Raw genomic sequence first — 56,071 nt, 5'->3', positions numbered from 1 at the left:
CTTCATCGCGGCAATCGCGGCGCGCTAGCGGTATCGGCAGCGCGGCCGTTACGCGTAAAACGCCGACGGCGACATCCCGAAGTGCCGCTTGAACATCGCGGAGAACGCACTCTGGCTGCTGTAGCCGTGATCCATCGCCACGGTCAGCACTTTCTCGCCGTGCGCCAGGCGCTTGAGCGCGAGCAGCAGCCGCGCCTGCTCGCGCCAGCGGCGGAAGCTGAGCCCCGTCTCGCGCCGGAACGCGCGATGCAGCGTGCGGACCGACAGGCCGAGCAGGTCGGCCCACTCGGCGATCGTGCGCAGGTCGTCGGGCGTGGCGACCAGCGTGTCGCAGATCGTCCGCAGGCGCGCATCGTGCGGCCACGGCAGGTACAGCGGCAACAGCGGCGCGACGGTCACTTCGGCAAGCAGCAGGCGCATCAGGTGATCGTGGCGCGAGCCCGGCGCGTAATCGAGCGGCACGTCGACCGCGGCGAGAATCAGCTCGCGCAGCAGCGGATGCACTTCGACGACGCAACTGCGCGCGGGCAGGTGCTCGACCGCGCCCGGTTCGACGAACACGGTACGCATCTGCACGTCGCCGCTCATCTGCACCGTATGGTCGAGGCCGGCTTCGAGCCAGACGCCGCGCGTCGGCGGCACGATCCACGACGCGCCTTCCGATTCCACGTGCATCACGCCCTCGATCGCGTAGAGCAATTGCGCGCGTCGATGGCGGTGCGGCGCGATCGACGTGCCGTGCACGTACGTGGCCGCCATCGCCGACACGGGCATCGGCGTCGATTCGTAGCGAAGGTGCGCAAACGGCGGGGTGGACTCGCGTGTCCGATTGGCGACAAGTCGTGACATTTTGGCGTGAGACAGGCAGTGGGCGGGCGGGCACGATGGCGTTCCGATTCACGCCAGCCTCCCTGTCACGATATTAATCCGTCAAACGCGATGAACAAGTCTCCTTTTCTGCTCCCCTTCTGTGCGATCGCGCTGTGGGCCGGCAACGTCGTCGTGTCGAAGCTGTCCGCCTCGACGATCGACCCGTCGGCCATCACGTTCTACCGGTTGCTGCTTGCGGTGGCGCTGATGAGCGTCTTCACGCTGCGCCCCGCGTGGCGCAATCGCGCGGTGCTCGTCGCGCACCTGCCGAAGCTCGCGACACTCGGCTTTCTCGCGATGGCGCTGTTCCAGAGCCTGTCCTACGAGGCCGCGAAGACGACCAGCGCGACCAACATGGCGATCATCACCGCGCTCGTACCGCTGATGACGATGCTGCTGAGCTCGCTGCTGCTCGGCGATCCGCCCGGCGCCGGCATGATCGGCGGCGGGGTGCTGTCGCTCGCGGGCGTCGTCTACCTGATCGCCGAAGGGCATCCAACGGCGATCGCCGCGCGCGGCGTGCATCCGGGCGACCTGCTGATGCTGGCCGCATCGGCCGCGTACGCGCTTTACGGCGTGCTGCTCAAGCGCTGGCGCATCGGCGCGCTGCCGGCCTGGCAGTCGACCTACGTGCAGGCGCTGGCCGCGCTCGTATTCATGGTGCCGATGCTGTTGCGCTTGCCCGCGCAGGCCGCGTGGCCGACGCGCGCGAGCGTGCCGCTGATCCTCTACGCCGGCGTGCTGGCGTCGGTGGTGCTCCCGTATCTGTGGATGCAGGGCGTGCGGCTGCTCGGCCCGAGCCGTTGCGCGATGTTCATGAACCTGCTGCCCGTGATGACGGCCGCCGGCGCGATCGTGCTGCTCGGCGAATCGCTGCGGCTGTATCACCTGATCGGCGGCAGCGTCGCGCTGCTCGGCGTCGCGATCGCGCAGCGCTTTCCGTTTCAGGCCGGCGGGGCGCAAGGAGTCCGTCAATGAGCGCCCATCCCGACATGCAGGACCTGGTGGCCGCGCTGCCGGACGGACGGGCGCCGGTCGCCGCGCCGGCGCTCGCGCGTCAGCTCGAACGGATCGCGACCGCGCTCGAGGCGCTCGCGGGCACCCGCGCGCCGGCGGCCGTCGATTTCGATGCGGCCATCGCGTTTCGCTGGCGCGGTTTCGGCGCGGGCCATCAAACGGCGCCGCTCGAGCCGATCGCCGCGCCCGCGCTCGTCGCGTTCGACGCGCTGCGCAACGTCGGCCGCCAGGCGGCGATCGTCGAGCGGAACACGCGGCAGTTCGTGCACGGGTTCGCGGCCAATCACGTGTTGCTGACCGGCGCGCGCGGCACCGGCAAGTCGTCGATCGTGAAGGCGTGCCTGCATGCGTTCGCAGCGCACGGCTTGCGGCTGATCGAGGTCAGCAAGGAAGGGCTGAACGATCTGCCGGCGATCGTCGAGCTGGTGCGCACGCGGCCCGAGCGCTACCTGGTGTTTTGCGACGACCTGTCGTTCGAGGCCGGTGAGACCGGCTACAAGGGGCTCAAGACGGTGCTCGACGGCTCGGTCGCGAGCGACCTGTCGAACGTGCTGGTGTACGCGACGTCGAATCGGCGCCACCTGATGCCCGAGCAGGCGAGCGACAACGCGAACGTGACGCGCGCGGAGAACGGCGAACTGCATCCGGGCGACGCGGTCGAGGAGCGGATTTCGCTGTCCGAGCGCTTCGGGATCTGGGTCACGTTCTACGGCTTCACGCAGGACGAGTACCTTGCCGTCGTCGAGAGCCGCCTCGGCGCGGCCGGTTTCGATGACGCGCAGATTCGTGCGGCGCGCGAGCCCGCGCTGCAGTGGGCGCTCGAACGCGGCGCGCGCTCGGGCCGTATCGCGGTGCAATTCGCGCGCGATTACGCGGGACGGCTCACGGACGAAAGCGGCGAGGGCGCGCCTGTGCGCCCGGCTGCCTGAGCTGCGCGCTACAGCAGCCGCTCGGACAGCACGCGGAATGCGACGTCCGGCACGACGAAGCACAGCGGCTCGCCGGTCGCGCCGATGCGGGCGAGGAAGTCGCCGCCGCCGGTGGGCCCGACCGTCTTCAGCGGCCGTACCGCGTCGACGTCGATCGGCAGGTCGATCGACGCATGGGCAAGACGATCGCAGTCTTCCACATGGGCGACGGCCGCGTGCTGCAGCGACAGCGCGGCGACGGCCGTGCGCCAGTCGTCGAAGAACGGCGCGAAGGCGTCCGGCAGCGTCCGGTCGTGCGACGCCTCGGCCGTGCAGCGGAAGTCGGGCGCGCTGCCGCCGCTGCCCGCCAGCCGCGTGTCGTAGCGGCCATCCTTTGGGTGACAATTATTATGGAAAATTTGAACGCCTAGATTACTTGTCAAATAAAGAGCAGGATGATCGAAGGCAAAGAAATATAATTATGGAAAATTACGACGATGGAAAAACGTGTGGATATTTCTAATAAGAGGAATGTTATGTTGTGTGCGTCGATATGCGCGGCAAGGTCGCATGCGATGCGGTTGTGGGTGGCGATTTGGGTTGGTGGGATGCTATTGGCGAATTACTAATAGTCTGGCTGGTCTGGGAGTTTGCTCTGGTGCTGGGTTTGACTGGCGTTGGGGGATTTTAATTTTGAGAATTTGTTTGCTCGGGGGATTTATATGTTTTTTTGAACTCTGAGATTATTTGATCAGCCAGCGCGCTGATTTTCTGAGTCCGCCAAAGGCTGGCCTTTGAGATAATGTTGCTTGTTGTTATGGCGGAGTGCTTTAAAACAAGTTGTTCAAGCGCCCATCGAAGCTGTCTTTCTCTCAGGTTGCTATTTGATGATTTAAATGCGGCATGGAGTTCGGTGTGTTTATTGATGGTTATTCTAGCTTGGGATATCGTTAGGTTGGAGTTTTTTGCAAGATCAATCAAGCGAATTGCGTGTGGGCATCCGAATTCATGCGAAAAAAGTCGCAGGGATTCAAAAAGAAGCGAAGCCCGTTTGAGGAGGAGGGGGCTTAATGTATTCCTCTTGTTCCGGGCTTGGGGTGCGGCCTGACTTTTGATCGTAGCTAGCCAATCTCCATCTCGAATAATTGCGCGATGGTACACCGGGGAATAAACAATAACGTGCCAGGTTTGTGAGGTGTTTCCTTTGTGATGGAGTGTGGTATTGATTTTTTCTCGATCTTCTTGTATCGATGGCAGTCGATGAATCCATCGGCGCATTGATTCGGGGCGCTGAAGCTGAACCCAATTTTGATCAAAAATTCTTAATAACCAATACCATCTATACTGGATCATTGAGTTAAATGGGCGATGTTTGGTCGTGGTGTATTCTGTAAATAACTCGCGCGCTTTTGGAATGCTGACTGTCAAGGTTAATGGCAATTTCGGCGCGCGGTGGTTTTGTTTGATAGATTCATCGATTGATGTGAAAAAATTTTCTAATTTTATTTTAGAGGCGGAAAGTACGGCGCAACAATCGCCGGGTCGGTGAAATTCATGTCTGGTGGGAATTGTTGTAATTAGCTTGTTGTCGTATGAGTGGAAGATATACGATCCATTTTCGATCTGAAATTCTCCAAAAGCAGATGATAGAAGCTTCTCGTAACTAATGGGCCGAATTATATGTCTCAAAAATGAGTCGACTTGACGGAATGAGTGAGAAAAGATGCGATTATTTAGCGCTTCAATGCTCAGGGTTGTCAAGATTTTTTGTCCGTCAGATGGAGAGATATCGTCAGCGTCTTCGGTCAAATCATGCCCGCATATGCACCGCAGACTGGCGGCAGCGAGGAGTCCGCATTGAAGTAATACGGCGTGGCAGCATATCGGGCAAGTACGTCGAAGAGCAATTTGATGAAGAGGGCAATGCTCGATATTTGGTAGCTGATTTGATCGATGCCAGTATGGTTCTCCATACGTTTGGTAGTCTTTCAATAGACAGTGTGGGCAATATCGAATTGATCTATCTTTTGATTTAATGTGGTTAGTTCCATTGCGCACCGATGTCGGGTTGTGTTTGTCGCTGAATAGTTTTGGCAGGGAACGCGTGCCGAGTAAATACCCATCTCGAATTTCTGCAGCGCCAAACGTAAGGCGATATGGTAGCGTTGTGTAATTAAGAAGTATGTCTTCGTATTCAATTTCGAGAATGTCGCACAGGTTGTTTACTCTTTTGGTAAATGGGAGGATATCGAAGGGGGCTTGGCGAGAGGGGGCGGTAAAGCCGATTTTTCGTAGCAATGAGTTCCCATCAACTGCATTGTGCAGACAGACTCGCGCAAGCCATGAGCCGAATATTTCATCGGGATAGGGCGACGCAACGAACGGGAGGCGTAGCATTGATCGCTGATCCTTAGGGCGTCTGTTTGAAATAGCATAGCAACTATGGCGGTATGCGCAAGCCGTGACGCCGAATCTGTCCCCGCGACATTGAACACCATCGATCGGCAGCGTAAGTTGGGGTGAATAGGTGCAACTCATCGGTTTGAGAGCATTCTCGCAGGAGGCAGCGTGCGGTGCGCGATTCGATGGCGAGCGCAGAGATTGCCGCAGCGGCGGCGAATGATGTGAAATTCGGCACCGGCAATGGCGACCTTGCGGATATTGTTGTCCACGAGCGAGTCATCGTCGACTTTCGTGGCCATCGTGATGCGCGCGCCGAGGTGCGCGGCCGCGGCGGCTTGGTTCGCGCCCTTGCCTCTGTCGGGGAACTCGAAGTTCGGCGCCTCGAGCATTTTGTCTTGGGCGGGCATGCGCGCGACGTGCGACTGCGTCAGCTGCGGCTGGGAAGCGTAAATTGCATCACTTGCTCGGACCGGCGTTCGTCGAACGAGGCATCAAGCAGGACGAGATGGATTGTTCGATGTGCAGCGCGCCGCGCGGCTGCCAATCATGCCGCATCGGGCGTATCATAAGACGACGCAATGACACCATCACTTCCGGCATTACCAGAATCTACCGAAACCTTGGCCGTATTCCACCGATCCTGACAAGAATTCCCTGAATAGAGGAACGGTGGCGATCGAACAGTTGGGCAATCTGATGTAGCGTGTCACCTTTGCGCCACCGCTCCAACGTCAATGCTTTTTGAGGCTCGCTGTGGCAGATCCTGCGCCGCTGTTTTATTAGCAACACCTCCACTGCTTACCCAGCGTGTAGTGTGTTGCATCGACCGGTTGAATCCGCCTGCGATGACGGACGGACACGACTGATATCAGAACCCGTTGGCCAAGCGGATCAACGGCATCTTCTAAGGCGAGTTCTTCTTGCGACGTCCCGCTGGCGTGGCGCAGGCCGTCAAAATGGTCGAGCAATTGGCGCGCATCTACAACCATTAACGATCCTGAAGCCTGAAATACAGAACGCCCGATGCGGTGCATCGGGCGTTCTAGGGTCGAGATACTGTCAACCTATTCTACGACTTGACACTCCGCATGTGTTGCGCCGCACGGTAGGCATGTGACATCGATTCCGATACAACTTCACTTGCTTTGAGCAAGTTACTCGCCGAAATTTCAAATGTGCGGGATCGAATTGATGGATGTGCTGGAGTTCCTCAGGTGCTTGTCCGTGCGTATCGCACACGACATTGATTTTATTTTCGAAAATACCATCATTTAACATGAAACACTGCCCGCTTCCCGGAATACTCAATTATTTCGGAAATGTTCGAGCAGTTCGTACACGACGGGATCGCTCGCGCACTGACCGCCACCGCATTCGAGTAATGTCGATACGAGATTGGCGACGATCGTAAGCCCGAAGACTGCAATCGCGATTCGCCCGCTGGTACTCAGCGACGCGGGTTGCACAGTATGGCTTGTGTGGCGGACGGCAAGCAGCAAGGAAACATACAAAATGATCAACACCGACGCGATAAAGCACCATGTGTAGAAATGGAGGCCCCACAGAGCTGAACCATACGCTCCTGAATCAGGTGAGATGTGTAGCAGTACCTGACGACCTGCGATGACGCCGGTTGCGACAGCGCTGACGAGCATGCAGCAATAATGGGTGCCACGTACGCCGTATCTGACGTTCATTGCGAATCCGATCCCGGCGAGGATCAATCCGACGCGCTGCAGTAAGCAAAGTGGACAGGGTAGCTCATTGAATGCAAGTTGATAATAGAATGCGATGAGCAGTGCTGCACTAATCGCAATTAATGCAAGAACATCTAGCGTATTGTTCGTCGTCGCGTTGTCGTTGCTATCGTTTCGTGGAATCTTCATTTCCATTATCGCGATGTCATTTAGAGGGATAGATTGAGCGAATCTGTCGCGTGATGAGCGAATGAGAAAAGTGTGGAGATCAGTGCGACGACGAACAAAGAGATCGTACGTGAACGTGTACCGTATATCATTGAGACGAACGATGCGAGTGACAACAGAAACGGAAGAAACATAAAAATTTCGAGTCCTTCAGGTGGTGGTTAAAACGAACAGCGTAACGAGGTTGGGTCAGACGACCGAAAATCGATTGCCTGTCACAGGTTGGAATAGAAGAGCCGGCAAGGCCGCCGTAGCGATCATGGCAGGGGCGTCATCCAAGCGTGCCGACAATGCTGACTTCCTTGTTGTCGGGAACTTCGTTGTACGACAGGATGGTTAGGTCCGGAGAGAACAGTTTGGCGTACCGCGCGAGCATCGGGCGAATGCGTGGCACCACGATCAGCACTGGGGCGGCACCCATTTGTTTCAATTGTTCGACCACCGCCGGCATATGGGTCTGCAACTGTGAGAGCACGTTCGGTTCGACCGGGAAGTTGTCCAGCGGCACACGGGTTCCCGATTGCTCCGCGAGACTTAGGGCATTCAGCAGAATGTTCTCGAGTTCCACCGTCAGGCTGAAGCCCTTGAGTGCCTCGTGCTGGGCGCCAAGTCCGGCCACGATCTGGCGACGCAGTGCGCAGCGGACTTCGGCCACGAGCAGCAGCGGGTCCTTGGTGGTTTCCGCGGCTTCCACCAGCGTGGCGGACACGGTTTCGATGTCCTTGATCGACACGTTCTCGGCCAACAACGTACGGAACACCTTGCGCAACTGACTGTGCGTGAGGCATTTTCCCAGCGCATCGGCCAGCGCTGGCGCAATGGCCGTCAGGCGTTCGATGATGGCGGTCACATGATCGTAGCTGAACAGGTCGGGAATCGTTTCGCGAATTAACTTGGCCGCATGCGTGGCGATCACCGTCGCGCAATCGACGACCTGGTAGCCGAGGCCGAGGGCATGGGCCTTCTGGTCGGGCTCGATCCACGTGACGGGCATGCCGTAGGCAGGGTCGATGTCGGGTGTGCCATCCAATTCCCCGTAGACGGTAGGTGACGGAATGGCCATCAGCTTTCCCGGTTGCACTTGGGCCTGAGCCAGTTTGGTGCCATTGAGCATGATGGTGTAACTGGAGGGGGGCAGGCTCATGTCGTCGCGCGCGCCGATGGCCGGTAGCAGGAAGCCGAGCTGTTCCGATAGGGTTTGTCGGGTGCCATGCAGACGGCGCACCAGTGGCGCGCCCTGAGCGCGGTCCAACATCTCCACCAGCTTGTAGCCGAGGGATACCGAAAGCGCGTCCACATACGGCAGGCTGCTCCAGTCGATCGATTCGTTGTCGGGCGCGGCTAGCGTGGCTTGCATGACGCGGGCGGTTTCTTCCGCCTCGACCGCTGCGGAGGGCGAAGTCCGCTGCGTCATCCGATAGCCGACGTAACCGAGCACTGCTGCAAAGCACAGAAACACCAATGTTGGCATGCCCGGGATCAGGCCCAGCGCGGCCATCAGTGCGGAAGCGCTGAACAGCACCAACGGCGAAGCCAGCAACTGCTGGCCGACCTGTTCCTCGAAGTCGCGTGCATCGTCGATGCGGGTGACAATGACCGCGGCGGCGGCGGACAGCAGGAGGGCGGGTATTTGCGCGACCAGGCCGTCCCCGATGGCCAGCAGCGCATACTTGTGGAATGCCTCGCCTGCAGGCAAGCCGTGCATGATGACGCCGATGATCACGCCACCGATCATGTTCGTGATGAGAATCAGAATGCCGGCGATGGCGTCGCCGCGCACGAACTTCGAGGCGCCATCCATGGCGCCGTAAAAGTCGGCTTCGGTCGTAACGTCCTTGCGGCGTTGCTGGGCCTGTGCCTGTGTGATGACACCGGCGTTCAGATCGGCGTCGATGGCCATCTGCTTGCCGGGCAGCGCATCGAGGGTGAAACGCGCCGACACTTCCGAGATGCGCTCCGCACCCTTGGTGACCACGACGAAGTTGATGATCATCAGGATCACGAACACGACCAGCCCGACCACGAAGTTGCTGCCGATCACTACATTGGCGAACGATTCGATCACTTGGCCGGCTGCGCTCGCGCCCGTGTAGCCATTGAGCAAAACTACGCGTGTGGATGCGACGTTCAATGTCAGGCGCATCAGCGTGGCAGCCAGGATAATGGTCGGGAAGGCCGAGAAGTCCAGCGGTCGCTTCACGGTCACGGCCACCATGACCACCACGATGGACAGCACGATGTTGAACGTGAACATGATGTCCAACGCGGCTGGCGGAAGCGGCAGGATTACCATCGCCAGGATGGTGAACAGGGCGAGAGGCGCAGCAAACTTCAGGCGCTTGAGCAGGTCGATCACGTTCATCGGGATTGGGACTTTTGCAAGTGTTCGGGAATGGTGATGCCAGTGGGTAGCGATGGTGAAACGTCGCGTCCGCCGTTGCGGAATGCCTTGATCTGTAAAACGTAGGACAACACCAGCGCTACCGCGCGATACAGCTCTGCCGGAATTTGCTGATTGATCTGGCTGGTGTGGTAGATCGCACGCGCCAGCGGCGGCAGCTCGAGCACCTCGACGTTGTGCCCTCGGGCGACGTCGCGAATGAACAGCGCAACCTCATCGACCCCCTTGGCTACGACGTACGGCGCTTGTGCTCGCGTTACGTCGTACTTGAGTGCAACTGCATAGTGGGTCGGGTTTATCACCACCACATCTGCGGTTGGCACGGTCTTGCGGATTCCCTGGCGCGCGATCTGGCGCTGGATTTGGCGGATGCGGCTCTTGACCTCGGGCTTTCCTTCGGATTGCTTCATCTCCTCTTTGATGTCACGCTTGCTCATCCGCTGGCCGCGCTTGAAGATGATTTGTTGTACCGGTATGTCGACGAGTGCGAACACGATGATGATGCACGTCAGCGTGAGCGCAGAGGTCAGGAACAGGTTTGCCCCACCGGTCAGTGCATCGGCGAGCGGCGCGCCTTGCAAGCGGATGAAGCCGCTCAAGTTGGAGCGGCAGACGATGAAGAGCGTGGCCATCAATACGAGGGCCTTGAGCACGGTCGTGCCGAACTGCACGTAATGCTTGCCGGACACCAGGCGCTTGAGCCCGGAAAGCGGGTTCAAGCGGTTCAGCTTCGGCATGACGTTTTTGTGGCTTATGGTCCAGCCGCCCGGTACCAACGACGCGACGATGATGCCGGCGGGCACCGCGGCCAGCGGGGCAAGCATCTTGCACAATAGCAGCGCCGCTGCGGGAAATAGCATCGACGCCGCATTGCCGATCCTGTCGTCGCCGGAAAGGTCTGCAAACGACAGCGCGAAAATGTGCTTGAGTTCAACCAGCCACGCCGGGGCTAGTACGACGATAAGCTTGAGAGCAATCAGAATTCCCACACACGTGCCGATATCTCGCGAACGTGCAACCTGGCCTTCCATTCTGGCTTTGCGCAGTTTCTGCGGGGTGGCCTTTTCTGTCTTGTCGCCGGTTTGTTGCTCGCTCATTGCATTCCCCCGTTGCCGAGGGGCCGCGTCGCGAGTCGGTCGTAGAGTTCTAGAACGTGCTCCACCATGCGACCGTAGTGATCCGGCAGTGACGGCAATAGCAGCGTCAGCAGTAACAGCCCGAACATGGTCGTGATCGAAAAGCCCAACGCAAAAAGATTCAGTGCGGGTGCTACGCGATTGAGGAGGCCCAGGCCGACTTGTACTACCAGCGTAGCGAACATCACCGGAAGCGCCAACGCCACGGCGGCGGAGAACACCCAGCCTACTGCGAATGCGAGATGCTTGAGCGCGTCGAGATCGAAGGCAAAACGACCGACCGGCCAGACTGCAAAGCTGCGCGCGATGACAGCCGTCAGGATCAGGTGGCCGTCAACTGCGAAGAACAGCAGGATGAACACCACGTACATGACGCTGGTGAGTACGTCGGCCATCTGGCCATTCATCGGATCGTTGATTTGCGCCATGGACAGGCCCAATTGCGACGACGCGACGGTACCGAAAATCTGCAGCGCGCCCAGCACGAGATGGAACACGAAGCCGAGCAGGCCGCCTATCAGGACCTGTTCGGCCACGGCAGCCACACCTTCGAGCTGCAGCAGGTCGATCACGGGCATCGCCGGAATACCGGGCTGTATGGCTAATGCGAGGATGAGGGCGATCAGCAGGCGAATGCGCACAGGGACCATTGCGTCACCCAGGATCGGCGACGCGGCCAGCGCGGCAGCGATTCGGCAGAAAGGCCAGAAGATCGTGTTCGCGAGCGGCAGGAGCTTGGCAAGGACAATTTCCATTGCCGAGTCACCCGGTCAGTTGTGCGGCGCGGCTGAAGATCTCAACCGTGTAATGCATGACGCGGCCGGTCATCCACGGGCCAGCCAGCGCGAGTGCGACCAGCGTCGTGATCAGGCGCGGAAGAAAGCTCATCGTCTGCTCATTGATTTGCGTCGCGGCCTGGAATATGGCCACCAGCACACCCGTGATCAGGCCTGGTGTAATCAGCACGAGGATGATGACGAGCACCAGGCGCAACGCGTCGACGGCGAAGCTGGCAGCCAGATCGGGAGTCAGCATCAGTAGGCCTTCACGCTGGTAATGAGGGTGTTGACGGTAAGTGACCATCCGTCCACCAGTACGAACAAGAGCAGCTTCAGCGGCAGCGAGATGACGAGTGGCGACAGCATCATCATGCCCATTGCCATCAGCACGGACGCGACAATGATGTCGACGATCAGGAACGGGATGAACAGCATGGCGCCCATCTGGAACGCAGTCTTCAGTTCGCTCAGCACGAACGCCGACAATTTAACCAGGAACGGCTGCTTCTCCGGGTCCGTGATTTTTTCGGTGCCGGAGAGTTTGGCCATCTGCGCAAGCGTGGCCTTGTTCGTCTGCGCAAGCATATAGCGCCCCAGCGGTTGTTCCGATGTCGCGAGCGCGGCCTGCATGCTGATCTTGCCCTGGTCGTATGGCACGAACGCCTTTTGCCAGATTTCCTCGCCGACCGGGCGCATCGTAAGCATGGTGAGCACCAGCGCGACACCCGTCACGATGCGTCCCGGCAATCCTTGCTGCAGGCCTAGCGCCTGCTTGACCAGTGACAGCACGATCACATAGCGCAGGAAGCTCGTCATCGTCATCAGCAGCGCGGGCAGTAGCCCGAGCAGCGTCATCAGAACGAGGATCTGAGTTTTGACTGTGAAGCCTTGTCCGCCGACGGCATCGGATGCGAGCGTCAGCGTGTCGGCTTGAACGAGTGCGGGCACTGCGAAAACGGCTAACGCCAGACCCAGATGGGGCAGGAGGTCGCGATTCTTCATGTCGCAAGCGAGTTGAGGTCGTCGAGTTCGATGATGCGTAACCCGTAGTGTTCTCCCGAGACGACGACTTCGCCCAAGCCCACCGGCGTACCATTTACCTTGATGACGAGGGGTTCGCCGGCAAGGCGATTGAGCTCCACCGTCGAGCCGGTTTCGTACGACAGCAGATCGGCTAGCGGTACGGTGGCCTCCCCAACCTCCAGCGTCAAGCGCACGGGAATGCGGCGCAGCATACGCATCGGGTCGCGCGGCGAAGCAGGTTCGGTGATGGATTGGGGATCGTCGCCCAGATCCAGATCGCCCAGCGCGGAGAGATCAAGGTCAGTGGTCGAGGTCATGTTGGGGGTTACTCCACGGGTTCGAAAGAAGTAATCCACAGCGCGCCTTGGTGTTCGGCCAAGGCCGCGCGGTAGAGGCGGACGTTATCGACGAGCACGTCGACGGTATCGGGCAAGCGAACGGGCAGGACGTCGCCTGGCCTCATGCGAAGCAGTTCGTCGAGGCGCATGTCCTTGGACAGCACGTGCACCGACATCGTGACGGGGATGCACACGTTGGCCGGAGCACTATCGGGTGCAGCACGCAGGTGCTGAGCATCGAGGCGTGCAAACAAGTGGTCGACCCACCTGTCGTCCAATGCGAATTCGACGTCGCCACCGACGTTGCGCAAGGGCTCCGAGATGGTCATGCGCAGGACGCGGACGCCCGGGCCGGGCAGGATGTCCCCACTTGGCAAAAAGGGCTCTGCCTGGTCGCCGAGCATCGCTGAAGCAAACGCGGTTAGCAGCGCGGTGTGTTGTTGTGCCGCAAAACGCCGTTCCGCCCCGGTTTCCGGCGCGGGCGCTGGGGCGTTCGGTACGGCTTCGTCCAGCGAAGTGTCGTAATGACAGGCCAGCAGTGCCAGCAGTAGCGCGCGGTCGCAGCGCACTGAAATCTGTCCATGGTTGCATGCATAGGTGCGCCAGACTGCCGCATTGCGCGACCGCATCGCGGCGACAGAGAGCCCGGTGACGACGAAGCGCGTGCCACGGCGCAGATTGAACCGTTCATGAAGGGAGTGGTCGATTCTGCGCTTGATATCTTGCAGCACATCCTCGAGCAAATGGTATGGACGCCCCAGCGTGCACGGATCAAGCACCACCGGAGATGCGGCTCGGCTGCTGCGGGAGTGGGAGGGAGATGCTGACACGGTCAAGGGGTCGTTTTGAAGAAGAGTGGGCGCCATTGTCGGCAGCGTGCTGCATGGAGCGGAGAATGTTGAACAGAGTTTGAACACCCCAAAAAAAACGACCCGCTCGTGGCGGGCCGGTTTTGAACTCCAGTGAATCGCGAGGCAATGCTTACTGAAGCAGCGACAAGACCATCTGGTTCATGCTGCTGGTTTGCTTGAGCATCGACATGCTGGCTTGCAGCAGTACTTGCTGCGAGCTCATCTTGGCGGATTCCGATGCCATGTCGGCGTCCATGATGCGGCCTTCGGCGTCAGCCGTGTTCGTCGACATGTTGGCCAGGTTGTTGTGGGTGTGCTCGAGGCGGTTTTCTGCCGCACCGATGGCCGAGCGCAGCGCGCCCACGTCGTCAAGCACGTTGTTGATCAGATCGATCGTCGCGTTGGCCTCCTCAGTCAGCTCCTTGCCGGCCACTTCAGGCTGGCCTGCTTCCGGGCCCTTGTAAGTTGCCGACAGGCCCTCGAACTTGGTGTGCGCGTTTGTGACGTGCTTGGAGAAATCGACGGTCATCGTTTCGTCCTTGGTGGCGCCGATCTGGAAGGTGATTTCCTTGGTCAGGCGACCGCCCTCGCTCGCTACCGTGTCGTCTGCATTTTTGACTTCCTTCTGCATCAGCTTGGCGCCGCCGTACGACGTGTTCTTCATGATGTTCGACAGTTCCTTGCCCAGCGCATCGTACTCGGCCTGCATGGCAGACTTTTCGTTTGCCGAGGACGATCCGTCAGCGGCCTGCGTGGCCAGATCCTTCATGCGGTACAGAATGTTGGTGACTTCCTTCATCGCGCCGTCAGCGGTTTGGAGCAGCGACGATGCATTTTGCGTGTTCTGCATGGCCATGCCCATGCCGCGGGTTTGCGCTTGCAGGCGCACGGCGATCTGCAGGCCGGCAGCGTCGTCCTTGGCGGAGTTGATGCGCAAGCCGGTGCCCAGGCGGGTCATCGTGGTGTTCAGGCTGCTACTGGTGCTGCCGATCGCCTTCTTGATGTTCATGGCGGCGGCGTTGGTGTGCAGGCTCAGCATGGTATGTAATCCTTAAATCTAGACTAGGTTTGGGGTATTTGTTTGTCGCTGCCCACTTGTCAGGAGGCGACGCCTGTTCAAGACGGCAGGCGATCCACAGACGTTAAATCGAATCGAGTCGGCCAAGCGGGAGATGCGGCGCGGCGGACGTGCAAACGTCGAGATTGCTTCTCCGCTGGCGGGGGAATGCTTGCCATTTGAGCGGTGCCGAGCGATGGCGCTATGAGTCGCTGCAATAGCGCCAGTGAAAACTGGCCGCGGCTTTTTGCCGTGGACTGATCTCGCGTATGTCCGTGCGCGCTGAGATAGGCGGGCTCGCCACGGGGGGGGCAGTGAATACTGCTGTGCTGGCGTTCCCGCGCGTAGCGACATGCAATTGATTCGGCCCGTTAAAATGTGGCGACTCCGGAAAATAAGAGTTGTCTGATATTGGGCATGGCGGATTTCGCTCACACTTTAGCTCTACATTGGGATCTGTATCGCAGGTCCAAAAGGAGCTGGTTTGAGATTCAGGTCTCGCCGCGCAAACTTCACACTTGGCATTTCTCTTGCCACCGGTTCGCACTTGGGTGGCCCGTCCGTTAGGTTGCTGGCGATTCGCCGTCAGTGACGAGCGTTGCGCATAGCGCGTGTTGAGAAACGTACGAGTTCGGTTTGACTGACGTCTGATCTTCAATCTCATGGCCTTTCTCGCACCCTGTGCATGCGGGGGCTGCTGACGCAGTGCCGAGCGATTTCGGCTCCGCTGAAATGTTTGCGGCCTCGCGATATTTTTTCGCATCAAGGACGCCGCAATTCGTAGTGTGCATTCTGTCTATCCTTGCGGGGGGAACTCCGCTGCTTAACCGTGGGCTCCACGAATTCCGTTCGATCGCGTATTGACGGGGATACGTCAGTGGGTGCCTCCCAAAATCCTCATCAGTCTCGCAATCATGTCGACAGTCACACCCGCCGATGCAAAAAAGCCGCGCATTGCGCTCCTGGAAGACAACGTCGCACATGCGAGAACCGTTCGGCACTGGCTCGAGGCCGCGGGCTACGACGCTATTGTCGAGCACGACGGCAGCCGCTTTATCGACCGCATCGGCCACGAGAAGGTCGATATGCTTCTACTCGATTGGGATGTGCCCGGCATGACCGGCATCGACGTGCTGATAGACATGCGCAAGCGGGTCGACTATCTGATTCCCATTGTGTTGCTCACTCAGCATGACGACGAGCGCGACATCCTGCACGGGTTGAGCTGCGGGGCGGATGACTATCTGGTCAAGCCTATCAGCGAGCGAATGTTGATTGCGCGTGTTATCGCCCAGTTGCGCAAATGGTACCCGGGGGTCCAGCGCAATCAGCAAATCAAATTTTCCGGCTTCGTCCTGGACGAGACCACGCGCACGGCGACGTTGCCCGACGGCGAGCAAGTCTCGCTGCCTGAGCGTGAATTTTCCATTGCGCTGTACCTGTTCGCGCACGCCGGACGCGTGGTGAGTCGCGATGTGCTGCTCAAGCAAGTTTGGGGTGCTGCGGATTCGTCGAATGTCGGCACGTTGGCGACCTATATCACGCGGGTGCGAAACGGCCTTCGCCTGCGTCCGAACGGGCTCAGAATTTCGAGCGTGTATCGCTACGGGTATCGCCTCGAGCGGTTGGCGGATGGTGCCGACAACGACCTGGATTGAGCTTGCAGCAAGCTGGTGGCTCTATGCGTGCACTCATTTCCCGCTTGATGACGATCGGCCCCTTGCGAGGCATTGTGGTCCTTGCGATGCTGGCGCTGGCTGCGTTGAGCGGTAGCCCCGGCAGCGGCGTGGTGTCGGGCGCGCTTGATCGTGTGCTGTTCGATATGATGGCGCAGGTGGTTGCGCATCGGTCGACGCAACAGGTGGTGGTGGTCAACATCGACGAAGGGGTGATCGCCCAACTGGATCCGCATGGCATGGACGCGTATTTGGCGCAATTGCTCGGCGCCCTTGGGAAGGCGCGCAGCGTCACGCTCGATTTGCCGCTGTGGCCCGGGTTCGATTATTCGAGTCTGCGCGCCGGCATGCGAGCATGTTCGCATACCGTGTTGGTCGAGCCGGGCCTCGCTGGGCACGCAGGAAGCTGTTCAAGCTTGCTGCCGCCGGCACTCAGTTCGCTTGCTGCCGCGCGCAGCCAGCGAATCGTTACGATGGGCCACTACGGTGTGGTGAGCGGTTTCGTACCTTACCGTCTGTCTGCAGGCGTCCGTTATGCACACGTTGCGCTCGACGCGCTGCGGGTGGCGGGCATCGAGCCGCCGTTGCCGGTCGTTGATTTCGTCAGGCCATACGCGCAGTCGATCGGGGCCGCCCGCACGCCGGCGGTAATGACAATGCTGCCGGCATCGATGCACCTCACGCAGTATTCGGATATTGATGTGCTGCAGCAACGCGTGCCTGCGGATGCGTTTGATGGGAAGGTGGTATTCGTTGGTAGTCACGCGTGGGGCGCCGGAGGGATGTTCCAGATCTCGTCGCTCAACTCGCACGAGGTTACGCGCTCACAACTCGACGCGCTCATCGCCGACGCCGTGGCGTCAGGCAATCTCGCGCGCGAAGCGCCCGCCGTCGTCGGGGTGTCGATCTATCTGGTCCTCGCGTTCGGCGTCGTGCTGATCTGCGTGTTTGTGCCTGGTCGGGCGGTGCATCTGGCGGCGCTAGGCTGGGGCGCGCTGATCTTCGCCGTTCCACTGGGAATGTTGGTATTCCATATCTGGTTGCCGCTGGGGCTGCTTCCGGTTGTTTGCCTGCTGATCTACGGCTTTTTTGCGTGGGAGCGACATGCTCGCATGCTCTCGATGTTGCGAGGCGAATTGCGCGAATGGGGAGCGATCGCCGCCGCGATCCATCCGCGAGAGGGTGCCGCCGCGGTCGCTGCGCCGTCTGGGCGGTCCGACGAGCTGGTCGGCATCAAGGCAGCGTTGCTGCAGGTGCGCGGCTGGCAAAAGCTCTACGTCGACATGGTCAACCAGTTTCCGTATCCAGTCTTTCTCACGATGGGCGGCCACGTTGCCGTGTGGAACGCGAAGGCTGCCACTTTAATGCGCGAGGACTCCGCGGGTGACCTGTCCGACGCTCGATTGCCATTCATGCAAGTCGAGCGGCTCGTGGCCGAGAGCGTATGCAAGGGCGGAGACACCAGTCGTGAAATCGAATGGGGCGGTCGTACCTATATGCTGATGTGCGAACGGCTGTCGAGTGGGCTGAGCGGGGATACTTCTTCCGACGGCGATATGCAGATGTCCCACCTGGTTTGTCTGATCGACCTTTGCGATCTGAAGGGATTTGTCTCGCACGACAAGTGGATGTTGCGTCATATCGCCCATGATCTGCGCAGCCCACTGACGGCCATCCTGTCGTTGATCGACCGCCGGGGCGCGTCCGTTGGCAGCAATCCGGACGGGGAGTCGGATCGCGCCTTCCTGAGCGATCTACGGCAGCAGGCTTCATACTCGCTACGTATTGCGAAGGACTTCATGCAGTTGAGCCGTGCCGAACGACTCGATCGGACCGAATTCGAACCGGTGGCATTGAGCGAGGTGGCCGAAGAGGCGATCGACCAGAACTGGCTCGCCGCCGAGCAAAAGGGCGTCGTGTTGCGCGAACCGGCATTCTTGGTCGAAGACACCCTCGTTGGCGGAAATGGTGACATGCTCATGCGTGCGGTCGTCAACGTGTTGGACAACGCGATCAAGTATTCGCCGCCTGGTGCCGTTGTGTCGCTCACCATCGGCTCGGCTGGCGAAGGCGCACTGGTACTGAAGGTGACTGACAGCGGCATCGGCATGACTGACGACACGGTCCGTCGCCTGTTCGAGCCGTTCTTCCAGGCCGAGCGCAAGGCCGACGGCAGCGCCAGCGTCGGATTGGGGTTGCCTTTCGTCAAGGCCGTGATCGAAAGACACGGTGGCACGGTTGCCGTGCACAGTGCACTTGGTGGCGGCACCGTGTTCGAGCTGATCCTGCCGCGCATCTCGGCGAAAGAGCGAGGCGTCGGATCGCTGGAAACGGTCAGCGTAATCCGACCTGCGACGATGGCGATGACTGCGGCGCCCGCGCGTGACTGCCGGTTCGCCATATAGCGCGACGCCGGGGGCGCACGTGAGCCGCACGTCGTGCTCTTGACTGCCAGGGCCTGACGTCTGACGGCACGGGCGCTCGGGCGCGGGGCCGCCCCGAACCCTGTTCCTCCGTTTTGTACCGGCTCGTTTGCCGTATGGTCGTTCTCCGCCCGATGGAGCGCGAGAAGTAGCGACAGGCCGCCGTTAGCGCGCCAATCAATGTTTCGTTGAACATTCTCGTTCTACGACGGATGACGTCCCAGAATCCGTGCCATAGCCAATCTGGAGCCGCCATGACTGTCGACCTCTCGAGCGCGATGCTCGATTCGATTCGCCAATCCGTCATCCCAAAAAACGATGACCCGAAAACCGAAGCCGCCTCTGCCGACATCGCGGGAGGCTTCGCCGATTTACTCAAGCAGGCCGTGCGTGGCGCGGATGCGCAACAACATCACGCCGACGATCTCGTCACCGCCGTGGAAACCGGTGCCAGCGATGACCTCGTGGGCGCCATGCTTGCCAGCCAGCAGGCAAGCCTGTCGTTCTCCACAATGGTCCAGGTGCGCAACAAGGTCATGAGTGCTTTTGACGACATCATCAAGATGCAGGTTTGATGAGGACCGCAAACGTGCTTGCTCAAGTCAAGGCTCAGATTGCGCGCTTCGCGCCTCCCGGCCATTTCCGATTGCCGTCCCCCGCGGCGCTGTCCAAAGTGGTGCCCATCGTCATCCTGGCGATTAGCCTGGCCGCGCTGACCATGATGCTGATGCATCGTCAGGACTCGCGCTACAAACCGCTTTTTGGCTCCCAGGAAACCGTGGTCGCCGCCGACATGATGGCCGCGCTGGACGCCGAAGGCATTCCGTACCGTATCCACCCGGACAGTGGCCAGGTGCTGGTGCCGGAGCAGAAGCTCGGTGCTGCGCGCATGATGCTGGCCGCCAAGGGTGTGGTAGCCAAATTGCCGGAGGGGCTGGAGCAGGTGGACAAGAGCGATCCGCTGGGCGTCAGTCAGTTCGTGCAGGACGTTCGGTTTCGGCGTGGCCTCGAAGGCGAACTGACGCAGAGTGTTATGGCGCTCGAGCCGGTGTCGTCGGCTCGTGTGCATCTGTCGATCGCCAAATCGGCGTCGTTCATTCTGGCCGATGGCGACAAGAGTTCGGCGTCGGTGGTGCTCACGCTCAAGCCCAACCGCAAGCTGAGCAAGGAGCAGATTGCCGCGATAGTCGCGCTGGTAGCGGGCAGCGTGGCGAACCTCGACCCGGCTCGCGTGACGGTGATAGACCAGGCCGGCAATCACCTCTCCGCGCAGATCGATCCGGTACTGGGAAATTCCACACGCGATAGCGAGTTGGGTGCGCAAATGCGTGAACAGGTATTGCGCAATATTCGCGAGTTGCTCACGCCTGTGTTGGGGGACGGCAACTTTCGCGCGAGCGTTGCCGTCGAGCTGGACCACGATCGCGTGGAAGAGACCCGCGAGCAATACGGCGAGGCCCCGAAGGTGACACAGGAAGCGATTCGCGACGAGAAGGACATCGGTCAGGCAGCGTTGGGTGTACCGGGTTCATTGTCGAACCGCCCGGCGCCGCCGTCGACTGCCAGCATGCCCGAAGCGCCACACTCGGCCAAGAACGCGCAGACACGCCAATACGCTTACGACCGCAATGTCGTCCAGATCAAGCGCAGTCCCGTGCGCGTAAAGCGCGTGAACGTGGCGGTGGTTCTGAACAACGCCGCCGCGCCCGGCGGTGGAAAGGCTTGGGCGCCAGCACAACTTGCGCAGGTGGACACGATCCTGCGCAATGGCTTGGGCATCGATGCCGACCGTGCAGATGCACTGACGGTGTCGTCGCTGGACTTCCGCGGCACGCCGGTGTCCGTATCGCAGCCGTGGTGGAAACAGCCCGACAACATCGTAACGATTGGTACTTGGGCAGCGTGGGCATTGGGTGCGCTACTCGGGTTCGTATTCATCTTCCGCCCGCTGCTTAAGGTGCTTCGCATTTGGGCCAACGGCGGGCGCGATCCGCAGTCGCAAGGCGCCAACGCCGTACCCGGCGGTCCGGAAACCCCGGCGCTTGCGGCAGCCGCCGACGCCGACACGCAGCCCCTGCTGCTGGCCGACGCGAATCTCCCGCCGATTGGCTCCGGCGCCGACGTGCTGATCGCACACCTGAAGCATCTGGCCGCTCAGGACCCTGAGCGCGTTGCCGAAGTCATCAAACCCTGGATTCGAGACGATGAGCACACCAACTGACGTACCTGCGACCGTGGACACCGTCATAACGGCAGGCCCGCCGGCCCAGAATCTTGCCGCGGTAGAGCGTGCCGCCATCATCCTGCTCAGCATCGGCGAGGAAGCTGCGGCGGGCGTGCTGCGATGCCTTTCGCGCGAGGAGTTGCTGGACGTGACACTGGCCATGTCACGCATGCAGGGCGTCAAGGTGGAGGCTGTGCAGAACACCATCGAGCACTTCTTCACGAATTTTCGCGAGCAGAGCGGTGTACGGGGTGCTTCGCGCTCGTTCTTGCAGCGCTCGCTTGAGATGGCGCTCGGCGGTGTGGTGGCCAACAGCGTGCTCAACAAGATTTACGGTGACGCGATAGGCCCGAAAATGGCGCGCCTGCAGTGGGCACAGCCGCAATGGCTTGCCGACCGCCTGCGCGATGAGCACGTACGCATGCAAGCCATGTTCCTCGTCTTCCTGCCGCCGGAGCAGGCGAGCCGCGTGATTCAGGCGCTGCCCGAAGTGCGACGCGAGCAAGTGCTGCTCGATATCGCGCGTCTGACCGAGATCGATCATGACCTGCTGCGAGACTTGGAAGACGTAGTCGACGGCTGCATCGCTAACCTTGGCACACAAAGCACGGCCGTCGAAGGTGTGCGGCAGGCCGCCGACATCATTAACCGTATGCCGGGCGACCGCGCCCACATAGTGGAAATTCTGCGTGCCCGAGACCCGGAGTTGGTGGCAGCGGTGGAAGACCTTATCTACGATTTCGCGGTGATCGCGAACCAGGATGATGAGGTGATCTCCGTCATTCTCGAACATGTCGACACGGCGCTGTGGGGCGTGGCGCTTAAGGGTGCCGACCCAGCTGTGCGCGACGCACTGTTGCGCTCGATGCCGCGGCGCGCGGTGCAGGCCTTCGAGGAGATGTTGCGCCGGACGGAACCCGCAATCCCGGGCAAAGTCGAGTCGGCGCGCCGCGAAATCATGGACATCGTACGAAGACTTGCCGACGACGGCGACATCGAACTTCGGCTCGTGGCGGAGGAAGCACTTCGATGAGGACGTACCGACGCTATGCATTTCCCTCGCTGGCACGCATTCGCGCGGCAAGCGAGCAGCTTGGCGGATTCACGGCGCCCGACGAGGTGGATCTGCTCTCCGAGCAACTGCATGTACCACCGGCCGCGGAATTGCTTGAAGAAGCTCGGCAAGCGGGTTACGAGGAGGGCTTTGCCGCCGGCGAACGAGTCGGCGCCGAAGGCGCACGCCGCGATGTGCGTTCTGGGTTCGATGCGCTGGTAGCACCGGTCGACGCGCTGGTTCGTGGCTTCCAGCGCGTGCAGGAAGCGTATCGAGCCAAGGTGCGCAGCGAAGTGGCCGAGCTCGTTGGCGACGTTGCCCGGCAGGTTGCGCGTGCGGAGCTTGAAACTCGTCCCGAGCGGATCCTCGCGTTTGTGGATGAAGCCGTCGGCACGCTGACGAAACCGCCCGAATCCGTCAGCGTGCGACTGAACCCGGCCGATTACGCGCGCCTGGCTGAAGCGGCACCCGACCGAGCGCAGGGCTGGCAACTGGTGCCGGACGACCGGCTCGAGCCCGGCGAATGCCGCGTGCGGGCCGATGACATCGAAATGGACGCGGGCTGTGGTCAGCGCCTTGTCGCCTGCATCGAGCGGATTACCTCGCAGCTTGCGCATGCCCATGCCGATGACTCGGACGGAGTGCCAGCATGAACGAATCCGTACTCGGCAAGCTTCACCTTGGCGATGTGCCCGTCGCAAGGCCGGTAGGGCGCTTGTCCGCCGTCTCGGGCCTCCTGCTTGAGGTGACCGGCTATGCATTCGAGACCGGTCAACTCGCACGGATCGAAACCGCATCGAATGACTGGCTCGACGCCCGCGTGGTCGGCTTTCGGGAAGGCGTGTCGTATTTGATGCCCTTCAGGCCCGCAGAGGGTTTGGCCGCGGGCGCGCGCGTGTTTGGCGATGAAAGTGCGCGCAGGCTGTCGATCGGCGCTGGATGGCGGGGCCGCATCGTCGATGGCCTCGGTGAACCGATCGACGGCCGTGGTCCGCTCGTCGGCGACGCCGTGCTCGATCTGGCTCCCCCGCGCGTGAACCCGCTGCGCAAGCAGCCGGTGGAGGGGGTGATGGACGTAGGCGTGCGCGCGATCGACGGCATGCTGACGTTGGGCCGCGGGCAGCGCGTTGGCCTTTTTGCTGGCAGTGGCGTTGGCAAGAGCGTGCTACTCGGCATGATCGCGCGCCAGGCCGCGGCCGATGTGGTGGTGGTTGGCATGATCGGCGAGCGAGGCCGCGAGGTGCGAGAGTTTATCGAGCACTCGCTTGGCCCCGAAGGCTTGTCCAAAGCCATCGTCGTGGTCGCACCGGCGGATGAATCCCCACTGATGCGTTTGATGGCGACCGAGCTGTGCCACGCGGTTGCCACACACTTTCGCGATGCCGGCAACGATGTGCTGCTGATGATCGATTCCCTCACGCGTTACGCGATGGCGCAGCGGGAAATCGCGCTGGCGCTGGGCGAGCCGCCGGCCACGCGCGGTTATCCGCCCTCGGTGTTCGGCATGTTGCCACGTTTGGTGGAGCGCGCGGGCAACGGCGAAGGTGTTGGCAGCATGAGTGCCATCTACACCGTGTTGGCTGAAGGCGACGACGAACAGGACCCCGTGGTCGACACGGCGCGTGCGATTCTCGATGGTCACATCATGCTGTCGCGCGATCTCGCCTCCCAGGGGCATTACCCGGCGATCGACGTGCTGCGCTCGGTCAGCCGCTGCATGTCGCTCGTGGCGCCGCGCGAGCAGATCGACGCGGTACGCAAGGTCAAGCAAATGATGTCTCGCTACGCCAATGTTCGCGATCTGATCCCGCTGGGCGGCTACGTGGCCGGCGCGGATCTCGTTACCGATCACGCCGTGAAGATGCACGACCGGATCGAAGCCTTCCTGTGTCAGGCGCAGGACGAGGTCGCGCCGCGCCAGGCGACGCTGGATATTCTGGCGGAGATTGCCGCATGAACGCCCGACATGTCGTTGCCGGACTATCGCAACTCGTTGCGATGCGTGCGAAGGAAGTGGATCGGCTCGAAGTCGATGTCGCCGCGCGCGACGCGGAAGGCGCTCGCTATCGCCATCATATTTCGCAAATGACTTTGCTGATGCAAAGCGTCGACACCGGTACGCACGTACATCCCGAGCAAGCAATGAACGGCGCGCGCTATCGCTCCGCGCTCGCCAATCTGATTCATCGGCACGAGCGTCAATTGGCAAAGCACGAGGCATTGGTCGCGGGCTTGCGCGCGGATTTGTGCCACGCACGCCTGCGTTACGAGCAGATCGATCGAGTTCGCAGCAAGAAGCTTGGCGCGCTCGAACTCGAGAAGCGCGCACGCGATCGCAAACTCGAAGACCAGCAGGCATCCCAGGCATGGCTGCGCAGGCGGCTGTCGCAGCAACGTTCGATATCCAACCCATTCTGATCAAGCGAGGACGCCATGTTCGGCAGTATTGGAGACCCAGTGGCAAGCGCCAAGGCGCTTACCGAAAAGTACATGCAGAATGCAGTTCAGCGCCTGAAAAGCCAGAAAGCGGGCAACGCGGTTGCCCAGGCCGGGCTTACCCGGTTACAAGGCGCGTTGAGTTCGTTTCAGACCGCGTTGAAGGCCTTATCCGGTGTTGGTGGCATCGTCAAACAAAAGGCTTCGCTGTCGAACCAGGCGCTAGGCGAAGCCACGGCGGCTGCCAGTGCGCAGCCCGGTCGTTACGCGTTCTTCGTCAAGCAGCTTGCGTCGGCGCATCAGGTGGCTTTCAAGGGCCTCTCGTCATACGGTGCCAAGGATGCGGGCACACTCGGAATCGCACTCGCGAACGGCGAATCGTTCAAGGTGGACCTATCGGCGGCCAACGCGGACGCGAGCGGCAACGTGTCGCCGGCCGAACTGGCTCGTGCGATCAATCAGGCCGCCGGCAACAAGGGCAAGGTATCTGCGTCGATCGTCACGATCGAAGATGAGCAGCGTCTCGTGCTGACCTCAGGCGGGACCGGCGAGGCCGGTGCGATTTCGCTCGACACCGGCGGCAGCCGCGATGCAGCGCTATCTGCGGTTCTGTCGGGTACGCCAGACGAACTGTCGATGGCACGAGACGCCATATTCAAACTTGGCGGGGAGAGCGGTGTCGACATCAAGCAGTCCAGCAACACTTTCACCGGCATTCAGGGCGTGTCCGTCACGTTCAAGCAGTCGATGGTCCAAGATGACGCACCGTTGTTGCTCGATATCAAGCTCGACCAAGGCGGCACGGCCGACGCCGTGCAGGCGTTTGTCGATGCATATAACAAAGCAATGGGTGTCCTGTCCGAGTTGACGAAGGTCAACCCTGACGATCCGTCAAGCGCAGGGCCGTTCGTCGGCGATGCCGGTGTGCGCAACCTCCAACTGCGGATGAACGCGCTGTTGCGCGCCACAGTGGGCGAGAAACGGATGTTGGACTACGGCATCTCGGCGGATCGTACCGGCAAACTGTCGCTCGATACGGGCAAGCTGAACGCCGGGCTGACCAAGAACCCGAACGGCCTCGACGCTCTGTTTGCCGATCCTCAGAAGGGCATCGTCGCGCGCATGGACGCCTACCTGAAGACATGGACCTCGTCCGTCGACGGTCAGGTCAAGCGTCGTCAGGAGTCCGTTGAGCTTGTTGAGCAATCGTTAAAGAAAAAGGAGCGCTCGCTCGAAGTGCAATACCGTCAGGTCTATGACCGATATCTGACCCAGTTCACGCGTGTGGCGGAGCTGCAGAAGCGGATGGAATACACGAAGCAGTTGCTCGACGACCTCCTTGGCGGACACAAGAAATGACGACCCGACATGGTTATGGCAGTTACCAGACGACGAACCTGGCGAGTCAGGCGGCAAGCGCGTCGCCGGTGCGGTTGGTGATTGTGCTGATGGATGGCCTGCTCGACGAGATGGCGCGCGCGCGCGCCCATATCGAAGCTGGACGCTACGAAGAGAAGGGCAACAGCCTGAACAAGTGCATCGGCATGCTGCATGGTCTGACCAGTGCACTCGATTTCGACGTCGGCAACGAGGTCGTCGTCAACCTTGCCCGGCTGTACGAGTACTGCACGGTACGCCTGAATGAAGCCGGACTCACTCTGGATCCGCTCCTTATCGATGAAGTCTCGATGCTGATTCGCACGCTGCGCGCGGCGTGGGAAGGCGTCGATCAACGATTCGGATGATAGACCATGGACCAGAGCGACTATGTGCTACGACTTGCAATGCGCGTACGACAAGCGATTGCGAAGTGCGATTTCGACGCGCTGGTGTGCTTGAGCGTCGAAGTACACGATATCGTGAGCAACATGGCAACCGGAACGGCGTTGACCGCTGCCGAGCTGGAAGCACTGAGACTTCTGACGATCGCGCACCGCGTCGCTATTTCGTTATTGGAAATTGAAGCCGAACGGCTGATCGAGGCGATGAACGATCTCAATGATCGCCGCGAAGTCTGGCAGGCCTATGCAGTTCAAGGGAGCCAGCAATGATGAGCGGTCTTTCGGCAATGGCCGACCTTGCGCCGGCAACGGCAGCCGACGGTAGCGCCGTGCTGGCTGCAGTGCTCGGCGTGCAGCCATCCGTGTTAACCGATGATTTCGAGTCCTTGCTGGTGGAAGGCTCCGGACTGGACGACGGCACGGACGCTACGGCGGATCCGGTGTCGGTGCTGGATCCGTGGTTGGCACTGGCGCGAGCGCCTGAAACCGAACCGCCGGCTAGCGACATGCCGTCGTTGCAGGACGGCGTGGTGGCCGCACCGGGCCTTATGCAGGCACTTGAGGCACGTGCAGTCGACACTGTCGCACCGGACCGGACGACAAGCGACACACCGGTCGATACCGTAGCAACGCAACGCCTTTCCACCATCGTTTCGTTGCCGGCACACACGCATGGGACAGCGCACCCAGTGGACTTGTACCGGCGCGGCGCGATCGAGCAAGCGGCTTTGCCGCAAGTTGGTGCGAAGGAACCGGTCGCGCCCATGCTGGCCGCACGCCTGTTCGACCATCGGTCGAGTGCGGTACCTGGGGCGCTGTTGAACCAAAGCATGAATCTCGCGACGACGCACGTGTCGCCGATCTTCGGCCCGCTCGCGTTCGGTGACGCAATCGCTCCGACAGGGCCATCGGCCGTCACGCCCGACTGCGAGGTAGGCACCCGCGCGACACAAGCCGAACTGTTGACGGACGCGGCAAGGGTACCGGAATTGGCAAAGGCACCGGAAGCGGCAATGGTACCGACAACGGCTACGGGTGCGCCGACCGCGCGTCAGCAGAAGCTGATCGACGCGTTGGGAGAGCGCCTGAGCGTGCAGATGGCTCAAGGCATGCGTCAAGCCGTGATCCGACTCGAACCGGGTTCGAACGGATCGATACGCATCGACCTACGCCAGAACGTCAACGGCATGGCAGTTCACTTGTCGGCCACTCATCCCGAGGTCGTTCTCCAGTTGCAGGCGATCGGAGAAAGCTTGCGCCAGGATCTCGGCGCGCGCCATGGTGGCGACGTGACCGTGCAGGTCTCGGCAGGTCGGCAAGGCCATGGGGAGGCGAGCGGCTCGGGCGGCCGCGAGCACCCTCCACGCGATGAGCCGCCCACGCGAGGGCCTGGTGGCGGATTGGCCTCCGCAGGAGGCGATTCAATATTCGAATTGACGCCTCGCGAATTAGCGTACGTGAAGAGGATGACGACATGAATCGGAACGCACGGCAACAAGGGCAACACGCTGCCGTGCAATCTGATGCCGGATCTGCTGCTTTCGGCTAACGAAACGAATTGTGCGAAGGGCTGCCGGCGCTGAGCGAGATGGTCCGAGGCGTACCGGCCGCGCGCACGCTGGTCGATGTGCAGTGCATGGAATAGCTCGAATCAGAAGCATTGCTCAATTTGGAATACGAACATTGTGCTGCGGCACCAATCGCACGCTCTCGTAACGTGACGGTAACGAAGGCCATGATGGACCGAATACGATGACTGCAACGATCTACACGGAATACCAAAGTGTACAGCGCGAGAACCAGACGTTGTCCCCTGCTGATGAGGCACGCTGGATGACGCAGTATGCGCCGCTGGTGAAGCGCATCGTGCGCAAGCTCGCGTCGCAGGCGGGCGGAGCGATGGAGGCCTGCGACCTCGAGCAACTCGGACTGATGGGCCTGCTCGAAGCGCTGCGTCGCTACGGCGAGCCCGATGACGAATTCGAGCATTTTGCTCTATTTCGCGTGCGGGGCGCGATTCTGGACGAACTGCGCCGCCAGGACTGGCGTCCGCGCTCGGCACGACAAGGTGCTCACCGTCTGCGCAGCACTGAGCGGGCATTGCGCCGGGAACTGCGCCGCGATCCTACGAAAGAAGAAGTGTGCAACGTGCTGAAAATCGGAGACGACGAATACGAGCAGTTGCAACTGGACGACTGCGCACAAGAGTTCGTCAGCTTTGACGCCTTGCTGGAAGAGGACGCGGAACGGTACGAGTGCGGCGGCAGCGATGGCATTGAACACCGGGCGATGCTGCGCCACTCGCTTGAACAGGCGCTGGGCGTGCTCGATGCGCGCGAGCAGCAGATCATCCAGCTCTATTACGAATTCGATCTGAGTCAAGCGGAGATCGGGGCGGTGCTGGGCCTGACGCGGGCTCGAGTCTGTCAGATCAACAAGGGTGCTCTGGTCAAGATGCGCAAGCGCCTCAGTCAGCATTGACATTGAAGAACATTGCGCCGCTCGCACAGGACGGCGCCCAGGTCGGGAAGAAATCATGCAACAGATATTTGGAATTTTGATCGTGCTTGGCTGCGTATTCGGCGGCTTCGTATTCATGGGGGGCGATTTCCGCAAGCTCTGGCAGCCTGTCGAATTGTTGATCGTCGTCGGCTCGGCCGTTGGTGCGCTGGTGCTCGGCAATTCGCGCCACGTGCTCGTCGACATGGGCAAGCAATTGCGTAAGGTGATGGGCAGGCGCAAGCGCATGGCCAACAAGGAACTTCAGCGCCAGCAACTGCTGGTGATGTATGAGCTATTGAACATTGGCAGAGACCTCAAGGCGCTCGACAACCACGTCGAGAACCCGCACGAAAGCCGGCTGTTCCAGCGCTACCCGCTGGTGCTACAAGGCCCCGAGTTGCTTACCTTCATTGTCGACAACCTTCGCTTGATGGCGATGGGCAAGATCAGTTCACACGAGCTGGAAAGCGTGCTCGAGCAGGAGTTGGTTGCCATTCAAGAGAACATCGAGTTGCCGTCGCGCTCGATCAAGAAGATTTCGGAAGCCATGCCCGGCTTTGGCATTGTGGCTGCAGTATTGGGCGTGGTGATTGCCATGGGCAGACTTGGAGACGGCGCCAGCGCGGCCGAACTGGCCGAGAATGTCGCGGCCGCCATGATTGGCACGCTTATCGGCATTTTCTTCTGTTATGGCGTTTTGGATCCGGTGTCGAATCTGATCAAGCAGGCGATGAAGGCCGAGATGTCGGAAATGGAATGCATGAAAGTGATACTGGTGGCCTTTGCTGGCGGCAAGCCACCGCTGCTGGCGATCGATGCAGGCCGTCGCATGATGCAACCGGCCTGCAAGCCAAGCTTCGCGCAGCTCGAGGGCTGGATCGGGCAATTGGACGCGGGGCGTGAATGAGCTTGGATAGCACCCACGAAAGCGTCACAGCCGAAGATGCATCCGTCGCGCCCGCGACGGCTAATCCTGCCAAGCGAGTTGAACGCCGGGCGGCCCCAATCGACTTGATCGTCAAACGCCCGGTTCGGCGCGATTACGATGACGATCATGGCGGTGGCTGGAAAGTCGCGTTCGCCGATTTCTGCCTCGCACTGCTGTGTGTGTTCATGTTGTTGTGGGCACTTAGTGCGCGCGACGAAGAGACGCGCCGCAAAATGGACACAATGGTCGACAGTGCACTGTACGACGACGACTGGGACATGCCGGCTAGTGCGCCGTTGGGGCCGAATACTCACGCGTTGCAGGACACGTCGGCGTCGCACGTGGCTGACGATGGGGCTGGCGACGTGAAGCGCAGCCAGCCGATGGCGGACAGCCGCGAGGCGATGGACGCGCTTGCCGAGCGTGTGCGCAAGCTCGGCAAGGACGCCGGGGTGCTCGACAACGTTCAAGCGATCGTCACGCCAATGGGCCTGCGGGTCATGCTGCACGATACCGAAGAGCGCGGCGTGTTCGTCAGTGGTGGTGCGGTACCTTCCGAGCCGTTTCGACCGATGCTGATCAAGCTGGGCGCGCTCATGGGCTCGATCGGCAATCCACTGTTCGTACTGGGGCACACTGATTCGGTGCCGTATCGCAACTCGGACGCCGGCTCGCGTTCGAACTGGGATCTGTCGGTGGATCGCGCGATGTCCGCCCGGTCGTGGCTGTTGCAAGGCGGCGTGAACGCCGAGCAAGTGATGCAAGTGATCGGCATGGCCGACCGGGCGCCGCTGGTGAACAATCCTCGCGCCGCAATCAATCGACGCATTGAATTTCTGGTGCTGACGCCGGAACGCGCCCGCGCTATCTGCTCCATGTTCGGCCCAGTCGACCAAGTCGTGCCGCTGACGCCGGGAATTAACGCCACGTCGGCCGGCGATCCTGACGCGGGCCGAGTCGGTGCGGAGGTCGGTGTCAAGCTCGACAAAAAAAGGACTTAACAGATCGATCCGCTTGCTCGTTCTGAAGGAGTGTGAACGGGTAACAATTTTGAGGGCCGCGGGGCCTTAGGGTGACATCATGCGAATTGCTAATCTGGCGGCACACGCCGCAGTCAATGGGACGGAAAGCGTACAGCGTTCCGAGGGCGTGCGCCACAAGCGTACTGTGGCGTCAACTGAGGTGGTGCACGAAAAGACCCGTGATCGCCTCGTGCTGGATGCAGCACGCGCCGTGCTGGACGAGACGCCGGAAATCGACTTGGTTCGGGTGGCTCGCGTTCAGGCCGCGCTGGCCGCCGGCAAAATCCGGTTCGATGCCTGCAAGCTTGCGGGCACGATTCAACGTTATCACGGAGGTAGCGAATGACGGGCACGGGTTCCCCGCACCAACTGCTCGTGGATGTTATCGCCGACTGCGTCGGCTACCGCAAGCTTGTGCAATTGCTGGAAGATCAGTTTGCTGCGGCGCGGCAACTCGATACCGTGAGGCTTGGCGTGCTCGCTGGCGTGATCGCAGCTGAGGCCGATGCGATTGACATGCGGCGCCGCTACCGCATTGAGCGGCTCGGTCAGGTGCCGGGTGCGGTGCTGGAACTTGGTCGGCGTCTGCTGGCCGACGACAGGCACGCAATGCAACGCGCATCGTTCATCGAGCGGTGTGAGGACGTGAAGCTGCTTGCGGCGCGATGCCACGCCCTCACTCGGCGCAACAGCGGCCTCTTGGTCGCGCAGTACGAGGTGATGCAGCGCCTGGTGTACGGGGAAAGCCACACCTATGTTCCGGCCTGACGTCGCATTCGTGCCCGCCGCGCCGGGTCCGTCTGCCCGCACTCCCTCTCCCGTTGCGTCCGCAAGCGAGTCGGCGATGAGCTTTGGTTCGTTGTACGCATCGCTGAATCGCGATATCCGCGGCACGATCCGTAACGGGTTCGGCCGCTCGAGCGAGCCGCAGCTTTCGTCGCAGGCGGCAGCGTGGACCAATATGATGCGAGCCCGCGCGGAAGCGCTCGCGAAGCCGCAGCAGGGTGTCTTGGGAAGCGGCGCGCCTGCGACGGGGCCGAACTTCGCCGATTCGGATCAGCAGGCCTTTCTGGCCGAGATCATGCCGCACGCTCGTCGTGCGGGTGCGATGATTGGCGCGGCCCCGGAACTGATCGCCGCGCACGCGGCGCTTGAATCCGGCTGGGGGAGCAAACCGCTGAAGAACGTACGCGGCGAGACCACGCATAACCTGTTCGGTATCAAATCGACGGGCGGATGGGCGGGGGAGTCGGCTGCTGCCGTCACCACCGAGTATGTCAACGGTTCGGCCGTGAAGATGGTCGACCACTTCCGCGCGTACCGAAGCTATGGCGGCGCCTTTCATGATTACGCCAAGCTGCTGCGCGATTCGCCCCGCTATGCCGGCGTGCGCAACGTAGGCGACGACGCTAGCGCATTCGCCAGCGCGCTCAAGCATGGTGGTTACGCGACCGATCCTGCCTACGCGACCAAGCTTGTGGAAATGGTAGGGCTGGTCAAGCGGATGGTTCGCTGACGTTCGTTATGGCCGGGTGCCGACGGCCGTGTCACCTCTACTTCGTCACGCCGACCGGCTCGACGGTGTCGGCACTGATCACCCGCGCGAAGATTACTTTGCCGGTGCTCGCGTTTTTCACGCGGATAACCTCGTCGACCGCGCCATTCTGCATGGCGGTGCCCGGCACGGATACGCGTATCGGCCCGGAATTAGCCTCGATTTGGACCGCCTGGCCGCGGTGGATGGTTTCCGCGCGGTTGAGTAGGCGCGCCTGGATCACCTGGCCGGCTTTTACCGTGCGACGCAGCATGCGCCCAACAGCAAGGGCGGGATCGGTCAGCGCATCAGGGGTGAGTGCAAAGTCACGGACATCCTGCTTGAAATCCGCTTCGTTGAGCGTGTGGCCGGAGCGCAACGCTGTTGCCGCTACCAGCACGGGCGTGTCGATATGAGCCTTCACCAGATAGGTCGTGGCGCGCGGGTCCCCCTTGCAGCGCACTGAAAAACGCATGCGGGTCAGCGTCTTGGTGTCAGTCGCGGCGATTTCGTAGGGCTCGCTGCACGTCGGGGCGGGCCGACGTGGGGACGACACCGCGACTGAAGCATGGGGTTTGGTTAGCGCGCGATCGGCAACATAGCGCTCAAGCCACGTCAGAGCCGCCTTCTCGACCTGCGGAACGGCCGGATCGCCTGGATGCGCCGCGGCGGGGGCGGGTGCCTGCGCAAAGGCTGCAAGCGGCATCGCCAACGCCGCGATGACTGCTGCCAGCACCACATGCTCGTGCGGTTGCTTGCGGGAGTGTGTCGGAGCCATCGCATCCTTTTTCTTGAACTGAATGTCGCTCGATTATAGGGCGCCGCGCGGCTGTAGCGAACGCTCGAGCGCCGTGTTCAAGTTCTGTAAAACCTCTTCGCGGCCACGTTCGCTCGCCCGTAACCTCCACCCGGTCTATGACTCAACCGCTGCCGGTAACAACCGCGTGGCACTTTCCGGAGGCAAGCCGCCACTATGGGATTGAATCTCGAACAAGCACTTGGCGTGCATTCGGCCGCACTCAAAGTGCGTGCCGAACGCACCAAGCTCCTTGCATCGAACTTGGCCAACGAATCGACGCCGGGCTACCAGGCGCGCGATCTGGACTTCCGTGCGAGCCTCGGCTACGTGCTCGCCAACGATGCCTTCGATGCCGCGCTGCGATTCGGTGGCGATGAACCGATGTACCGCGTGCCCAGCAGTCCCTCGCAAGACGGCAACACCGTCGAACTGGGTGTCGAGCAGGCGGCGTTCTCACAAAACGCGGCGGATTTCCAGGCCAGCCTGACATTCGTCAACATGAAAATCAAGGGCTTAAAGTCCGCCATCACGGGGAACATCTGATGAGCTTCAAGGACATTTCGCAGATCGCGGGTTCGGCGTTGTCCGCACAAGCGGTGCGGCTCAATACCATCGCCAGCAACCTTGCCAATGCAGGTACGTCCGGCACCGAGGAAACCGCGTACCGCGCGCGCAAACCGGTATTCGCGTCGGTGTTCCAGAACGGTGGTGCGCGCGTGCAGGTGCTGGACGTGATTGCCACCGACGACGCGCTCGCTGCTCGACATGAGCCGGGCCACCCGCTGGCAGATGAAAACGGCATGGTGTTTTACTCGAACGTCAGCGCCGTCGAGGAAATGGCCGACATGATGGCCGCATCGCGCGCGTTTTCCACCAACGTCGAGGTGCTCACGCGCATCAAGGGTATGCAGCAGGACCTGCTGCGCATGGGTGAGGGCTGAACGCGGTGGATATCCAGAACAATGTCAATAACGTCACTGGCATAGGCGGTTCGACCGCCACGTCAACAGCAGGCAATGGCGGAGGCGATGTGTCGGCCATGTTCACCCGGCTGTTGGTCGCGCAGGTCAAGAATCAAGATCCGCTCGCGCCGATGGAAGCCAATCAGTTCGTGACGCAATTCGCGCAGATGAGCCAGGTAGAAGCCATGCAGACGCTTGCCAACCTTAGCGCCGCCAACGCCAGGACGCAGGAAAGCATGCTGGTCGTGACGCTCGGGTCGCAAGTCGGATCACAAGTGCGCGTGCGATCGGAAAAGGTCGAATTGGGCGATGCGGTGGTCACCGGAAGCCTCAAGCTCGAATCGTCGGCGTCGGAGGTTGGCGTGATCCTGACCGATGCGGGCGGCACCGAGTACAGGGTTTCCCTCGGTGCAAAACAGGCGGGCGACGTCGACTTCAACATCGATCCCGCAGAGCACGGCCTGCCGCCGGGCAATTACACGCTCCGTGCGGTTGCCGACTCCGGCGAGAAGCCCCCCGTCGAGCTCGATGGCAATCTGCAAAGCGTGCGTCTCGGAACGGACGGTCGCGTGATCTTGACGATCACAGGCATTGGCGATGCAGCGGCCACGGACATCACTCGCTTTCTCGGCCGTTCAAATCAGCAACGTATGTCTTCGGAAACCGCGTCTCCCGAGAGTCTCCCCATTTCAAAGAGGTTCCAGTCATGAGTTTCAACATCGCGCTCGCCGGCATCAACGCCATCAACGGGCAGCTCAACCAGATCAGCAACAACATCGCCAACAGTGGCACGCTGGGCTTTAAATCGGGCCGCGCCAACTTCGCGTCGAGTTACATCAACGCGATGCCGTCGGGCGTATCGATCGGTTCCACCTCGCAGTCGATGGACGTCACCGGAAATTTTTCCGCGACGGGTCGCAGCATGGACGCCGCGATCGCAGGCAAGGGGTTCTTCATCTCTCGCGACACCGACGGCTCGATGGTCTATTCGCGCGCCGGTGTGTTCAACATTGACAAGAACGGCAACGTGACCGATTTCATGAGCCGCGTCGTGCAGGGGTATGGCGCGGACGGGGCACTGGGCAGCCTGACGATTCCCAGGGGCGCGATTCCCGCACAGGCGAGCAGTTCGCTGGAATACGTCGGCAATATGTCTGCCGACTGGACCAAGCCGGCGGTCTCGCCATTCAACAAGGACGATCCGAAGTCGTACAACGGCATCTCGGCCGCCACCGTGACGGATTCTCTCGGTCGCGAACATACCGTCACCCAGTATTTCGTGAAGGATGCGGGCAACAAGATGCAGGTCTATTACGCGATGGACGGTCAGGATGTCGGCAACCCCGTGGAGCTGAGCTTCGACAACGCCGGCAAACTGGTAACGCCGACCGCCACCGTAGAACTTGATCTCGGCACGCCGACCGACGCCGCACCGATGTCGATTGCAATCAGCTACGCCGGCACGACGATGTTTGGCGGCAAACAGACGACCGACAGGTGTCGGGCTGACGGCTACAAGGCCGGCACCGCGACCGGTGTGTCGCTGGCCGAGGACGGCTCGATCGAGGTGCAGTACAGCAACGGCAAGAAGCTGTCGGCCGGCCAATTGGCCATCGCGACGTTCCAGAACGAAAACGGCCTGGTGCCGGTGGAGGGTTCCGCCTGGCAGGCCAGTTCCGCTACCGGTGAACCGCTGGTCGGCAAGCCGGGCGCCGGCATGGCCGGCAAGCTCGCCGTGCGGGCGGTCGAGCAGTCGAACGTGGACATGACCGCGGAGCTCGTGAGCCTGATGGGCGCGCAGCAGAACTACCAGGCCAACTCGAAGGTGCTGTCGACCGAAAACGAAATGATGCGCGCGTTGATGCAGGCGCTGTAACGCGATGGACAACTTCCTCTACACCGCGATGACAGGCGCCGAGCATTCGCTGCGCGCGCTCAACGTGCGAGCCAACAACCTCGCCAATGCACAGACCAGCGGCTTTCGCGCCGATCTGGCCAGCGTGACAAGCGAGGCAGCCAGGGGTTATGGCTACGACTCGCGTTACCACGCAACGCTCACGTCGACGCATGTGAATCACGAGCCCGGCAAGATCAGCGAAACGGGTCGCACGCTGGATGTGGCTATCGACGGAGCCGGCTATCTGGCGGTGGAAACCGCTCAGGGCGTGGCGTACACGCGAGCTGGCGCGCTCACGCTCGATGGCGACGGCGCACTGACCCTGAACGGTAACGCCGTATTGGGGGAAGGCGGTCCGATCGTGCTGCCCGAGCACGACGCGTTGACGATCGGCGCGGACGGCACGATCTCCGTCGTGACGGCGGGCGAGAAGGATGTGCAGGACGCGGGTCGACTGCTGCTGGTGAACCCGGAGCCGACCGACCTGGTGAAGAACGCGCAGGGCCTCATCGTTTCGCGCACGGGTACCGACTATCCGGCCGACGACAGCGTGACCGTCAAGGGGGGCCATTTGGAAGCCAGCAACGTGTCGGCCGTCGAGGAAATGATGCAAACGATGTCGCTGACGCGCTCATTCGAGATGCAGATGAAGCTATACAAGGTGGCCGATGAAATGGCCGATGCCGGCAACCGGCTCATCCGCGGGTAAGCGCTCGGGTGGACCGGCGCCAAACGAATCAACCAACACTAAAGAGCGACGATGAATCACGCAATGTGGATCAGCAAGACGGGCATCCAGGCCCAGGACGCGAAGCTGCAGGCGATTGCCAACAATCTTGCGAACGTCAACACGGTCGGCTTCAAACGCGATCGTGCCGTGTTCGAAGACATGTTCTACCGTGCCGAGCGCCAGCCCGGCGCTCAGGTCTCTGACAACGCAACGGGGCCGGGCGTGCAACTCGGCAACGGCACGCGGATTGCCGGTACGCAAAAGGTGTTCACCACCGGCGCGCTCCAGGAGACCGGCCAGCCGCTGGACGTGGCCATTGTCGGCAATGGCTTTTTGCAGGTAGAGATGCCGAACGGCGAAGTGGGCTACACGCGCGCCGGCCAGTTGCGCCTGAGCGACCAGGGCCGGCTGACCAATGCACAGGGCCTGCCTCTCTTGCCGGGTATCGACATTCCACCCGAGGCGGTTGGCATCACCATCAGCGAGAACGGAACGGTGTCGGTTTCGACGGGCGCAGGCAAGACGCTGGCCGAAGTCGGTCAACTTCAGCTTGCCCAATTCGTGAATCCGGCTGGCCTGCTCGCATTGGGTGGCAACCTGTACGCAGAAACCGTTGCCAGCGGCGCGCCCACCGAAAGTGAGCCCGGTCAGAATGGCATCGGAACGATCAAGCAAGGTGCGCTCGAGGGTTCCAACGTATTGGCCGTGGAGGAAATGGTCGAGATGATCGCTGCCCAACGCACCTACGAGATGAACACCAAGGTGCTGTCGGCCGCCGACAACATGATGCAGTACCTGTCGCAGGCGGCGCGCTGATGACGGTCACCCGCTTCGTTGCCATGGGCGGTGTGCTGGCTTTGCTGGGCGGCTGTGCGACCGGGCCGTTCGATCGTTCGCTGCCGGACTTCGACGACGGCATGCCCGATACTGTTTTCGATGTCCGCCGAGGCACCGCGGGCGGCGTGCTGGTTCCCGATCAGGCATGGTCGCTCACGTCGGACGTGCGCGCCTTCCGCGCCGGCGACGTGTTGACGGTGGATCTCGAAGAGTCGACCCAGGCGAGCAAGAAGAGCGGCACGCAGGTCGGCAAGGACAGCAGTCTCAGCGCCAAGAAGCCGTCGCTGTTCGGCAAGGCGCTGCCGGTCGAGGCCGAACTCGGCACGAAGAGCGGGTTCAACGGCGCGGGTTCCAGCTCGCAACAAAACACGCTGCGCGGCTCGGTGACGGTGGTGGTGCTGCGCGTGATGCCCAACGGCCTGCTGCAAGTGCGGGGCGAGAAGCGCCTCGTGCTCAACCAGGGCGAAGAGAACGTGCGTCTGGCGGGTTACGTGCGTGCCGCCGACATCGACTCGAACAATCGTGTGTCATCTCAACGCGTGGCGAATGCGCGCATTACCTACGCGGGCCGTGGGTCGCTGGCGGACGCAAATCAGCCTGGCTTGTTGACCCGATTCTTCAACAGCCCGTGGATGCCGTTCTGAGTTGACGACGAACGGACTGAACCAGGTCGACGCCCAGTCGACCACAGGATGAAACGATGAAACCAATCCGACTAACCACCCGTGTCGCCGCCCTGGCTATCGTAATCGGCATCGCGCTGAGCAACACAATTGAAGCGCGCGCGCAGACCGTCGGTAGCCTGGTCGACGTAGAGGGCGTGCGTGAGAATGCGCTTGTCGGCTACGGCATCGTGGTTGGCTTGGCCGGATCGGGTGACGGCACGCAAGCCAAGTACACCACCCAGTCGCTGACGAATATGCTCAAGCAATTCGGCACGCGACTGCCGGAAAATATCAACCTGCGTTCGCGCAACGCGGCCGCGGTGATAGTGAGCGCGACTTTCCCGCCGGGCTATCGGCGCGGCCAGAAAGTGGACGTGACCGTTTCATCGCTCGGCGATGCGAAGAGCCTGCGTGGCGGAACACTTCTGATGACCCCGTTGCGCGCGGCGGACGGCGACGTCTATGCGCTGGCGCAAGGCAACCTGGTGATTCCAGGTCTGAACGTGCAAGGGCGCAGCGGTACCAGCGTCACCATCAATACGCCCACCACGGGCCGGATTCCCAAGGGTGCGACGATCGAGCGGGAGATTGCCACCGATTTCGCCGACACGCCCACCGTACGCTTGAACCTGAAACGTCCGGATTTCCAGACCGCCTCCAGTATCGCCGACGCGATCAACGACGCACTCGGCAGCGAACTCGCCAGCACGGTGGACGCCACCTCGGTGGATGTGGTCGCCCCCCAGGTGCCGAGCCAGCGCGTGGCGTTCGTTGCCCGCTTGAACGCGCTGAAGGTGAGTAAAGGCGAGGAGGTGCCGCGCGTTGTCTTTAACTCGCGCACCGGTACGGTCGTTATCAGTCAGGGAGTGACGGTCAAACCGGCGGTCGTCTCGCACGGCTCGCTCAAGGTGACGATTGCCGAAGGCACGATGGTCAGCCAGCCGAACGCATTCGCCAACGGCAGCACCGTGACGGCGCCCGTGAGCGAGATCGGGGTGACGCAGGCGGGCGGCAATGCGTTTCAGTGGACATCGGGCGCTAGCCTGCAAGCGATCGTCGACACGATTACCCGCACCGGCGCCACGCCGGATGACCTGATGGCGATCCTGCAAGCCCTTTCCGAAGCTGGCGCGCTGACGGGCGACCTGGTGGTGATTTGACGAGGAAGTTGATTATGACGCTTGAACCCGGATACCTGTCACACGCACAGTACGCCGCAATTGAGATCGTGGCCGTGAAGGCATCGGATTCAGCTTACCGGGCGCGCGTGGAAGAGGCAGCAGTGAAATTCGAAAGCCTTTTCATCGCCCAGATGCTGAGCGAAATGAAGAAGGCGACCGACCAGCTCAAGGGGGACGATTGCTTTGCCGACCGTTCCAGCGAAGCAATGCTTGACTACGCGAACCGTGCGGTGGCCGATACCATCGCGAAGCAACGTGGTTTTGGCATCGCGGACACGCTGGTCGCGCAGATGCTGCCGCCTGACGCGACGCCGTCGAAAGCCTGATGCATTAACACATTCACCGCCACATTTTTTGTACTCGAACGTCACTATGAAGATTACCCAAATAGGTTTGTCAGGCGCGCTCGGGGCGCGAGCAGCAATGGACAGGTCGGCACGCAACACGGCAAACCAGCAGACCGTCGGTTACACGCGCCAGGGTGTGCTGCGAACCTCGCGCGTGAGTGGTGGTGTCGATGCGAGTTCGGTGATCCGCTTCGGCAATCACACCAATACGCAGCAGAAGTGGGCGTCGCACGGATCGGTCGGCGAGCACCGGGCGGCGGAATCGTATTTCCGTCAGCTCGAGGAAGTGATGGGGCTCAAGGACGGCAGCATCAAAGTCTCGATGGGCAAGTTCTTCAGCGCACTGGATGCGGCCAGTGCCGATGTGGCTAACTCCGCGCTGCGGCAGCAGGTGCTGCTGGCTGCCGGTGGCATGGCGAAGAGTTTCAATAGTGTGCAGCAGATGATGCGTGGCCAGCTCGATACGCTGCGCCAACAGAGCGCGGCCACCGTGGAGCAGATCAACGGTCTATCCCGAACTGCCGCCGAGTTGAACCGTCTCGTCGCCGAAGCGGAAGCCAACGGTGGTGCACCATCCGAGCTCATCGATCAGCGCGACCAGGCCATCGACCAGTTGGCGGCGCTGGTCGATATCCGCACGGTTCGTCAACCCGACGGCACCGTCGACGTGAGTCTCGCCGGCGGTACGCCGCTGATTGCGGGCCATCAGGTCGCAAAGATGAGAGTGGAAACGCTGTCCGGCGGCACGTTCGAACTCAAGCTGGAACTGGCCGGCACGCAGTATTCAGTGGACGGCGCCAAGGTCGGCGGTGAACTGGGCGGCTTGTCGTCTTTTGCAAAGGACACGCTGCTGCCGCAGATGGACGCTATCCGCTCGCTGGCGGCCGAACTTGCGGGCAGCTTCAACGAGCAAGTCACTGCTGGCTTCGGCATGGGAGGTTCGCCGGGCAAGGCGTTGTTCACGTTCAATCCGGTAACGGGCCACTTGACGGCTAACGAGATGAAGCCCGAGGAGCTCGGTTTTTCGGGCGATCCAAAGACCCCGGGCAACAGCGACAATCTTCTCAAGCTGATCGAACTGCGCTCCCGACGGATCGATTTGCCGGGCTTCGGCGAGTCCTCGTTGGGCGATGCGTACGTCCAACTCGTCGGGAAGCTTGGTGCGCAGAGTGAGCAGAACCAGTCGAGTTTGGCAATCGCCGTGAATGTTCGCCAGCAAGCGGAAGAAGCGTGGCAGTCGCTGTCCGGAGTCAGCATGGACGAGGAAGCCGTCAATCTTTCCGAGGCCCTTCAGATTTACTCGGCCAACATGAAAGTGATTTCCGTCGCAAAGGAATTGTTCGACGCGACGATGCGCGCTTTCTAAGCGGGATTGAATGGATGGCACGCACCTGCGAGCGTTGTGAGCCAATGAAGAGACGCCAGGAAGCCGTTCTGTCGAAGGTGAGCGGCATCAAAGAGCCCCGTTTGGCAATCGCAATTGTCGATGCAGTGCGGAAATCCGGTGCGATCGGTATGACGGTGTGTAGTCGCCCATACCGGAAAGGCCGAAAGACCGCTACGGCGGCGTAAGCAGCGGCACGGCGCGTCGAACACTAACGTTTAATTTGGTAAACAGCACATGCGTATCGCCAGTCAACACTTCGGCAACACCATGCTCGCGACGCTACGCGCGTCGAACAGCAAGGCCGCCGATCTCACGTCCAAGATATCCACGGGTCAGCGAGTGCAGCGCGCATCGGACGACCCGATTGCGGCCGCGCGGCTGCTGCTTATTGAGCGCGACACCTCGGTGCTGGAGCGTTATCAGAAGAACATCGACACGCTGTCGGTGCGCTTGCAAAAGAATGAGGCGCATCTTGACGGCATGCTTGGCACGGTGATGTCCGTGCAAGATTCGTTGCTGTCTGCCGCCGACGGCAGTCGCAGCGCGGCCGATCTGAATGCGCTCGCCGCGCCACTGCGCATGCGGCTCGACAACCTGAAGCAAGCCGCCAATGCCAAGGATGGCGATGGCAACTTTCTTTTCTCCGGTTCGCAAACGAATGTGGCGCCGGTCGCATATGACGCGACCGCGCCTGTCGGCAGCCGCTACTCGTACGCCGGCAACGGTGAACTGCAGCAAGTGGTGATCGGCCACGGCGTCACGCAGCACGCCAACGTCACGGTCGAGCCTCTGGCCGATGTGATGAACAAGCTCGAAGCGGCCATTGCGGCCATGGAGAATCCTGACGTCAATCCGAGCGCACCGGCGGTGCGACGCGTCTTGACGGCGGCGTTGGACTCGGTCAAGCGCAACGGTATCGATGCACTGAGCATGAAGATTACTGATCTAGGCGGTGCCCAGAACACGCTGGATCTGATGAGCGAGAATCATTCAGCGCAGCTTGTCGCCAACGGGCAAGCCGTTAGTCTGGTAGGGGAACTGGACTTTGCCGAGGCGATCGACCAGTTAAACAACTACATCGCAGCCGTGAAAGGTTCGTACGCGATTTATACGCGCATGACGCAGTTGTCGTTGTTCGACGCAATCTGAGGCCGCGTTCATGAAGATGGGATCTACCACACCCGTTCGCGGTCAGTTGGTTTCCCGGCGTGACGATGCACATGTGGCCAGCCGCGCGCAGCGGGGTGCTCGTACGAAGCACGCCGCCGCACTCACCGCGACACCGATTGCCCACCTGCCGGCATCGGGAATTTCCGCCGCGGCGCCGCGCTTCCCGGAAGTGTCGGTCGCCTTTACCGCACGCCACGCACAACTGAACGCCGACGTGACTGTCGCGCAGCGTGCGCTCGCGTTTGTCGAGACGGCCGCTGGGCAGTTGCGCGGCTTGAAGAGGGCAATCGGCATGGTCTTGAGCGGCGCGGAACGCGGAGGCGATGGTGCTGCTGCACTTATCGAGAAATTCGGCTCGCTCTGGCGCGACCGCGCGGTGCTGGCGGGCGGTGTGCTGGATGCGCAGTTGGCGGTGCATCCGGCCGCCGATGCAGTATGTACGTTCCGCATGCGCGCGCTCGATGTCGAGCAATGGCGAAGCGGCGGTGCGGAAACGCTCGTTTTCCACCCGGCCGGGTTGGGCAAGCAGCCGATAGCGGTCAGCTTTGGCGATGCGCCGCTGGACGCAGCCGCCTTTGTGGGCGAGCTGGACCGTGCACTGGCCTGCAGGGGTGTTCGCGCGGCGCTGGCCGTGGACGGCCAGATTGATTTCACCGTGGCGGAATCGCGCTGGCCCACCGTGCGCGATCATCTGATGGTGCAGGGCGGAGGCAGGCGGTTCCCTGGAGGCCGCCCCAGCCGCGCGCAAGTCGACGCGATGCCGGAAGCCGTCGATCCCGCGCGCTGGCAAGTGACCGACCGCGTGTCGCAACGCGCGGCATTGCGCGACGTGGTGCGCGCGCTCGACGGGCTGACGCAAGCGGACCGCACGCTGCGCGCCCACCTCGATACCAAGGGACAAGCCCTGCAAGGCGACAAGAACGGCCCCGCAGTCGCACAGGCGGCGACCGACCTTCAGTCGGTATCGGATGCGCTTGCCGAGTCGGCGGACTTCAAAGTGCTGTCCGTCGTTACGTCGACGTTGTCTGGTCTGAGCCGCAGGAGAGTCGAAGCACTACTTGTGCATTGACGGTGTGGGGTGAGAAAACGCCGCACGGTCCCGATGTGGGCACGCACGTACGTGCGTGAAGTATGCCCCGGGATCGAAGTCGCTCAATGGCGTCGTGTCGATTAGACAACCCATCGCTGCCGCGTTCGACGCCAGGTTTGGAACTGACGAACGAGTTGTTGCGCCTCCCGATCGCGATACCACGCAGCGCTCGCTCGGCAATCCGGTTGCGGATCGCGGCCCCGCACGTCGCTGCGGCTTCCCGACACGATTGGAAGAGCGCGATGACGATTTCGCACTGCTTTACCCGTATCGAGTCAACATCGGGGGCTGAATCTCAACGCGCCTCCCATACGGAAGTCCGGATGTCTCCGGCAGGAGTTGGAACCGAGCGGCGTGGCGCTGATTGAAGACGCACGCCGCGCTGCTCACGTCATCCCCGAATTTCTCTAACGCCGCCGGCTCGAAGCCTGTGCCGAGGCCAACCCGAAACTCATTTGAGACATTTCTGATCGATGTGGCTTGCCACTGTCGGTACCATCAATTTCATTGGACTCCGCCGACAGGGTTCAAAATCTTGGCCACTGGAAACGAAAGGAGAGGGCTTCGGTGAATAACAATCGATGCGAAAACAAGGTAGTCGTTCTGGAGGTCCACCCCGGTGACTATCATCATGTAGAGCGGGCCGCAGAGAGGTTGGGCTACGGAACCCCGGAGTTTGTGATGTTGAGTGCCTCGCTCGTCGCATCCGCCATCGCGAACGGCGACGATGCACTAAGAACGCCGGCGGCATTGCGCGAGAGCACTGATCGTTGGTCTCGATGACGCAAGGCGTCGAGCTGTACTCCAGGCGGTTAACCTCGCTCGACATCCCGGTCATCAAGTGCAATGCGTAGCCGTTAGTCGTTGGTCACGGGGCTCGACCCGGGATGGCCTCAATGATTTCGATTAGCAATCCTACTGTGAAAACGGCGGGCACAAATAAGAGTTGTCTGATTGGGTCGGGCTGACCGGAGGCAGAAAATGTGATTGGCGTGCGCATCCTGTTGCGCTGCCCCTATTAATCATTCGTGGAGTATGTATGCATCAATCAATCGTTCGTGCGTGTCTGCTGGGCGCGGTCGCAGTTGCCGGTACCGCGCACGCGGAGGTCAAGCAGCAGTCCTTTGAGATCAAGCTGAGCGCCGAGGTGCCGGCGGTGGGCGGCTTCGAGATCAAGGAGGAGGGTTGGAACAGCGCCGAGCCGCTGAAGCTCGATTGGAACGAGGCCGAAAAGAAGTTCGATACGAAGAAGAAGAGCGTGTTTGCGAAAAGCGGGGTAGGCAACGTGCAGGTCAAGTTCTCGACCTCCGATGACCTGAAGCTCAGCCACCAAACGAAAGAGGACGCGTTCTTCAAGTTGGGTGTCAAGGTCGGCGGCAAGGATGTCGGCGTTGATCCCGTCGAGGTGGTGACGAAGGACGAAGCGAAGAACGGCAAGTCGATCGAAGTGGAGATCACGCCGGGGGAAGCGAGCGATGCGATGAAGGATAGCCTGGTGGCGGGTGACTATGCGGGCACGGTGTCGCTGATGTTTGAGACTAAGGTCGACGGGTAAGGAGGAACGCGGTGAAAAAGCTGGTATTGGCAGTTGCAGCGAGTGCATGGGCTATGTCGGTGTATGCGGCAAATCCGGATCCGATCAATCTCAATGTTCAGATCAAGGGCGAGGTGCCCTCGCAGGATTTTTTTGATGTTACGGTGAACAGCGGAGATTTGGATAACGTTGTCTTTACGCATCCGGACGGGTGGACGAAGGGCGGCTCGTCAAAAGTTGAGCTGAGCTGGAAGGTGCGCAGCAGCTATGGTCGAGTCCGCATGCAGGCCGGTAATATGGGTGAGAAGGTATATATTAAAAACGCTAGTGGCGACGCTATGCAGGTCGGCTGGAATGTCTCGACGCCCAACAATGGGGTCATGGTGGGTCCCTATTTCGTAGGGACTCAGCACGACGTTGTTGATGCAGAGGTAGCGAAGACGGGGAGCCTGGTGAGGTTGGCACTGTGGGCAACGCCCAATGGAGCGCCGCGCCCCGGAGAATACAGTGGAACGTTTCCAGTAGTCTTCGAAACCGGGTTTGAGGAGTGACTTTGGCCCATGCCTCGGCACGGGCGACACCTTTATCCCTCTGCGCCAATCTGGTGGTGGAGAGGGATTTTCTATGAAGCTTGTGACTCTCTGCGTCGCTCAATTGGGTTAGTGCATCTTCGAAAATGAGTCTTGTGGGCTTCGTCTCGCGATGGTTAGAGGTCACCATCGCAAGAATTAGAGATGGTCATGTTTCTTCCGTTTCCATCGTCACTGATGTCGATGCAAGACATGCAGGATGCAGTTTAATGCCGCGCCGTCATGCACTGTGCGTCGGCGTCCACCTTTGGGTGAAGGCCTGAACACCGGAATCGGCGGCTCTAGTGCCGCCCGTAACTAGTTACTGATTTTGCGTCTGACCGTGCCGCAACAATATGGCACTGAGAGCTTTGCGCCTCGGTTGTGTTATCAGCTCTAATCGATCCTATATTCATCGGCAGCGTACAAGATATGAGTTGTCTGATTGGGACGGCTGACCAGAGGCAGAAAATGTGATTGGCGTGCGCATCCTATTGCGCTGCCCCTATTAATTTTTCGTGGAGTATGTATGCATCAATCAATCGTTCGTGCGTGTCTGCTGGGCGCGGTCGCAATTGCCGGTACCGCGCACGCAGAGGTCAAGCAGCAGTCCTTTGAGATCAAGCTGAGCGCCGAGGTGCCGGCGGTGGGCGGCTTCGAGATCAAGGAGGAGGGTTGGAACAGCGCCGAGCCGCTGAAGCTCGATTGGAACGAGGCCGAAAAGAAGTTCGATACGAAGAAGAAGAGCGTGTTTGCGAAAAGCGGGGTAGGCAACGTGCAGGTCAAGTTCTCGACCTCCGATGAGCTGAAGCTCAGCCACCAAACGAAAGAGGACGCGTTCTTCAAGTTGGGTGTCAAGGTCGGCGGCAAGGACGTTGGCACCGATCCCGTCGAGGTGGTGACGAAGGACGAAGCGAAGAACGGCAAGTCGATCGAAGTGGAGATCACGCCGGGGGCGGCGAGCGATGCGATGAAGGATGGCCTGGTGGCGGGTGACTATACGGGCACGGTGTCGCTGATGTTTGAGACGAAGGTCGACGGGTAAGGAGGAATGCGGTGAAAAAGCTGGTATTGGCAGTTGCGGCGAGTGCATGGGTTATGACGGCGTATGCGGCCGCTCCCAACCCGATCGAATTCAACGTCCAACTCGCCGGTAAAGTGCCGGCGCCGGATGTCTTTGACGTAAAGCCCAAGGGCGACTGGGATGGCTCAAACGTAGCACTCGACGTGCCACACGATTGGGACTGGAATAACGGAACAGCTATAGGGATAGCAGAGGTCCAATGGAATGTGAAAAGCACCTACGGACCGGTCCGTATTAGGCTCGAGTCTTCGCTGCGGGGTAAAGAAGTCTTGGAAAACCGTGGGGTGCTCGTTCACGAAAGTGGTGACGATTTTGTCGAGCTTGAAGCCAATACAACTAATGCGGTCAAGCGTGGGTGGACGGATTGGCGCGCAATGAACGGCAGCAGCGGACGGGAAGTCTTGACGGCCGAGGATGCCGCCAAAGGCGACGGATGGGTCGGTGTCCGCTTGCGCCTGCTGGCTCCTGGCCGCACTCCGCGTAGCGGTACCTACACTGGCTCGATGACTGCGACCTTCGAGACCGGCATCGAGGATTAAGGTGGTGCTTTCGCGCGTGCATGTGCGGTGCTCCCCGCCAGCGCACGACGACGGATTCGCCTCTATAAGTTGGGGCGAATCCGTCTTTCCACAGGCGCCGGTTAAATGGCCATTGCGTGCCGCTATCGCATTAACTTGAATGGTCCAAAGAACTTACTGCAAGTGTCAATTGTTCATCATGATGAAAAGGCTCGTTGTGGCAATTGTTGCCAGTGCATGTGTAATGTCGGCGTATGCCGCAGATCCGAACCCGATCGATTTCAACGTTCAACTCGCCGGTAAAGTTCCGCTGCCGAATGTCTTTGAAGTAAAGTCAGTCGGTTGGGAAAATGGTGAGGAGGCCAGATTCGACATTCCGGAGGAGTGGGATGATCAGATGAAAGTTAAAAAAGAACTCCAATTCCTGGTAAAAAGTAGCTATGGCGCTATTCATATGAAGGCGTGGTTGACTTCGGGTGAGCAAAAGGCGAATGCTAAAGACGACTGGTATCTCCAGAGCGCCGATGGAAAGTCGAGGGTCGGTTTGTTGCGACAGGTGTCCATTCCCGGCAAGCAGGATTTAATATGGGCCGACAGGGATAAATTGGAGATCGCAAGTAAAGATCATGCTGCAAAAGGTGCTCAAATAAAATTGGTTCTGACTGCTTTGCTTGGAGATAGCGCGAAAATAAAAAGGGGCGTTCCGCATACCGGGACTGTGTTTGCGGTCTTTGAGACGGATCTCGAAGGCTAAGGGAGTTGTATGTGCGATAGGTCATGGTGTTTAGTGTATATGGCTTGTTCGTCGGTGAGGCCGCTCTTTGACGTCTTCGCGGTTGACGTGGGCGCACGGCGCGAAGCAGTAACCTTTAGACTCGGAATCCAACCTCCGCTCGGGCTAAAACCGGGCGGCAGATCATCAATCCATGTGTATAGCCGTTAGTCGATGACCATCGCGAAATCCTCGAGGAGCGGTGGCGATGGCATCGTTAGTGATCCTGTCTTCATTGGCAGTGCACAAATAAGAGTTGTCTGATTGGGTCGGGCTGACCGGAGGCAGAAAATGTGATTGGCGTGCGCATCCTGTTGCGCTGCCCCTATTAATCATTCGTGGAGTATGTATGCATCAATCAATCGTTCGTGCGTGTCTGCTGGGCGCGGTCGCAGTTGCCGGTACCGCGCACGCGGAGGTCAAGCAGCAGTCCTTTGAGATCAAGCTGAGCGCCGAGGTGCCGGTGGCGGGCGGCTTCGAGATCAAGGAGGAGGGTTGGAACAGCGCCGAGCCGCTGAAGCTCGATTGGAACGAGGCCGAAAAGAAGTTCGATACGAAGAAGAAGAGCGTGCTTGCGAAAAGCGGGGTAGGCAACGTGCAGGTCAAGTTCTCGACCTCCGATGACCTGAAGCTCAGCCACCAAACGAAAGAGGACGCGTTCTTCAAGTTGGGTGTCAAGGTCGGCGGCAAGGACGTCGGCGTTGATCCCGTCGAGGTGGTGACGAAGGACGAAGCGAAGAACGGCAAGTCGATCGAAGTGGAGATCATGCCGGGGGAAGCGAGCGATGCGATGAAGGATAGCCTGGTGGCGGGTGACTATGCGGGCACGGTGTCGCTGATGTTTGAGACTAAGGTCGACGGGTAAGGAGGAATGCGGTGAAAAAGCTGGTATTGGCAGTTGCGGCGAGTGCATGGGCTATGTCGGTGTATGCGGCAAATCCGGATCCGATCAATCTCAATGTTCAGATCAAGGGCGAGGTGCCCTCGCAGGATTTTTTTGATGTTACGGTGAACAGCGGAGATTTGGATAACGTTGTCTTTACGCATCCGGACGGGTGGACGAAGGGCGAATCGTCAAAAGTTGAGCTGAGCTGGAAGGTGCGCAGCAGCTATGGTGGAGTCCGCATGCTGGCCGGCAACTTGAATGAGGAGGCATCTATTGAAAACGTTACTGGCGACGCCATGCCGATCCGCTGGAACGTCTCGACGCTCAACAATAGTAACGGCTTCGTAGGCCCCTATAAAGTGGGGACTTGGCGCGAGGTTGTTGATGCAGAGGTAGCGAGGACGGGCGGACTGGCCAGGTTGGCACTGTGGGTAAAGCTTGATGGAGCGCCGCGCCCCGGATCATACAGCGGAACGTTTCCAGTAGTCTTCGAGACCGGCATCGAGGATTGAGATTGTGCTTTCGCCCGTGCATGTGCGGCTCCCCGCCAGCGCACGACGACGGGTTCGTCCCTATAAACAGGGGCGAACCCGTCTTTTCTCAGGCGTCGGCTCTATCGCTAATTTCGTGCCTGCACGGCGCTGGCTGTCCAATTCAACCGGCGCCGCTTTTCATTATTTAATAATCTCCAGATTTAACAACCCGCTTCAGCCGCGTCCTGACCTCCCAAATCAGATTTCTCTGATTCGTTTCGGACATTCAATTTCCCATAATTGCCTCAGTCGACACCGACCGCATCCCGTCGGCGTTGCGCTTTCCGGCCGTCCACACCGATAAATTGCCGCGCGTCCGCTGCGGTGGTTTTGCTTGCGTGGCTCTGGAGCGCGTTTCGCCCATACGGCGTATCCGGTTTCGATTGTCCCGCGCATCCACCGGGTTATCCATTTAACCGAATTTAAAGAATGTTGGAGCAGCTATGCCAAAAATGAGCAAGATCAGCGTCGCTATTTTTCTTGCCATTGGCGCGCTGTGCCAACAGGGTGCGTTCGCGCGTGCGGAGGTGGCCGGCTCGGGGGCGGACCTGTTCGAGCAGGCGGAGCAGCTTCCGGCGGATTTTCTCGAGCAACTGTTCGATTCGCCGCTGATTGTGCGCATCGATTTTGACGGTCATTCGGCAGGTGAGGGCACCATCACGTTGAGTCGGGATGGAAAGGTTCAGTTGGTGGCGCTCTCGGATGAGCAGCACGGCGGCATCGACCAGGGCGATCGCGCGCTGATCGAAAAATTTCTGCGTGAGCCGCGTGCGCTTGGCGCCTGCGCGACCAACTGCGATGGCGTGCTCGCGCTTCACTACAACCTCCAGGACTCCGTTTTATCGATCGTGACGCGCCGCGCGGAACAGGATGGTGAGCAGAAGAAATATCACCCGCTGCCGGCCAGCGGAAGCACTGGCCTGATTACGTACAACTACCTGAATCTGACGGGTGGCCAGGGCCGTGAAATCGGCGGACGGTATGCGTTCGACGCCATCGGCAGCGTGGGAAACTGGTCGATCACGAGCGGACTGCAGGCGACGCAGAACCGCGGCATGCGGCGAGCCAGCGAGATTGAATACTCGGTGCCCCGGCTGTACGCGCAGCGCGAGTTCGAGGGCAAATTTGCGCGCGCGGGCTTCTTTACGCCGGACCTGGCAACGGGTATTCGGCCTCCGCGCATGCCAGGCGGAGGCGCGGCGACGACGCTTGGGGTGATGTTTGGTACGTCCGAAGCACGCGAGGTTGAAGGCGCGCGCCCGAGCCTCTATCCCGTTTATGTGACCGCGAATCGCCAGGGCATGGTGGAAATCTACCGCAATGGCGCATTGATCCACAGCCAATCGGTGCAACCGGGGCTGCAGGTGGTCGATACGCGCCCGCTGCCCAGCGGCATTTATGAAGTGGAGATCCGGCTTGTCGAGGATGGTCAGGTTGCGTCCACGCAGAACGAGCTTATCTACAAACCCGCGGCATGGAGCGATCCTACACAACGGTGGAAGTACGCATTCTTTGCTGGACAGGAACGCAACCTGATCGGCGAGGATCGCTCGCACGCGTTCACCGCGGGTGGCGCGATCAACTACCTCGCCCATCCGCGGGTCGTGCTCGGTGCGTCGGCGCAGCATGTGGCCGACGCCAACGTATTCGGCGCGTCGCTTGACTGGCAGTTTACCGACCGTGCGCGAACCTACTGGAATGTGTACCACTCGTCGAAGCACGGAGTGGGCGGCGATGTGCAGATCCTGATGCCGTACCGGGACGGGAGCGTATCGCTGAGCCACAGCCAGCGCTGGCAACGCAACGACCGGCGCCAGCGGAATGCGCGCGCGAGTGTGCGCAGCGGCAAGGTGCATGACTCGGCGATCACGTGGAGCCATCGCTTCACGCCGCAAACGAGCATCATGTCGCGCGCTTCATACGCCAGCGGCGCGACGAACGGCCTGGGTGTCGATTTGTCGGTTTCGCATCGACATAGCCTGTTCGGCAACGATCTCACCTGGCGTTTGTCCGGCTTCGATCGTCCCACCGGGACGTTGGCGAGAACCCGCAACCGAGGCGTCGATCTTGGCTTGAGTATTGCGCTCGGCAAGGAAAAGCGCAGTTACAACGTGAACCTCGGAACGCGAAGCGGCTCGGATGGCCAGCGTGATCAGTATGCGTCGCTGGGCGTACGACAGGAGCTCGACGCCGGCTTCTTCAAGTCGGTGGGGGCCAACGGAACCGTCGACCGGTATGGCTTGAGCGTGGGTGCCACCACGCAGTTCGAACATTCGGTGGCGCGCGGCGATGCGTTCCTCCAGCGCTCGTCCAAGGAAGGGGGCATTGCCGGCGGGATGAACCTGTTCAGTACCGTTGGCACGAACGGCAAGTCCGCTGCCGTATCCGGCAAAAGCAACGCCTTCAATGGCGAGTCCGCGGTGATTGTGGACCTGGCATCCGATTTCGAGGAGGTCAAGGTGCGTGCGCAGGACACCGCGGGGGGCAGCATTGAACTGCGCCCGGGTCGCAATCTGGTTCCCGTGTCGGCCTATCGCGCGGGTCGACTCCAGTATTTCTTCGATCGATCGCAGGCGCCGGCGGCGACGCTGCAGCCGGCCGTGACCCATTACCACCTGAACAAGGGCGGCGTCGGGTACGAGAAGGTGCACGTCATGAAGACGATGACGGTGATCGGCCGACTGGTCGACCATGCAGGCAATCCGGTGCGAGCCGCTCACCTGTCCAGCCCCGCGGGCCGGTCGGTCACGGAGGCCGACGGATTTTTCGCGCTCGAGGTGAGTCACGCCAAGCCGGTCGTCAAGGTCGAGAAAGGGGGCAAGCCGCTCTGCACGCTTCACCTGAAGCCGCAGGACCATCAAATGGAAGGGGACTCTCTGATTGTCGGGGAGTTGGAATGTGAACAGGAGCAGACCAATGCCGATTCAGCGGAGAACCATGATGAACAGGGGTAATCAGAAGGGTAGCGCCAACCGCGGCGTGCGCGCATCGACCGCCCGAGCGCTCATCGTGCTCATGCGATGGCTGGCCGGTTCGGTGTTGGTGCTAGCCGGCGCAACCGTCGCGCGTGCCGCCGATGTGTCGATCGAGGCTGAATATCTGCCCGGTGCGCAGACCCAAGGCGAAAACGGCTTTCGCAATATCACGAGGCCGGCAGGCTTTTGTGCGGCCGATCCGGGTGGCTGTGCAGGCGTGACGACTGTCGATCTGCCGGTGGGCGATGTGAGTTACGGTGCGCTCGATAGCGGTGCGACTGGGCAGGATGGCGTCTATCTTCGGGCGCCGGCCAATCCGATTCGTGTCGAACTCAGGGACGAACGCACGAACCGGGTCACTGCGGTCACGTTCCGGGTCGTGGGCATGTTCGGGCAATACACGCTCCGGCCCGATGTGTACCAGCTGACCGGTACGCCGGCAGGAAGCGCCGAAACGGCGCATGCGGCCCTTTGGAATGGAGGTGGCTGGCTACAGCCGCCGGCAGGATGTACGGCGCTCTCCGTCCAGCCTATGGCCACGGCAAATGCCTACCGGTTCGGCTGGCGTTTGCCCCGCGACGGTGGGGGCTGTTTCAAGACCCCTCGCCAGCCGCTTCCCGCGGGCGCAGTCGTCCTCGATGGAAGTTCACTTGCCGTGGCCTACGAACTCGTCGCGCCGGATCCCGTATCGCTGCCCAATGGCACTTACCAAGGGGTGCACACCTTCACGGTTGGACCAGGCAAGGATTTCGACTTCGGCGCGCACGCTCACGTGGCGCGATCGAGCGTCGATGTCGCGTTCGTGTTGAAGGTGCGCCACAAATTCATGATCACGGACTCGGGCGCTGGTAACGATGTCAAGCTCGCCCCTGCTCAGGGCTGGTTGAACTGGATAGCCGAAGGCAAGCCCTCTACCAGGATCGAGCGTGACGTCGCGTACGGGCTGTCCACGGGCGAGCCGCTGCGGGTGAGCCTGCGGTGCGAGGACGGTGAAGACGCAGCCGGCCGCTGCGTCATGCGCAACGCCCATGGCTCGGTCGTACCGGTCGATCTTGCGTTGACGGTGGCCGGTGCGACCACTGACCGTCAAGCGCCATTTAGTCGGATTCCACTGACCACGCGGGCACCCGCCGCGCTCGATGTCGACCGGTATCTGGACAACGCCGTGGCAACCGCCCATGTTGCCATTGACGGTCAGGGAGTCTCGGAGATGGGCCGGCATCCGGGGACGACCTATACAGGAAGGGCCTCCGTTGTATTTGATGCGGTCGCCGAGTGACGCGGCGGACGGGGCCGCGGCCGGCGCTTTCAGATTATTCCGATATTCGCCGCAACCTGGCGTGCGGAAAATGGAATCTCTGACATGCAGCCGGTCCACGCAAGCGCTGCATATTTTTGAACTGGCACACATGCAATGAGCGAAAGACGGGCCCCGGCAGCATCGGGCGAGATCGCATTCAGTGCCGATAAAAGGAGTGTCGAATGAAAGTCAATCTCGCGAAGTGTATGTTTGCTGGCCTACTGGCCATGTGCTCTCTTTCGGCCCACGCGGGCTCGCCGTCGATCAACATTGGCCCCATGTTCGAGTACATGGGCGGCAAGCAGTCATCGATCCTCAAGCGGATCCGGAACAAGGGGGATGCGACCGCATTCGTACGGGTCGAGGTGAGCGAGGTGGTGTTCAAGGATGACGGCAAGCAGGAAGAGGTGCCGCTCGATCCCGCGCTGTTGACCCAACGAGACGGTCAAGGGCTGATCGCGAGCCCCTCTCGCCTGATCGTGCCGGCCGAGGGTGCCCAATCGGTGCGTCTGCTGTATCGCGGCAAGCGCGACGCGGAGCGCTACTATCGCGTGCGCTTTGTACCTGTCGTGCCGAAATCGAAAGACGATTTTGTGCTGAGCAACGATGAAATCGAGCAATACAAGGAATCGCTGTCCGCGGGCATCAACGTCCTGACCGGATACGGGGCCATGGTGATCGTGCGTCCGGGCGATGAGCGCTATCAGACGGAGTTCAAGGTGGAGGGTGGCAAGAGCGTCGTCGAGAACAACGGAAGTTCGATGGTGACGCTCGAGGCCTATCGCGTGTGCAAGGAGAAGGGCGGCGCATGCGGTGAACCGACGGCGTATTACATCCGCCCGGGGAAAACGAAGGAGCTGCCGTGCGAAGCCGGCTCGGGTTGCGAGTTCGAACTGCGTGAAGGCGAAAAGCGAACGAGGATGCATGTCGAGGCCGGGCAAGCCGCGTCAGCGACGTGAAGATGACCTTCCTCCGCTGAAGTATTCCACCGGAAAGTTGGTGGCACGGTTGCAGTGACCTTGGCCCGCCGGCCAACTTGCGAGCGGTTTCTCCGAGCGGTAGGTCAGTTGGTCGGCAACTGTCGCGCGCTCCAAGAGGAGCGTCCCGGCTGGCCTCTATGAGTACTCCTTCGGCGGCAAGGGCGTCGGCACTGACCCTGTCAAGGTTGTGACGAAGGCCCAGGCGAAGAGCGGCAAGCTAGTCGAGCGGGTGATCACGCCCGGGGAGGCGAGCGACAAAATCAAGGCTGCCCGGGTGCCGGGGCAGTACACGGGCACGATACCCCTGATGTTTAAGACTGAAGCCGAGTAAGGAGTAGTCGGTGAGAAAGCTTGCTTTGGCAATTGCTGCGAGCGCATGTGCAATGTCGGCGTATGCGGGAAATCCGGAGGCAGTCGATTTAAAGGTCCAGCTCGCAGGGAAGGTGCCGCCCCAGGGTGTATTTGAAGTAACGCCAATCGGTTGGGCAAGTGGTTACGAGGCCAAGTTTGACAACATTCAGGCTGGGTGGCGTGGCACTGAGAAGACTGAAACAATGACATTAAAGATAAAAAGTAGTTATGGCGCTATTCATGTGAAATTGACATTGACTTCAGGTGGGGAGTCAATGACGACGGGTAACTGGTATCTCCTGGGTGAAGATCGAATCTCGAAGATCGGTGTGCTGCGGCGGGTGTTAACCCCCGAGAAGGGGTTTCTGAAACCGATAGATGAGGAGAAAGTGGAGGTCGCAAGTAAAGACGTTGCGGCAAAAGGCGGTGAAATAGGGTTGGTTCTGGGCGTCTATTCTAACAAGGATATCCCCATGAAAAGAGGTATGACATATACAGGCGTTGTGTCTGCGGTCTTTGAGACGGCCCTCGATGAGTAACGGGCTTGTATTTACTGTTGGCCGGAGTGGCTCCCGACGGTACTTCACGTAGTACCTGCACTGGCACGATGACTGCGAATTTCGATACAGGGTTCCAGGCTTGACGTGATGATTTTGCGCGTGTACGGCGGGCATTCCCGCAAGCGTATGGCGATGACTCGCCTCTTGGAATAGAGGCGAGTGTTTTATTTCGAAAGGCACCGGTTCCATGGTTATGGAGCACCGGTATTGCATTGACTTGAATTGCCAAAATAATTCCCGGATTTCGAGTTCATAAGCCGCGGCCATGTCGATCGCTGCCGCATCGATGCACTCAGCTGCATCTTCGGACGCTATTCGAATGGCTCAGCCATTTCACACGAGCGTTCCTGGACGATTCAAAGTATTTGCCGGGTGAGTGGATCGATCGCTAGTGTTGCGTAGCGTTGATCTTTATGAAGCGCGTGTTCGTTCAGCGCCAATGTCGGGTTGCCGACTAGTCGGGCACGCGCGCGCGTGCCTATAAGCGCATCTTGTCGAGCGATTTAACCGTGTGCCGGCCGAGATCGTGGAAGGCGGCTACCGCCTGCGCTACGCTAACCGGTGTTCGGGTTCATGACCGCCGACTGAAGCGCATCGGAGTCGCGCACGTAGCGAAACGCGCAGAACTACCTTAGCTACGCGCTGCTGTACGGTAG

The 56,071-nt window shown here is 60.7% G+C and carries 59 protein-coding genes and 2 pseudogenes (1 of these 61 cut by a window edge); 46 read left to right on the top strand and 15 right to left on the bottom strand.

Annotated elements, in window-relative coordinates; genetic code table 11:
• Positions 1–28, top strand: partial view of a DUF1772 domain-containing protein gene (locus tag JMF86_RS34510; RefSeq protein ID WP_011545743.1) — the 3' portion only. It extends 458 nt beyond the left edge of the window; only the last 28 of its 486 coding nucleotides appear in the window; the start codon falls outside the window, past its left edge; the stop codon is at positions 26–28.
• A gap of 20 nt (positions 29–48) precedes the next feature.
• Here the strand turns inward: JMF86_RS34510 and JMF86_RS34505 are convergent, their stop codons facing one another.
• The gene (locus tag JMF86_RS34505) at positions 49–849 is read right to left on the bottom strand and encodes a helix-turn-helix transcriptional regulator (protein ID WP_201317461.1); all 801 of its coding nucleotides are present in this window, start codon (positions 847–849) and stop codon (positions 49–51) included.
• 90 nt (positions 850–939) lie between these two features.
• Here JMF86_RS34505 and JMF86_RS34500 point away from each other — a divergent pair, with 90 nt between their 5' ends.
• Both JMF86_RS34500 and JMF86_RS34495 read left to right on the top strand, forming a co-directional pair.
• Positions 940–1,848 (top strand): DMT family transporter, encoded by a 909-nt coding sequence (locus JMF86_RS34500; protein WP_027811578.1) that lies wholly within the window; start codon positions 940–942, stop codon positions 1,846–1,848.
• Entirely contained in the window at positions 1,845–2,816 is a 972-nt protein-coding gene (locus JMF86_RS34495) for an ATP-binding protein (RefSeq protein WP_201317460.1), read from the top strand. Before JMF86_RS34500 ends, JMF86_RS34495 begins: the two co-directional genes overlap by 4 nt.
• An 8-nt stretch (positions 2,817–2,824) precedes the next feature.
• Here the strand turns inward: JMF86_RS34495 and JMF86_RS34490 are convergent, their stop codons facing one another.
• The 3 genes from JMF86_RS34490 to JMF86_RS34480 all read right to left on the bottom strand — a co-directional run bounded on the left by JMF86_RS34490 (position 2,825) and on the right by JMF86_RS34480 (position 5,605).
• Positions 2,825–3,238 carry a hypothetical protein gene (locus JMF86_RS34490; RefSeq protein ID WP_236593062.1) on the bottom strand — a complete coding sequence of 138 codons (414 nt, stop codon included), beginning with the start codon at positions 3,236–3,238 and terminating at the stop codon, positions 2,825–2,827.
• Positions 3,239–3,482: 244 nt separating this feature from the next.
• Positions 3,483–5,192: a TniQ family protein gene (locus JMF86_RS34485; protein WP_201317459.1), complete on the bottom strand. Its 1,710-nt coding sequence runs from the start codon at positions 5,190–5,192 to the stop codon at positions 3,483–3,485.
• A 137-nt stretch (positions 5,193–5,329) separates the two neighbouring features.
• Positions 5,330–5,605, bottom strand: coding sequence for a hypothetical protein (locus tag JMF86_RS34480; protein ID WP_201317458.1), 276 nt, complete (start codon positions 5,603–5,605; stop codon positions 5,330–5,332).
• A 3-nt stretch (positions 5,606–5,608) separates the two neighbouring features.
• Between JMF86_RS34480 and JMF86_RS34475 the strand changes: the two are divergent.
• Both JMF86_RS34475 and JMF86_RS35230 read left to right on the top strand, forming a co-directional pair.
• Positions 5,609–5,777: pseudogene (locus JMF86_RS34475) on the top strand (IS3 family transposase); the annotation flags it as partial.
• Between the two features lie 262 nt (positions 5,778–6,039).
• Positions 6,040–6,244: pseudogene (locus JMF86_RS35230) on the top strand (integrase core domain-containing protein); the annotation flags it as partial.
• Positions 6,245–6,502: 258 nt separating this feature from the next.
• Here the strand turns inward: JMF86_RS35230 and JMF86_RS34470 are convergent.
• The 10 genes from JMF86_RS34470 to JMF86_RS34430 form a co-directional block, all read right to left on the bottom strand.
• Positions 6,503–7,090: a disulfide bond formation protein B gene (locus tag JMF86_RS34470; RefSeq protein ID WP_201317457.1), complete on the bottom strand. Its 588-nt coding sequence runs from the start codon at positions 7,088–7,090 to the stop codon at positions 6,503–6,505.
• A 14-nt stretch (positions 7,091–7,104) separates the two neighbouring features.
• On the bottom strand, positions 7,105–7,257 hold the full coding sequence (locus JMF86_RS35450) for a DUF5993 family protein (protein WP_226248821.1): 153 nt from the start codon (positions 7,255–7,257) through the stop codon (positions 7,105–7,107).
• A 137-nt stretch (positions 7,258–7,394) separates the two neighbouring features.
• Entirely contained in the window at positions 7,395–9,485 is a 2,091-nt protein-coding gene (locus JMF86_RS34465; RefSeq protein ID WP_201317456.1) for a flagellar biosynthesis protein FlhA, read from the bottom strand.
• A complete protein-coding gene (gene flhB, locus JMF86_RS34460) occupies positions 9,482–10,621 on the bottom strand; it encodes a flagellar type III secretion system protein FlhB (RefSeq protein ID WP_201317455.1) in 1,140 nt (379 codons plus the stop codon). The genes JMF86_RS34465 and flhB overlap by 4 nt, the downstream gene beginning before the upstream one ends.
• The gene (gene fliR / locus JMF86_RS34455; RefSeq protein WP_201317454.1) at positions 10,618–11,415 is read right to left on the bottom strand and encodes a flagellar biosynthetic protein FliR; all 798 of its coding nucleotides are present in this window, start codon (positions 11,413–11,415) and stop codon (positions 10,618–10,620) included. Before fliR ends, flhB begins: the two co-directional genes overlap by 4 nt.
• Positions 11,416–11,422: 7 nt before the next feature.
• Complete coding sequence (fliQ, locus tag JMF86_RS34450; protein WP_054928525.1) at positions 11,423–11,695, bottom strand: flagellar biosynthesis protein FliQ; 273 nt, start codon at positions 11,693–11,695, stop codon at positions 11,423–11,425.
• A complete protein-coding gene (gene fliP, locus JMF86_RS34445; protein WP_054928524.1) occupies positions 11,695–12,441 on the bottom strand; it encodes a flagellar type III secretion system pore protein FliP in 747 nt (248 codons plus the stop codon). Before fliP ends, fliQ begins: the two co-directional genes overlap by 1 nt.
• Complete coding sequence (gene fliN / locus JMF86_RS34440) at positions 12,438–12,779, bottom strand: flagellar motor switch protein FliN (RefSeq protein WP_201317453.1); 342 nt, start codon at positions 12,777–12,779, stop codon at positions 12,438–12,440. Before fliN ends, fliP begins: the two co-directional genes overlap by 4 nt.
• Before the next feature lie 8 nt (positions 12,780–12,787).
• The gene (locus JMF86_RS34435) at positions 12,788–13,582 is read right to left on the bottom strand and encodes a FliM/FliN family flagellar motor switch protein (protein ID WP_201317452.1); all 795 of its coding nucleotides are present in this window, start codon (positions 13,580–13,582) and stop codon (positions 12,788–12,790) included.
• A gap of 199 nt (positions 13,583–13,781) precedes the next feature.
• Positions 13,782–14,690, bottom strand: coding sequence for a flagellin (locus tag JMF86_RS34430; protein WP_126364770.1), 909 nt, complete (start codon positions 14,688–14,690; stop codon positions 13,782–13,784).
• Positions 14,691–15,622: 932 nt separating this feature from the next.
• Here JMF86_RS34430 and JMF86_RS34425 point away from each other — a divergent pair.
• The 18 genes from JMF86_RS34425 to JMF86_RS34340 all read left to right on the top strand — a co-directional run bounded on the left by JMF86_RS34425 (position 15,623) and on the right by JMF86_RS34340 (position 32,270).
• A complete protein-coding gene (locus tag JMF86_RS34425; RefSeq protein WP_201317451.1) occupies positions 15,623–16,366 on the top strand; it encodes a response regulator transcription factor in 744 nt (247 codons plus the stop codon).
• Positions 16,367–16,389: 23 nt separating this feature from the next.
• Positions 16,390–18,789, top strand: coding sequence for an ATP-binding protein (locus tag JMF86_RS34420; RefSeq protein ID WP_054928520.1), 2,400 nt, complete (start codon positions 16,390–16,392; stop codon positions 18,787–18,789).
• 272 nt (positions 18,790–19,061) lie between these two features.
• On the top strand, positions 19,062–19,382 hold the full coding sequence (gene fliE / locus JMF86_RS35225) for a flagellar hook-basal body complex protein FliE (protein WP_054928531.1): 321 nt from the start codon (positions 19,062–19,064) through the stop codon (positions 19,380–19,382).
• Positions 19,382–21,028, top strand: a complete 1,647-nt coding sequence (fliF, locus tag JMF86_RS34410) for a flagellar basal-body MS-ring/collar protein FliF (protein ID WP_236593061.1) — start codon at positions 19,382–19,384, stop codon at positions 21,026–21,028. The genes fliE and fliF overlap by 1 nt, the downstream gene beginning before the upstream one ends.
• On the top strand, positions 21,012–22,064 hold the full coding sequence (locus tag JMF86_RS34405; protein WP_126364783.1) for a flagellar motor switch protein FliG: 1,053 nt from the start codon (positions 21,012–21,014) through the stop codon (positions 22,062–22,064). The genes fliF and JMF86_RS34405 overlap by 17 nt, the downstream gene beginning before the upstream one ends.
• Complete coding sequence (locus tag JMF86_RS34400; protein ID WP_054928518.1) at positions 22,061–22,738, top strand: FliH/SctL family protein; 678 nt, start codon at positions 22,061–22,063, stop codon at positions 22,736–22,738. The genes JMF86_RS34405 and JMF86_RS34400 overlap by 4 nt, the downstream gene beginning before the upstream one ends.
• Entirely contained in the window at positions 22,735–24,042 is a 1,308-nt protein-coding gene (locus JMF86_RS34395; protein ID WP_126364785.1) for a FliI/YscN family ATPase, read from the top strand. The genes JMF86_RS34400 and JMF86_RS34395 overlap by 4 nt, the downstream gene beginning before the upstream one ends.
• Positions 24,039–24,503, top strand: a complete 465-nt coding sequence (locus tag JMF86_RS34390; protein ID WP_201317449.1) for a hypothetical protein — start codon at positions 24,039–24,041, stop codon at positions 24,501–24,503. Before JMF86_RS34395 ends, JMF86_RS34390 begins: the two co-directional genes overlap by 4 nt.
• A gap of 39 nt (positions 24,504–24,542) precedes the next feature.
• Positions 24,543–25,880: a flagellar filament capping protein FliD gene (fliD, locus tag JMF86_RS34385; RefSeq protein ID WP_201317448.1), complete on the top strand. Its 1,338-nt coding sequence runs from the start codon at positions 24,543–24,545 to the stop codon at positions 25,878–25,880.
• On the top strand, positions 25,877–26,266 hold the full coding sequence (fliS, locus tag JMF86_RS34380; RefSeq protein ID WP_054928514.1) for a flagellar export chaperone FliS: 390 nt from the start codon (positions 25,877–25,879) through the stop codon (positions 26,264–26,266). The genes fliD and fliS overlap by 4 nt, the downstream gene beginning before the upstream one ends.
• A gap of 6 nt (positions 26,267–26,272) precedes the next feature.
• On the top strand, positions 26,273–26,572 hold the full coding sequence (locus tag JMF86_RS34375; RefSeq protein WP_054928513.1) for a hypothetical protein: 300 nt from the start codon (positions 26,273–26,275) through the stop codon (positions 26,570–26,572).
• Positions 26,569–27,780, top strand: a complete 1,212-nt coding sequence (locus JMF86_RS34370; RefSeq protein WP_201317447.1) for a flagellar hook-length control protein FliK — start codon at positions 26,569–26,571, stop codon at positions 27,778–27,780. The genes JMF86_RS34375 and JMF86_RS34370 overlap by 4 nt, the downstream gene beginning before the upstream one ends.
• Positions 27,781–28,054: 274 nt before the next feature.
• The gene (locus JMF86_RS34365) at positions 28,055–28,783 is read left to right on the top strand and encodes a FliA/WhiG family RNA polymerase sigma factor (RefSeq protein ID WP_201317446.1); all 729 of its coding nucleotides are present in this window, start codon (positions 28,055–28,057) and stop codon (positions 28,781–28,783) included.
• A gap of 55 nt (positions 28,784–28,838) precedes the next feature.
• Positions 28,839–29,711: a flagellar motor stator protein MotA gene (gene motA / locus JMF86_RS34360; protein ID WP_054928510.1), complete on the top strand. Its 873-nt coding sequence runs from the start codon at positions 28,839–28,841 to the stop codon at positions 29,709–29,711.
• Positions 29,708–30,733, top strand: a complete 1,026-nt coding sequence (locus JMF86_RS34355; RefSeq protein WP_201317445.1) for a flagellar motor protein MotB — start codon at positions 29,708–29,710, stop codon at positions 30,731–30,733. The genes motA and JMF86_RS34355 overlap by 4 nt, the downstream gene beginning before the upstream one ends.
• A gap of 79 nt (positions 30,734–30,812) precedes the next feature.
• Positions 30,813–31,100 carry a flagellar biosynthesis anti-sigma factor FlgM gene (locus JMF86_RS34350; protein WP_125381090.1) on the top strand — a complete coding sequence of 96 codons (288 nt, stop codon included), beginning with the start codon at positions 30,813–30,815 and terminating at the stop codon, positions 31,098–31,100.
• Complete coding sequence (locus JMF86_RS34345; protein ID WP_201317444.1) at positions 31,097–31,522, top strand: hypothetical protein; 426 nt, start codon at positions 31,097–31,099, stop codon at positions 31,520–31,522. Before JMF86_RS34350 ends, JMF86_RS34345 begins: the two co-directional genes overlap by 4 nt.
• Positions 31,523–31,598: 76 nt before the next feature.
• Complete coding sequence (locus tag JMF86_RS34340) at positions 31,599–32,270, top strand: glucosaminidase domain-containing protein (RefSeq protein WP_164725431.1); 672 nt, start codon at positions 31,599–31,601, stop codon at positions 32,268–32,270.
• A 37-nt stretch (positions 32,271–32,307) separates the two neighbouring features.
• On the opposite strand, the gene flgA is transcribed toward JMF86_RS34340, so the two are convergent.
• Positions 32,308–33,024 carry a flagellar basal body P-ring formation chaperone FlgA gene (gene flgA / locus JMF86_RS34335; RefSeq protein ID WP_201317443.1) on the bottom strand — a complete coding sequence of 239 codons (717 nt, stop codon included), beginning with the start codon at positions 33,022–33,024 and terminating at the stop codon, positions 32,308–32,310.
• 237 nt (positions 33,025–33,261) lie between these two features.
• On the opposite strand from flgA, the gene flgB reads away from it, so the two are divergent.
• The 23 genes from flgB (at position 33,262) to JMF86_RS34220 (ending at position 55,394) form a co-directional block, all read left to right on the top strand.
• Positions 33,262–33,630 (top strand): flagellar basal body rod protein FlgB, encoded by a 369-nt coding sequence (flgB, locus tag JMF86_RS34330; RefSeq protein WP_201317442.1) that lies wholly within the window; start codon positions 33,262–33,264, stop codon positions 33,628–33,630.
• Entirely contained in the window at positions 33,630–34,028 is a 399-nt protein-coding gene (flgC, locus tag JMF86_RS34325; protein WP_027782020.1) for a flagellar basal body rod protein FlgC, read from the top strand. The genes flgB and flgC overlap by 1 nt, the downstream gene beginning before the upstream one ends.
• Positions 34,029–34,033: 5 nt before the next feature.
• On the top strand, positions 34,034–34,759 hold the full coding sequence (locus JMF86_RS34320) for a flagellar hook capping FlgD N-terminal domain-containing protein (protein ID WP_201317441.1): 726 nt from the start codon (positions 34,034–34,036) through the stop codon (positions 34,757–34,759).
• A complete protein-coding gene (locus JMF86_RS34315) occupies positions 34,756–35,925 on the top strand; it encodes a flagellar hook-basal body complex protein (RefSeq protein WP_201317440.1) in 1,170 nt (389 codons plus the stop codon). Before JMF86_RS34320 ends, JMF86_RS34315 begins: the two co-directional genes overlap by 4 nt.
• A gap of 4 nt (positions 35,926–35,929) precedes the next feature.
• Entirely contained in the window at positions 35,930–36,655 is a 726-nt protein-coding gene (locus tag JMF86_RS34310) for a flagellar basal body rod protein FlgF (RefSeq protein ID WP_201317439.1), read from the top strand.
• 51 nt (positions 36,656–36,706) lie between these two features.
• Positions 36,707–37,492 (top strand): flagellar basal-body rod protein FlgG, encoded by a 786-nt coding sequence (flgG, locus tag JMF86_RS34305; protein WP_201317438.1) that lies wholly within the window; start codon positions 36,707–36,709, stop codon positions 37,490–37,492.
• Positions 37,492–38,157: a flagellar basal body L-ring protein FlgH gene (flgH, locus tag JMF86_RS34300; RefSeq protein ID WP_201317437.1), complete on the top strand. Its 666-nt coding sequence runs from the start codon at positions 37,492–37,494 to the stop codon at positions 38,155–38,157. The genes flgG and flgH overlap by 1 nt, the downstream gene beginning before the upstream one ends.
• Before the next feature lie 56 nt (positions 38,158–38,213).
• Positions 38,214–39,338 carry a flagellar basal body P-ring protein FlgI gene (locus JMF86_RS34295; protein WP_201317436.1) on the top strand — a complete coding sequence of 375 codons (1,125 nt, stop codon included), beginning with the start codon at positions 38,214–38,216 and terminating at the stop codon, positions 39,336–39,338.
• A 14-nt stretch (positions 39,339–39,352) separates the two neighbouring features.
• Complete coding sequence (locus JMF86_RS34290; RefSeq protein WP_201317435.1) at positions 39,353–39,685, top strand: hypothetical protein; 333 nt, start codon at positions 39,353–39,355, stop codon at positions 39,683–39,685.
• A 46-nt stretch (positions 39,686–39,731) separates the two neighbouring features.
• Positions 39,732–41,072 (top strand): flagellar hook-associated protein FlgK, encoded by a 1,341-nt coding sequence (gene flgK / locus JMF86_RS34285; protein ID WP_201317434.1) that lies wholly within the window; start codon positions 39,732–39,734, stop codon positions 41,070–41,072.
• Between the two features lie 255 nt (positions 41,073–41,327).
• The gene (flgL, locus tag JMF86_RS34280; RefSeq protein WP_201317433.1) at positions 41,328–42,242 is read left to right on the top strand and encodes a flagellar hook-associated protein FlgL; all 915 of its coding nucleotides are present in this window, start codon (positions 41,328–41,330) and stop codon (positions 42,240–42,242) included.
• A gap of 10 nt (positions 42,243–42,252) precedes the next feature.
• Complete coding sequence (locus tag JMF86_RS34275; protein ID WP_201317432.1) at positions 42,253–43,332, top strand: hypothetical protein; 1,080 nt, start codon at positions 42,253–42,255, stop codon at positions 43,330–43,332.
• Positions 43,333–44,392: 1,060 nt separating this feature from the next.
• Positions 44,393–44,908 carry a CS1 type fimbrial major subunit gene (locus JMF86_RS34270; RefSeq protein WP_201317431.1) on the top strand — a complete coding sequence of 172 codons (516 nt, stop codon included), beginning with the start codon at positions 44,393–44,395 and terminating at the stop codon, positions 44,906–44,908.
• An 11-nt stretch (positions 44,909–44,919) separates the two neighbouring features.
• A complete protein-coding gene (locus tag JMF86_RS34265) occupies positions 44,920–45,438 on the top strand; it encodes a hypothetical protein (RefSeq protein WP_201317430.1) in 519 nt (172 codons plus the stop codon).
• A 547-nt stretch (positions 45,439–45,985) separates the two neighbouring features.
• Positions 45,986–46,501: a CS1 type fimbrial major subunit gene (locus JMF86_RS34260; RefSeq protein ID WP_201317429.1), complete on the top strand. Its 516-nt coding sequence runs from the start codon at positions 45,986–45,988 to the stop codon at positions 46,499–46,501.
• 11 nt (positions 46,502–46,512) lie between these two features.
• Positions 46,513–47,079 carry a hypothetical protein gene (locus tag JMF86_RS34255; RefSeq protein ID WP_201317428.1) on the top strand — a complete coding sequence of 189 codons (567 nt, stop codon included), beginning with the start codon at positions 46,513–46,515 and terminating at the stop codon, positions 47,077–47,079.
• Between the two features lie 178 nt (positions 47,080–47,257).
• Entirely contained in the window at positions 47,258–47,812 is a 555-nt protein-coding gene (locus JMF86_RS34250; protein WP_201317427.1) for a hypothetical protein, read from the top strand.
• A gap of 367 nt (positions 47,813–48,179) precedes the next feature.
• A complete protein-coding gene (locus tag JMF86_RS34245) occupies positions 48,180–48,695 on the top strand; it encodes a CS1 type fimbrial major subunit (protein ID WP_201317426.1) in 516 nt (171 codons plus the stop codon).
• An 11-nt stretch (positions 48,696–48,706) separates the two neighbouring features.
• Positions 48,707–49,228, top strand: a complete 522-nt coding sequence (locus JMF86_RS34240) for a hypothetical protein (RefSeq protein WP_201317425.1) — start codon at positions 48,707–48,709, stop codon at positions 49,226–49,228.
• A gap of 473 nt (positions 49,229–49,701) precedes the next feature.
• On the top strand, positions 49,702–52,203 hold the full coding sequence (locus tag JMF86_RS34235; RefSeq protein ID WP_201317424.1) for a TcfC E-set like domain-containing protein: 2,502 nt from the start codon (positions 49,702–49,704) through the stop codon (positions 52,201–52,203).
• A complete protein-coding gene (locus JMF86_RS34230; RefSeq protein WP_201317423.1) occupies positions 52,190–53,503 on the top strand; it encodes a hypothetical protein in 1,314 nt (437 codons plus the stop codon). Before JMF86_RS34235 ends, JMF86_RS34230 begins: the two co-directional genes overlap by 14 nt.
• A gap of 203 nt (positions 53,504–53,706) precedes the next feature.
• Complete coding sequence (locus tag JMF86_RS34225) at positions 53,707–54,483, top strand: hypothetical protein (RefSeq protein WP_201317422.1); 777 nt, start codon at positions 53,707–53,709, stop codon at positions 54,481–54,483.
• A 362-nt stretch (positions 54,484–54,845) separates the two neighbouring features.
• A complete protein-coding gene (locus JMF86_RS34220; protein WP_201317421.1) occupies positions 54,846–55,394 on the top strand; it encodes a hypothetical protein in 549 nt (182 codons plus the stop codon).
• The last annotated feature ends 677 nt before the right edge of the window (positions 55,395–56,071 follow it).

The organism is Burkholderia sp. E168m15, assembly GCF_016586105.1.
Lineage (GTDB): Bacteria > Pseudomonadota > Gammaproteobacteria > Burkholderiales > Burkholderiaceae > Burkholderia > Burkholderia orbicola.
This window is presented reverse-complemented; position numbering and strand designations above follow the sequence as displayed.

Excerpts from the sequence above, each read along its gene's own strand:
- JMF86_RS34505 (WP_201317461.1), bottom strand. The coding sequence starts at position 849 with ATGTCACGACTTGTCGCCAATCGGACACGCGAGTCCACCCCGCCGTTT.
- JMF86_RS34500 (WP_027811578.1), top strand. The coding sequence starts at position 940 with ATGAACAAGTCTCCTTTTCTGCTCCCCTTCTGTGCGATCGCGCTGTGG.
- JMF86_RS34495 (WP_201317460.1), top strand. The coding sequence starts at position 1,845 with ATGAGCGCCCATCCCGACATGCAGGACCTGGTGGCCGCGCTGCCGGAC.
- JMF86_RS34485 (WP_201317459.1), bottom strand. The coding sequence starts at position 5,192 with ATGCTACGCCTCCCGTTCGTTGCGTCGCCCTATCCCGATGAAATATTC.
- JMF86_RS34480 (WP_201317458.1), bottom strand. The coding sequence starts at position 5,605 with ATGCCCGCCCAAGACAAAATGCTCGAGGCGCCGAACTTCGAGTTCCCC.
- JMF86_RS34470 (WP_201317457.1), bottom strand. The coding sequence starts at position 7,090 with ATGGAAATGAAGATTCCACGAAACGATAGCAACGACAACGCGACGACG.
- JMF86_RS35450 (WP_226248821.1), bottom strand. The coding sequence starts at position 7,257 with ATGTTTCTTCCGTTTCTGTTGTCACTCGCATCGTTCGTCTCAATGATA.
- JMF86_RS34465 (WP_201317456.1), bottom strand. The coding sequence starts at position 9,485 with ATGAACGTGATCGACCTGCTCAAGCGCCTGAAGTTTGCTGCGCCTCTC.
- flhB (WP_201317455.1), bottom strand. The coding sequence starts at position 10,621 with ATGAGCGAGCAACAAACCGGCGACAAGACAGAAAAGGCCACCCCGCAG.
- fliR (WP_201317454.1), bottom strand. The coding sequence starts at position 11,415 with ATGGAAATTGTCCTTGCCAAGCTCCTGCCGCTCGCGAACACGATCTTC.
- fliQ (WP_054928525.1), bottom strand. The coding sequence starts at position 11,695 with ATGCTGACTCCCGATCTGGCTGCCAGCTTCGCCGTCGACGCGTTGCGC.
- fliP (WP_054928524.1), bottom strand. The coding sequence starts at position 12,441 with ATGAAGAATCGCGACCTCCTGCCCCATCTGGGTCTGGCGTTAGCCGTT.
- fliN (WP_201317453.1), bottom strand. The coding sequence starts at position 12,779 with ATGACCTCGACCACTGACCTTGATCTCTCCGCGCTGGGCGATCTGGAT.
- JMF86_RS34430 (WP_126364770.1), bottom strand. The coding sequence starts at position 14,690 with ATGCTGAGCCTGCACACCAACGCCGCCGCCATGAACATCAAGAAGGCG.
- JMF86_RS34425 (WP_201317451.1), top strand. The coding sequence starts at position 15,623 with ATGTCGACAGTCACACCCGCCGATGCAAAAAAGCCGCGCATTGCGCTC.
- JMF86_RS34420 (WP_054928520.1), top strand. The coding sequence starts at position 16,390 with ATGCGTGCACTCATTTCCCGCTTGATGACGATCGGCCCCTTGCGAGGC.
- fliE (WP_054928531.1), top strand. The coding sequence starts at position 19,062 with ATGACTGTCGACCTCTCGAGCGCGATGCTCGATTCGATTCGCCAATCC.
- fliF (WP_236593061.1), top strand. The coding sequence starts at position 19,382 with ATGAGGACCGCAAACGTGCTTGCTCAAGTCAAGGCTCAGATTGCGCGC.
- JMF86_RS34405 (WP_126364783.1), top strand. The coding sequence starts at position 21,012 with ATGAGCACACCAACTGACGTACCTGCGACCGTGGACACCGTCATAACG.
- JMF86_RS34400 (WP_054928518.1), top strand. The coding sequence starts at position 22,061 with ATGAGGACGTACCGACGCTATGCATTTCCCTCGCTGGCACGCATTCGC.
- JMF86_RS34395 (WP_126364785.1), top strand. The coding sequence starts at position 22,735 with ATGAACGAATCCGTACTCGGCAAGCTTCACCTTGGCGATGTGCCCGTC.
- JMF86_RS34390 (WP_201317449.1), top strand. The coding sequence starts at position 24,039 with ATGAACGCCCGACATGTCGTTGCCGGACTATCGCAACTCGTTGCGATG.
- fliS (WP_054928514.1), top strand. The coding sequence starts at position 25,877 with ATGACGACCCGACATGGTTATGGCAGTTACCAGACGACGAACCTGGCG.
- JMF86_RS34375 (WP_054928513.1), top strand. The coding sequence starts at position 26,273 with ATGGACCAGAGCGACTATGTGCTACGACTTGCAATGCGCGTACGACAA.
- JMF86_RS34370 (WP_201317447.1), top strand. The coding sequence starts at position 26,569 with ATGATGAGCGGTCTTTCGGCAATGGCCGACCTTGCGCCGGCAACGGCA.
- JMF86_RS34365 (WP_201317446.1), top strand. The coding sequence starts at position 28,055 with ATGACTGCAACGATCTACACGGAATACCAAAGTGTACAGCGCGAGAAC.
- motA (WP_054928510.1), top strand. The coding sequence starts at position 28,839 with ATGCAACAGATATTTGGAATTTTGATCGTGCTTGGCTGCGTATTCGGC.
- JMF86_RS34355 (WP_201317445.1), top strand. The coding sequence starts at position 29,708 with ATGAGCTTGGATAGCACCCACGAAAGCGTCACAGCCGAAGATGCATCC.
- JMF86_RS34350 (WP_125381090.1), top strand. The coding sequence starts at position 30,813 with ATGCGAATTGCTAATCTGGCGGCACACGCCGCAGTCAATGGGACGGAA.
- JMF86_RS34345 (WP_201317444.1), top strand. The coding sequence starts at position 31,097 with ATGACGGGCACGGGTTCCCCGCACCAACTGCTCGTGGATGTTATCGCC.
- JMF86_RS34340 (WP_164725431.1), top strand. The coding sequence starts at position 31,599 with ATGAGCTTTGGTTCGTTGTACGCATCGCTGAATCGCGATATCCGCGGC.
- flgB (WP_201317442.1), top strand. The coding sequence starts at position 33,262 with ATGGGATTGAATCTCGAACAAGCACTTGGCGTGCATTCGGCCGCACTC.
- flgC (WP_027782020.1), top strand. The coding sequence starts at position 33,630 with ATGAGCTTCAAGGACATTTCGCAGATCGCGGGTTCGGCGTTGTCCGCA.
- JMF86_RS34315 (WP_201317440.1), top strand. The coding sequence starts at position 34,756 with ATGAGTTTCAACATCGCGCTCGCCGGCATCAACGCCATCAACGGGCAG.
- JMF86_RS34310 (WP_201317439.1), top strand. The coding sequence starts at position 35,930 with ATGGACAACTTCCTCTACACCGCGATGACAGGCGCCGAGCATTCGCTG.
- flgG (WP_201317438.1), top strand. The coding sequence starts at position 36,707 with ATGAATCACGCAATGTGGATCAGCAAGACGGGCATCCAGGCCCAGGAC.
- flgH (WP_201317437.1), top strand. The coding sequence starts at position 37,492 with ATGACGGTCACCCGCTTCGTTGCCATGGGCGGTGTGCTGGCTTTGCTG.
- JMF86_RS34295 (WP_201317436.1), top strand. The coding sequence starts at position 38,214 with ATGAAACCAATCCGACTAACCACCCGTGTCGCCGCCCTGGCTATCGTA.
- JMF86_RS34290 (WP_201317435.1), top strand. The coding sequence starts at position 39,353 with ATGACGCTTGAACCCGGATACCTGTCACACGCACAGTACGCCGCAATT.
- flgK (WP_201317434.1), top strand. The coding sequence starts at position 39,732 with ATGAAGATTACCCAAATAGGTTTGTCAGGCGCGCTCGGGGCGCGAGCA.
- flgL (WP_201317433.1), top strand. The coding sequence starts at position 41,328 with ATGCGTATCGCCAGTCAACACTTCGGCAACACCATGCTCGCGACGCTA.
- JMF86_RS34275 (WP_201317432.1), top strand. The coding sequence starts at position 42,253 with ATGAAGATGGGATCTACCACACCCGTTCGCGGTCAGTTGGTTTCCCGG.
- JMF86_RS34270 (WP_201317431.1), top strand. The coding sequence starts at position 44,393 with ATGCATCAATCAATCGTTCGTGCGTGTCTGCTGGGCGCGGTCGCAGTT.
- JMF86_RS34260 (WP_201317429.1), top strand. The coding sequence starts at position 45,986 with ATGCATCAATCAATCGTTCGTGCGTGTCTGCTGGGCGCGGTCGCAATT.
- JMF86_RS34250 (WP_201317427.1), top strand. The coding sequence starts at position 47,258 with ATGATGAAAAGGCTCGTTGTGGCAATTGTTGCCAGTGCATGTGTAATG.
- JMF86_RS34245 (WP_201317426.1), top strand. The coding sequence starts at position 48,180 with ATGCATCAATCAATCGTTCGTGCGTGTCTGCTGGGCGCGGTCGCAGTT.
- JMF86_RS34235 (WP_201317424.1), top strand. The coding sequence starts at position 49,702 with ATGAGCAAGATCAGCGTCGCTATTTTTCTTGCCATTGGCGCGCTGTGC.
- JMF86_RS34230 (WP_201317423.1), top strand. The coding sequence starts at position 52,190 with ATGAACAGGGGTAATCAGAAGGGTAGCGCCAACCGCGGCGTGCGCGCA.
- JMF86_RS34225 (WP_201317422.1), top strand. The coding sequence starts at position 53,707 with ATGAAAGTCAATCTCGCGAAGTGTATGTTTGCTGGCCTACTGGCCATG.